This window comes from Desulfovibrio sp. GTC20076 (genome assembly GCF_055385905.1).
Genome location: NZ_AP039366.1, coordinates 1261519 through 1317247, shown reverse-complemented (window position 1 = coordinate 1317247; position 55729 = coordinate 1261519). Strand labels below are relative to the sequence as shown.

Annotated in this window: 58 protein-coding genes and 1 pseudogene (2 of these 59 running past the window's edge); 28 read left to right on the top strand and 31 right to left on the bottom strand. The window is 56.2% G+C overall.

The annotated features are described in order from the left end of the window. From dnaG to ACZ495_RS05765, 10 genes are all read right to left on the bottom strand, one after another. Window positions 1-1492: the 5' portion of a DNA primase gene (gene dnaG, locus ACZ495_RS05810; protein ID WP_012624717.1), read on the bottom strand. Its footprint begins 251 nt before the window's first position; the window shows 1492 of its 1743 coding nt (coding positions 1-1492); the start codon lies at window positions 1490-1492; the stop codon falls past the left edge of the window. 287 nt (window positions 1493-1779) lie between these two features. Next, window positions 1780-4233, bottom strand: coding sequence for an endonuclease MutS2 (locus tag ACZ495_RS05805; protein WP_464262820.1), 2454 nt, complete (start codon window positions 4231-4233; stop codon window positions 1780-1782). Between the two features lie 274 nt (window positions 4234-4507). Beyond that, a complete protein-coding gene (locus tag ACZ495_RS05800; protein ID WP_072311317.1) occupies window positions 4508-4975 on the bottom strand; it encodes a GatB/YqeY domain-containing protein in 468 nt (155 codons plus the stop codon). A gap of 113 nt (window positions 4976-5088) precedes the next feature. Then, entirely contained in the window at window positions 5089-5292 is a 204-nt protein-coding gene (gene rpsU / locus ACZ495_RS05795; protein WP_012624720.1) for a 30S ribosomal protein S21, read from the bottom strand. Between the two features lie 343 nt (window positions 5293-5635). Beyond that, entirely contained in the window at window positions 5636-5908 is a 273-nt protein-coding gene (locus ACZ495_RS05790; protein WP_464262891.1) for an HU family DNA-binding protein, read from the bottom strand. Window positions 5909-6018: 110 nt separating this feature from the next. Continuing rightward, complete coding sequence (gene rsmA, locus ACZ495_RS05785) at window positions 6019-6858, bottom strand: 16S rRNA (adenine(1518)-N(6)/adenine(1519)-N(6))-dimethyltransferase RsmA (protein WP_072311311.1); 840 nt, start codon at window positions 6856-6858, stop codon at window positions 6019-6021. A gap of 6 nt (window positions 6859-6864) precedes the next feature. Beyond that, window positions 6865-8916 carry an elongation factor G gene (gene fusA, locus ACZ495_RS05780; protein WP_072311310.1) on the bottom strand — a complete coding sequence of 684 codons (2052 nt, stop codon included), beginning with the start codon at window positions 8914-8916 and terminating at the stop codon, window positions 6865-6867. A 21-nt stretch (window positions 8917-8937) separates the two neighbouring features. Beyond that, window positions 8938-9969: a hypothetical protein gene (locus ACZ495_RS05775; protein ID WP_464262819.1), complete on the bottom strand. Its 1032-nt coding sequence runs from the start codon at window positions 9967-9969 to the stop codon at window positions 8938-8940. Window positions 9970-9982: 13 nt separating this feature from the next. Further along, window positions 9983-11383 (bottom strand): argininosuccinate lyase, encoded by a 1401-nt coding sequence (gene argH / locus ACZ495_RS05770; protein ID WP_072311308.1) that lies wholly within the window; start codon window positions 11381-11383, stop codon window positions 9983-9985. A gap of 234 nt (window positions 11384-11617) precedes the next feature. Next, window positions 11618-12823, bottom strand: coding sequence for an argininosuccinate synthase (locus ACZ495_RS05765; RefSeq protein WP_012624726.1), 1206 nt, complete (start codon window positions 12821-12823; stop codon window positions 11618-11620). Between the two features lie 207 nt (window positions 12824-13030). On the opposite strand from ACZ495_RS05765, the gene carB reads away from it, so the two are divergent. The 4 genes from carB to ACZ495_RS05745 all read left to right on the top strand — a co-directional run bounded on the left by carB (window position 13031) and on the right by ACZ495_RS05745 (window position 18235). Then, window positions 13031-16273 (top strand): carbamoyl-phosphate synthase large subunit, encoded by a 3243-nt coding sequence (gene carB, locus ACZ495_RS05760; protein ID WP_464262818.1) that lies wholly within the window; start codon window positions 13031-13033, stop codon window positions 16271-16273. A 2-nt stretch (window positions 16274-16275) separates the two neighbouring features. Then, a complete protein-coding gene (gene carA, locus ACZ495_RS05755) occupies window positions 16276-17406 on the top strand; it encodes a glutamine-hydrolyzing carbamoyl-phosphate synthase small subunit (RefSeq protein ID WP_072311307.1) in 1131 nt (376 codons plus the stop codon). A 111-nt stretch (window positions 17407-17517) separates the two neighbouring features. After that, window positions 17518-17949: a hypothetical protein gene (locus ACZ495_RS05750; RefSeq protein WP_072311316.1), complete on the top strand. Its 432-nt coding sequence runs from the start codon at window positions 17518-17520 to the stop codon at window positions 17947-17949. 43 nt (window positions 17950-17992) lie between these two features. Beyond that, entirely contained in the window at window positions 17993-18235 is a 243-nt protein-coding gene (locus ACZ495_RS05745; protein ID WP_012624730.1) for a glycine zipper domain-containing protein, read from the top strand. 94 nt (window positions 18236-18329) lie between these two features. Here ACZ495_RS05745 and ACZ495_RS05740 read toward each other — a convergent pair. Continuing rightward, window positions 18330-18544, bottom strand: a pseudogene (locus ACZ495_RS05740) (IS3 family transposase); the annotation flags it as partial. Window positions 18545-18937: 393 nt separating this feature from the next. Beyond that, window positions 18938-19069, bottom strand: a complete 132-nt coding sequence (locus ACZ495_RS05735; RefSeq protein WP_371261783.1) for a transposase — start codon at window positions 19067-19069, stop codon at window positions 18938-18940. Between the two features lie 165 nt (window positions 19070-19234). Here ACZ495_RS05735 and ACZ495_RS05730 point away from each other — a divergent pair, with 165 nt between their 5' ends. Next, window positions 19235-20023, top strand: a complete 789-nt coding sequence (locus ACZ495_RS05730) for a 4Fe-4S ferredoxin (protein WP_464262817.1) — start codon at window positions 19235-19237, stop codon at window positions 20021-20023. A 188-nt stretch (window positions 20024-20211) separates the two neighbouring features. On the opposite strand, the gene ACZ495_RS05725 is transcribed toward ACZ495_RS05730, so the two are convergent. Together ACZ495_RS05725 and pyk are read right to left on the bottom strand one after the other, a co-directional pair. Then, entirely contained in the window at window positions 20212-21255 is a 1044-nt protein-coding gene (locus ACZ495_RS05725; protein WP_012624732.1) for an HD-GYP domain-containing protein, read from the bottom strand. Window positions 21256-21258: 3 nt separating this feature from the next. Then, window positions 21259-22677: a pyruvate kinase gene (gene pyk, locus ACZ495_RS05720; protein ID WP_012624733.1), complete on the bottom strand. Its 1419-nt coding sequence runs from the start codon at window positions 22675-22677 to the stop codon at window positions 21259-21261. Window positions 22678-23065: 388 nt separating this feature from the next. On the opposite strand from pyk, the gene ACZ495_RS05715 reads away from it, so the two are divergent. The 16 genes from ACZ495_RS05715 (at window position 23066) to ACZ495_RS05640 (ending at window position 42585) form a co-directional block, all read left to right on the top strand. Continuing rightward, entirely contained in the window at window positions 23066-23512 is a 447-nt protein-coding gene (locus ACZ495_RS05715; protein WP_012624734.1) for a division/cell wall cluster transcriptional repressor MraZ, read from the top strand. A 9-nt stretch (window positions 23513-23521) separates the two neighbouring features. Next, a complete protein-coding gene (gene rsmH / locus ACZ495_RS05710) occupies window positions 23522-24505 on the top strand; it encodes a 16S rRNA (cytosine(1402)-N(4))-methyltransferase RsmH (RefSeq protein ID WP_296983647.1) in 984 nt (327 codons plus the stop codon). Next, window positions 24502-24804: a hypothetical protein gene (locus ACZ495_RS05705; protein ID WP_012624736.1), complete on the top strand. Its 303-nt coding sequence runs from the start codon at window positions 24502-24504 to the stop codon at window positions 24802-24804. Before rsmH ends, ACZ495_RS05705 begins: the two co-directional genes overlap by 4 nt. A 128-nt stretch (window positions 24805-24932) precedes the next feature. After that, on the top strand, window positions 24933-27065 hold the full coding sequence (locus ACZ495_RS05700) for a penicillin-binding transpeptidase domain-containing protein (RefSeq protein ID WP_072311303.1): 2133 nt from the start codon (window positions 24933-24935) through the stop codon (window positions 27063-27065). A 315-nt stretch (window positions 27066-27380) separates the two neighbouring features. After that, complete coding sequence (locus ACZ495_RS05695) at window positions 27381-28835, top strand: UDP-N-acetylmuramoyl-L-alanyl-D-glutamate--2,6-diaminopimelate ligase (RefSeq protein ID WP_464262816.1); 1455 nt, start codon at window positions 27381-27383, stop codon at window positions 28833-28835. Then, window positions 28826-30244: a UDP-N-acetylmuramoyl-tripeptide--D-alanyl-D-alanine ligase gene (locus ACZ495_RS05690; RefSeq protein WP_464262815.1), complete on the top strand. Its 1419-nt coding sequence runs from the start codon at window positions 28826-28828 to the stop codon at window positions 30242-30244. The genes ACZ495_RS05695 and ACZ495_RS05690 overlap by 10 nt, the downstream gene beginning before the upstream one ends. 424 nt (window positions 30245-30668) lie before the next feature. Continuing rightward, window positions 30669-31745, top strand: coding sequence for a phospho-N-acetylmuramoyl-pentapeptide-transferase (gene mraY / locus ACZ495_RS05685; RefSeq protein WP_012624740.1), 1077 nt, complete (start codon window positions 30669-30671; stop codon window positions 31743-31745). A gap of 11 nt (window positions 31746-31756) precedes the next feature. After that, window positions 31757-33061: a UDP-N-acetylmuramoyl-L-alanine--D-glutamate ligase gene (gene murD, locus ACZ495_RS05680; RefSeq protein WP_464262814.1), complete on the top strand. Its 1305-nt coding sequence runs from the start codon at window positions 31757-31759 to the stop codon at window positions 33059-33061. 47 nt (window positions 33062-33108) lie between these two features. Then, window positions 33109-34239, top strand: a complete 1131-nt coding sequence (ftsW, locus tag ACZ495_RS05675; RefSeq protein WP_464262890.1) for a putative lipid II flippase FtsW — start codon at window positions 33109-33111, stop codon at window positions 34237-34239. After that, entirely contained in the window at window positions 34218-35294 is a 1077-nt protein-coding gene (murG, locus tag ACZ495_RS05670; RefSeq protein WP_296983660.1) for an undecaprenyldiphospho-muramoylpentapeptide beta-N-acetylglucosaminyltransferase, read from the top strand. Before ftsW ends, murG begins: the two co-directional genes overlap by 22 nt. A gap of 71 nt (window positions 35295-35365) precedes the next feature. Then, entirely contained in the window at window positions 35366-36739 is a 1374-nt protein-coding gene (gene murC, locus ACZ495_RS05665; RefSeq protein ID WP_012624744.1) for a UDP-N-acetylmuramate--L-alanine ligase, read from the top strand. Continuing rightward, on the top strand, window positions 36732-37622 hold the full coding sequence (gene murB, locus ACZ495_RS05660; protein ID WP_012624745.1) for a UDP-N-acetylmuramate dehydrogenase: 891 nt from the start codon (window positions 36732-36734) through the stop codon (window positions 37620-37622). Before murC ends, murB begins: the two co-directional genes overlap by 8 nt. Beyond that, window positions 37607-38494, top strand: a complete 888-nt coding sequence (locus tag ACZ495_RS05655) for a cell division protein FtsQ/DivIB (RefSeq protein ID WP_012624746.1) — start codon at window positions 37607-37609, stop codon at window positions 38492-38494. Before murB ends, ACZ495_RS05655 begins: the two co-directional genes overlap by 16 nt. A gap of 51 nt (window positions 38495-38545) precedes the next feature. Beyond that, window positions 38546-39781 carry a cell division protein FtsA gene (ftsA, locus tag ACZ495_RS05650; protein ID WP_072311297.1) on the top strand — a complete coding sequence of 412 codons (1236 nt, stop codon included), beginning with the start codon at window positions 38546-38548 and terminating at the stop codon, window positions 39779-39781. Window positions 39782-39834: 53 nt separating this feature from the next. Beyond that, window positions 39835-41145, top strand: coding sequence for a cell division protein FtsZ (gene ftsZ / locus ACZ495_RS05645; RefSeq protein ID WP_012624748.1), 1311 nt, complete (start codon window positions 39835-39837; stop codon window positions 41143-41145). Between the two features lie 249 nt (window positions 41146-41394). Continuing rightward, entirely contained in the window at window positions 41395-42585 is a 1191-nt protein-coding gene (locus tag ACZ495_RS05640) for a tyrosine-type recombinase/integrase (RefSeq protein ID WP_407844471.1), read from the top strand. Here ACZ495_RS05640 and ACZ495_RS05635 read toward each other — a convergent pair. The 14 genes from ACZ495_RS05635 to ACZ495_RS05570 all read right to left on the bottom strand — a co-directional run bounded on the left by ACZ495_RS05635 (window position 42560) and on the right by ACZ495_RS05570 (window position 50139). Then, entirely contained in the window at window positions 42560-42763 is a 204-nt protein-coding gene (locus ACZ495_RS05635) for a helix-turn-helix transcriptional regulator (protein WP_072311295.1), read from the bottom strand. The two genes, ACZ495_RS05640 and ACZ495_RS05635, sit on opposite strands and share 26 nt — an antisense overlap. A 46-nt stretch (window positions 42764-42809) precedes the next feature. Beyond that, window positions 42810-43277, bottom strand: a complete 468-nt coding sequence (locus tag ACZ495_RS05630; protein ID WP_464262813.1) for a hypothetical protein — start codon at window positions 43275-43277, stop codon at window positions 42810-42812. Next, window positions 43274-43654 carry a hypothetical protein gene (locus tag ACZ495_RS05625; RefSeq protein WP_464262812.1) on the bottom strand — a complete coding sequence of 127 codons (381 nt, stop codon included), beginning with the start codon at window positions 43652-43654 and terminating at the stop codon, window positions 43274-43276. Before ACZ495_RS05625 ends, ACZ495_RS05630 begins: the two co-directional genes overlap by 4 nt. 2 nt (window positions 43655-43656) lie before the next feature. Continuing rightward, entirely contained in the window at window positions 43657-43812 is a 156-nt protein-coding gene (locus ACZ495_RS05620) for a hypothetical protein (protein WP_407844468.1), read from the bottom strand. A 199-nt stretch (window positions 43813-44011) separates the two neighbouring features. Beyond that, the gene (locus tag ACZ495_RS05615) at window positions 44012-44746 is read right to left on the bottom strand and encodes a DNA cytosine methyltransferase (protein WP_464262811.1); all 735 of its coding nucleotides are present in this window, start codon (window positions 44744-44746) and stop codon (window positions 44012-44014) included. After that, window positions 44743-45135 (bottom strand): hypothetical protein, encoded by a 393-nt coding sequence (locus ACZ495_RS05610; RefSeq protein ID WP_464262810.1) that lies wholly within the window; start codon window positions 45133-45135, stop codon window positions 44743-44745. Before ACZ495_RS05610 ends, ACZ495_RS05615 begins: the two co-directional genes overlap by 4 nt. Further along, the gene (locus tag ACZ495_RS05605; protein WP_464262809.1) at window positions 45128-45520 is read right to left on the bottom strand and encodes a hypothetical protein; all 393 of its coding nucleotides are present in this window, start codon (window positions 45518-45520) and stop codon (window positions 45128-45130) included. The genes ACZ495_RS05610 and ACZ495_RS05605 overlap by 8 nt, the downstream gene beginning before the upstream one ends. A gap of 119 nt (window positions 45521-45639) precedes the next feature. Further along, a complete protein-coding gene (locus ACZ495_RS05600; protein ID WP_464262808.1) occupies window positions 45640-46365 on the bottom strand; it encodes a hypothetical protein in 726 nt (241 codons plus the stop codon). A 24-nt stretch (window positions 46366-46389) separates the two neighbouring features. Beyond that, window positions 46390-46755 carry a hypothetical protein gene (locus ACZ495_RS05595; RefSeq protein ID WP_464262807.1) on the bottom strand — a complete coding sequence of 122 codons (366 nt, stop codon included), beginning with the start codon at window positions 46753-46755 and terminating at the stop codon, window positions 46390-46392. Window positions 46756-46836: 81 nt separating this feature from the next. Then, entirely contained in the window at window positions 46837-47718 is an 882-nt protein-coding gene (locus ACZ495_RS05590; protein ID WP_464262806.1) for a hypothetical protein, read from the bottom strand. A gap of 1 nt (window position 47719) precedes the next feature. Further along, entirely contained in the window at window positions 47720-48517 is a 798-nt protein-coding gene (locus tag ACZ495_RS05585; protein WP_464262805.1) for a RecB family exonuclease, read from the bottom strand. Next, window positions 48514-48669, bottom strand: a complete 156-nt coding sequence (locus ACZ495_RS05580) for a hypothetical protein (RefSeq protein ID WP_464262804.1) — start codon at window positions 48667-48669, stop codon at window positions 48514-48516. Before ACZ495_RS05580 ends, ACZ495_RS05585 begins: the two co-directional genes overlap by 4 nt. A 101-nt stretch (window positions 48670-48770) precedes the next feature. Beyond that, entirely contained in the window at window positions 48771-49130 is a 360-nt protein-coding gene (locus tag ACZ495_RS05575; RefSeq protein ID WP_333535381.1) for a hypothetical protein, read from the bottom strand. A 778-nt stretch (window positions 49131-49908) separates the two neighbouring features. Beyond that, on the bottom strand, window positions 49909-50139 hold the full coding sequence (locus ACZ495_RS05570; protein WP_296984512.1) for a hypothetical protein: 231 nt from the start codon (window positions 50137-50139) through the stop codon (window positions 49909-49911). 215 nt (window positions 50140-50354) lie between these two features. Between ACZ495_RS05570 and ACZ495_RS05565 the strand changes: the two genes are divergently transcribed. Next, window positions 50355-51212, top strand: coding sequence for an MT-A70 family methyltransferase (locus tag ACZ495_RS05565; protein ID WP_464262803.1), 858 nt, complete (start codon window positions 50355-50357; stop codon window positions 51210-51212). On the opposite strand, the gene ACZ495_RS05560 is transcribed toward ACZ495_RS05565, so the two are convergent. Together ACZ495_RS05560 and ACZ495_RS05555 are read right to left on the bottom strand one after the other, a co-directional pair. Continuing rightward, window positions 51213-51920 carry a BglII/BstYI family type II restriction endonuclease gene (locus ACZ495_RS05560; protein ID WP_464262802.1) on the bottom strand — a complete coding sequence of 236 codons (708 nt, stop codon included), beginning with the start codon at window positions 51918-51920 and terminating at the stop codon, window positions 51213-51215. Between the two features lie 61 nt (window positions 51921-51981). Further along, entirely contained in the window at window positions 51982-52677 is a 696-nt protein-coding gene (locus ACZ495_RS05555; RefSeq protein ID WP_464262801.1) for a S24 family peptidase, read from the bottom strand. A gap of 92 nt (window positions 52678-52769) precedes the next feature. Between ACZ495_RS05555 and ACZ495_RS05550 the strand changes: the two genes are divergently transcribed. Further along, entirely contained in the window at window positions 52770-53018 is a 249-nt protein-coding gene (locus ACZ495_RS05550; RefSeq protein WP_464262800.1) for a helix-turn-helix domain-containing protein, read from the top strand. On the opposite strand, the gene ACZ495_RS05545 is transcribed toward ACZ495_RS05550, so the two are convergent. After that, on the bottom strand, window positions 52969-53127 hold the full coding sequence (locus ACZ495_RS05545; protein ID WP_464262911.1) for a hypothetical protein: 159 nt from the start codon (window positions 53125-53127) through the stop codon (window positions 52969-52971). The genes ACZ495_RS05550 and ACZ495_RS05545 overlap by 50 nt on opposite strands. A 105-nt stretch (window positions 53128-53232) precedes the next feature. Between ACZ495_RS05545 and ACZ495_RS05540 the strand changes: the two genes are divergently transcribed. The 5 genes in view from ACZ495_RS05540 to ACZ495_RS05520 are tightly spaced (at most 10 nt apart) and all read left to right on the top strand, a layout consistent with a single transcriptional unit that may run on beyond the window. Next, window positions 53233-53718: a hypothetical protein gene (locus ACZ495_RS05540; protein WP_464262799.1), complete on the top strand. Its 486-nt coding sequence runs from the start codon at window positions 53233-53235 to the stop codon at window positions 53716-53718. Next, the gene (locus ACZ495_RS05535; protein ID WP_464262798.1) at window positions 53693-53956 is read left to right on the top strand and encodes a hypothetical protein; all 264 of its coding nucleotides are present in this window, start codon (window positions 53693-53695) and stop codon (window positions 53954-53956) included. The genes ACZ495_RS05540 and ACZ495_RS05535 overlap by 26 nt, the downstream gene beginning before the upstream one ends. Further along, entirely contained in the window at window positions 53956-54906 is a 951-nt protein-coding gene (locus ACZ495_RS05530) for a hypothetical protein (protein ID WP_464262797.1), read from the top strand. The genes ACZ495_RS05535 and ACZ495_RS05530 overlap by 1 nt, the downstream gene beginning before the upstream one ends. Further along, complete coding sequence (locus ACZ495_RS05525; protein WP_464262796.1) at window positions 54896-55447, top strand: hypothetical protein; 552 nt, start codon at window positions 54896-54898, stop codon at window positions 55445-55447. Before ACZ495_RS05530 ends, ACZ495_RS05525 begins: the two co-directional genes overlap by 11 nt. Window positions 55448-55457: 10 nt before the next feature. Further along, a protein-coding gene (locus ACZ495_RS05520) for a RusA family crossover junction endodeoxyribonuclease (RefSeq protein WP_296984499.1) crosses the window boundary here: on the top strand, window positions 55458-55729 show its 5' portion. The gene runs 175 nt beyond the window's last position; only the first 272 of its 447 coding nucleotides appear in the window; it begins with the start codon at window positions 55458-55460; its stop codon lies off the right edge, out of view.

Sequence of the window (55729 nt, the reverse complement as noted above, 5' to 3'; positions counted from 1 at the left end):
ATACCTCATCCGCGCCGTGGGTTTCAATTTTGTCCCATAACTGACGCGCCACTGCCGATTGCAGAGCCAGGTCGGCCCCGAGTTCAAGCATGTTTGTCAGCCGGTGCGGGTAACGCACGGCGAACATCATGATTTCGCGGTCGCGAATGTTTTGCAGGACACGCCCCGACGGCAAACTGTTTGAACCAGGACGTGTCTTGTCGTTTTTTACCCCGCGCGACTGCATAAGCCCTTCACGCAGGTCGGCTTCTGAAAGTTGCAGGTGCCCGGCCAGCCGCGAAACATACGGGCTGACCAGTTCGGGAATTTCCACCTGACGCAGGAAGTTACGCGCCCATTCTACGGTTTCTCTGGGGGCCAGAGCCTTGAGCACGTCCACGCAAAAACGCAGCCCGTCCGGGGCCTGGGCTTGCAGTTCTTCAAATGCCTCCGGTCCTGAACCGCGTAGCAGGCTGTCGATGTCTTCGCCCTCGGGCATAAGCACGACCGAACAGGCCAGGCCGCGTGTGAGCAGCATTTCGCAGGAACGCAGGGCGGCTTTGCGCCCGGCCCGGTCGCCGTCAAAGAGCAGGGTCAGTTGCGAAACAAAACCCGAGAGCCGTTTGATCTGTTCCGGCGTCAGGGCTGTGCCGAGAACCCCCACAGCATTGTCGTAGCCGAACTGGTGCAGGGTAAGCACATCCATGTAGCCCTCAGTCAGCAGGGCGCGCCCTTTGGTGACCATACCCTTGCGAGCCTGCGCCAGGCCGTAGAGGTGCTCGCCTTTTTTATAGATAGGCGTGTCGGCGCTATTAATGTACTTGGCCTCGTCTTCATCGGCAATGATGCGTCCGCCAAAGGCAATGATCTGGTTGGATAGGCTCTTGATGGGAAAAATGAGCCGCCCCCGGAAGCGGTCATACGCCCGCCCATTATCGGATTGCCCCAAAAGGCCAGCCTCGATTGCCATACGGGCGTCAAAGCCCGCACGGCGCAGCGAGTCTGCCAGTGACTGCCATTCCCTTTTGGCCCAGCCAAGGCCAAAATGCTGCACAATTTCCTGGCTGAGGCCGCGTTTTTCCATATATGTGCGACATTCTGCACCGTCCGGGCCGTTGAGCGTAGCCGCAAAATGGCCTGCAGCCAATTCGTACATGCGCAACATCTGCTGGCGTGAAGAGCGGCGCTCACGCTCTTCACCTTGGCGGCGCGCACCGCCGGGACCGCGTTCGATGGTTATGCCCGCCTCGGCAGCCAGTTGTTCAAGCGTTTCTTTAAAATCCAGCCCGTTGATACGGCTGTAAAAATCGAAGATATCGCCCGAAGCATGGCAGCCAAAGCAGTAAAACAGGCCCTGATCCTCATTGACGGAAAAGGACGGTTTTGTTTCCTGATGAAAAGGGCAGGGCGCCACCCAGCGCGGCCCGTTGCGCTTCAGCTCTACATAGCGGCGCACAACGTCCACAATATTCATGCGCTCCTTGATGGCACGTATGGCATCCCTGGACTGCATTGACTGATAATCTTCCTTTCCGCTTTACTGGAAAAACTGTTTATGCACCTGCCGGGCAGGGCGTTCGTGCTGCGTACAGACGAAGTGGCAGACTGCTTGCACAGTCCTGCTGCATGCCGTGGCATCGGGGAGTTTTTATGATGCCGCCGCTGTGCAGCGGATTTTTTCACTGGCGTGTGCGAAAACGGCCTTGCCGTACCGCATATGTGGTCTTGCCGGTATCTTTGTTGCACCGTGATTACGCCGGATGAATCCGTTTTTGGTAATTTTTTATCTGTAAGCTGTTACTATCGCAGGATTACAATGGTCATGCCATCGCCACCTCTGTCTTCGGGGGCCAGACAAAAACTTTCCACTGCCGGAAAGGTGCGCAAAAATTCATGAACCTGGCGCCGTAAAGCCCCCGTACCGCGTCCGTGGACCACCTCGACTTCCCGAAAACCGGCCAGCAAAGCCTTATCCATGAACTGCTCGAGTTCTGCAAGGGCAACATCAGCACGAAGTCCGCGCATGTCAAGGCGCAGTGAGGCTCCAGTGGCGGCTCCAGCGGGCCGTGCGCCGCCTCCGCCTGTGGAGGACGAGCCGTGCGCTGCGGCCAAGATGGAAGAAGGCTTGCCAACGGGCTGCGGGTTTCCCTGGCTGCCGGGCAGACGCAGGGCCTTCATCTCGGCCCACAGGTTGACGCCGTTCATGTCGAGGCGCACACGGTTACGCCGCTCATCCACATCGGTGACCACGCCGCGCTTATTGAAAACAGTGTGCAGAACCTGCTGGCCCACCACAAAATGTTCAGCGATGGGTAAAACAGAGCCGCTTTTGTCCGCAGTGTCATCAGGAACAAGCGAAGCCCGTAGGCGGGCCATTTCTTTCAGGGCCTGCTTGTGGGTTGCGCGGCCTTCTTTCCACGCGCGCATAAGTTCGGAGGCTTTGGTCCGCACCTCATCGTGCAGGCGCAACCGTTCTTTTTCCAGCTTTTCGCGCTCGTGTCTGGCGGCAGACCGGGTTTTGTCCTGTTCCTGCCGTAAAATAACCAGTTCTTCTTCGCGCTTTGCGGCCAGATCGTTTAACCTGGAAAGCAGGGCAGTGGCATCTTGTCCGTCCTGCAAAAGATAATGCTCTGCACGGCGCACAATGCTTTCCGGTAACCCGTGTTCGCGTGCCACATCAAGGGCCTGGCTGGCCCCCACCTGATCGTAGGCCAGTTTGAACAGGGGTTTTTTGCTTTGCGGATCAAACAGCATGGAGGCCGCGCGCGCTCCTTCCCTGGTCAGGGCATAGCTCTTGAGCGCGGGAAAATGTGTGGCTGCCAGTACAAAGGTATGCTTGTCGAGCAATTCGTCAAGTACCGCCTGGGCCAGAGCAGCGCCCTGGGCCGGGTCTGTGCCAGCGCCGAATTCATCAAGCAGCACCATGCCGCTGGCGTCAAGGTGCTTCCAGGCTTTGGCAAGGTGCTCGATCTGCGCCGTAAAGGTAGAAACATTGTCCGCAAGACTCTGTTCGTCGCCAATAAAGGCGTCCATGCGGCTGAACCAGGGCAGATGGGAGCCAGCCCCCACAGGAACCGGCAGGCCACTAAGGGTCATGGCGGCGATAAGCCCCAGCGTTTTCAGGCAGACCGTCTTGCCGCCAGCATTGCCGCCTGTGATAATCAGGGCGCGTTCGCCAGGCCGCAGCACGATATCAAGAGGTTTTACGGCTGCTGCCGCCCGTGCGGCGGATTTTTGGGTATGCCCTGAATCCGTGGCAGAGCCGTTTGCGCTTTTAACCCTGTTGAGCAAGAGCAGGGGATGGCGGGCGTCGAGCAGCTGTATGCCTTCGGCCACGGGGGTCAACGGCAGGCAGCGGCCGTCAAGAAGGGCTGCCAGGCGGCGTTTGGCCTGCAGCAGGTCCAGCTGGGCCAGCAATTCAAGGGCAGCTTGAGCGCCAGGCAGTTCTGCTTCAAGCAAAGTGCGCAGGTATAGCAAAACCTTGCGTTCTTCTTCGCGCTCTTCGCGTTTTAATTCTTGCAGGCGGTTGTTGATTTCCACCAGAAACATGGGTTCAAAGTAGCAGGTTTCGCCCGTTTGCGACCAGTCGTGAATGATGCCCTGCATGCGCCCCTTGAAGTTGGCCTTGAGGGGCAGCACATAGCGGTCGGACGAAAGGGTCATGAATTCGTCCTGCAAATAGGCAAGCATATTGTACTGCAGCGCGTAGTCCTTGACCTTGCGCATGCAGCCCTGATGCAGGCGGCGCAACTCGCCGCGCAGGCGGTAAAGTTCGGGCGAACTTTCGTCTTTCAGCAGGCCGTCATCTGAAAGACAGCGCAGAAGAGCCGCCGTAAGCTGCACAGGCAAAGGCGTGCCATCGGCCAGGGCCAACAAATGCGGCCACTGTCTTGGTGCTTCGGGTACGGCAATGGCGGCGTGGGCATCGCGTGCCAGACGCAAAACTTCACGCAGCGCCCAGAAAGCGTCCACATCCGGCTGAAAAGCGTGGCCGCGGCTGGTTTGTGCGGCGTGCAAAAAACCTGTGACGTCGGGAAAGGCGTTAAGGATAAATATCGACCCTCCGGCAGCAGGCCGGGAAGACCAGTCAGCCGCCTCTTCATAGACCCGTGCCGCCAGGTTTACATCCTCGGCCTGGGGCAGCGGAGCAAGCGCCAGTGCGCGATCGCGCCCCACGCCGGAAATACAGAGCGAGGCAAGATAGTCGGTAACATTATTATATTCCAGGGCCTGGAGCGTACGGGCGTGAATCATGCTGATGCCTCGGGAGCAATGAAATGGCTTGTCGCAGAAAAAAGGACGCAACCCCCGGCGGACCTGAAGGCCCGAGTACCCCGGAGAGTGCGTTTTTGCCGGACACACAGTGTTTCCATCTTGCGAGGCAACTCCCGGTTACAACGGCCCAAGGCCGGACGGCAGGGTGAGTTCCGCATCTGGAAGGCCGCAGTACATCCACCATTGCGAAAAAGCGGCTGAAAATGGTGCATTGCCACCTGCTTTGCAGCGCAGGCGGGCCAGTTGGACCGGGTCAGGATTGCAGGCGTTTTTTTACAGCCTCAGAAAGGGCTTTGCCGTCTACCTGGCCTTTATGACTGGACATGATGGTAGATATGACCCTACCCATATCTTTGGGCGAAGCGGCGCCAAGTGCGGTTATGGTGCTTTCAATAAGGGCCGTCAGTTCTTCCTGCCCAAGGGCCTTGGGCAGATAGTCTTTGAGCACGGCCAGTTCCGCAGCCTCTTTTTCAGCAAGGTCGGGTCGCTGGGCGGCCGTGTATTGCTCAATGGAATCCTGCCGCTGCTTGCCTTCTTTTACGATGACATCAAGCATTTCTTCATCGGAAAGGCTGCCGCCAGGTCGCCGCAGGTCCACCAGCCGGTTTTTGACCGCTGTTTTCAACAGGCGCAGCACTGTCAGGCGCACACTGTCTCTGGCCTTGTAGGCTTGAACGTAGTCTTTTTCAATCTGTTCAAAAAGTGTGGTGGTAACGGTCATGGCAGTGGTGTGGTGAAGGGTGGAGTAAAGCAGAAAATGCGGGAAACCCCCAAAAGGGGCTTCCCGCATAACTGGCCGGATGCAAGGCCCCGGGCGCATGCATGCGCCCCCGGTTAGGCCATGTTCATCTTCCTGATTTTTTTCATCAACCGCTTCCGGGCGGCGGCCTTCTTCTTTTTGCGCATGACGCTGGGCTTTTCGTAGTGCTGGCGTTTCTTCATTTCAGAAAGAATGCCGGCCTTTTCTACCTGTTTCTTAAAGCGGCGCAGCGCAATGTCGAAGTTGTAGTCGTCTTCGTTAAGAAAAACTCCGGGCAAGAAAATCACCCCCTTCTGCGAAGGGCCGATAGGTATGGCCCCAAAATACCGCGAACGGGGGTTGCCCGCTTACGGACTGGCGACAGTGTCGCAAGTGAAGAGTCTCTATAGCCCGAAGGCTGAAAAAAGGCAAGACTTTTTCGCCATTACAGCATGTGCAGTAAAAAAGACTGCTACCGGCAGCACCAGTTGCGGCAAAGCGGCCTGTTTTGCATAAGCGGTTGTCGCCGATTCCCAGCATCGGCGACAATCAGGCTTTGTTTACCCAGGCGTACCCGGCCTGACGCGTGGTCGGGCGGGCTTTCACCGGGGCATCCGTATGCCGCGGCGAACGGCGAGATACCTAGTTGAGAGAATCTTTGAGAATTTTGCCCGGGCGGAATTTGATAATCTTGCACGCCGGGATGGTGAGCGTGTCCCCGGTGCGGGGGTTGCGGCCCTGCCTGGCCTTGCGGTGTTCCACTGCGAATGTGCCGAAACCGGTAAGCGTGAGTTTGGATTCCTTGACAAGAGCGTCTTCGACAGAAGCGAGAAAGGCATTGAGGGTCCGTTCGGCAGCCGCCTTGGTCAGATTGGCCTTGGCAGCTATTTTTTCGACAAAATCAGCCTTAGTCATCAGCATGTCCTCCTGAAAGGTTCCCCCGCGTTGTTTCAGGCGGCCTTCCTGGCGATGAAAAAGCCGGAAGGCATACAACGCAGCAAGATTATGGATAGACTGAAAACTTTTTATGCCCTGTTGTCAAGCTGTGAAGCCCAAAAAGCGGCTATACGCTGGAAATCTGAGCACGTCAGGGCTTCGGGGCGCAAGGCCGGGTCAATGCAGGCATCGTGCAGGGATTTTTCAAGGCCCGGCTGCGCGGCGCGGCGGAATACGCCGCCAAGCTGTTTGCGACGCTGCTGAAAGCATATCCGCAGAAGACGCGAGAGAAGTTCCGGATGTGCGGGGCGTTCATTGGCGGGCAATGGCTCAAAGCTCAGAACCGCGGAATCTACCTTGGGGGGCGGGCTGAACGCGCCTGGACCCACCACGAATTCCATGCGGGGGCGGGCGTAACTTTGCACCCATACCGAAAGCGCACCGTAATGTCCTGTACCGGGATGGGCCGCCAGCCGCTGGCCCACTTCCTTCTGCACCATAAAAGCTGCCCGCTGCCAGCCTGTGGACCGGGAGAAAATGTCCCAGATCAGGGGAGAAGCCACATTGTAGGGCAGGTTGCCTATGATTTTCCACGGCTCTTCAGGGCTGATGCGCCGCCATGCAAACTTCAGGGCATCAATGAGTACGGCCTGGGTGTTGGCACCGCCCAGACGCTGCCGTTCGGCGGCCCAGTGGCGGTCTTTTTCCAGCAGCAGCAGCCGGGAATGGGGGGTGGCTTCAATGGCGCGGGTCAACGCGCCGGGTCCGGGGCCGATTTCAATGATGCGATCCTGGGCGGCTGGCGCAATGAGCGCCGCAATACGACAGCAGATGTCTTCGCGCCGTAAAAAATGCTGGCCCAGACTTTTTTTGGCCCGTGGGGTATGTGTGACAATATTTTTTTTCATATGGGGGAATGCGGCAGGCATGGGGCCTCAGGGCAGGTCAAAACGGTCAAAGGTCATCACCAGTCCGGCCCGGCCCTGTGTGGCCGAGCGCAAGGAGGTGGAAAAACCGAACAGGCGGCGCAGGGGAGCAGTGCCGCGAAGGGTTTTGCGCCCGCCGTGGTCTTCCAGGTCTTCCACTTTTCCGCCGCAGGTGTTGAGAAGACTGATGGCAGCGCCCAGAAAATCTTCAGGTACGGAAATCTCAACCCGCATGACAGGTTCAAGGTTTACGGGAGCGGCGGCGGCCAGTGCCTCGCGCAGTGCCTGTCCCGCTGCCATATGGCAGCCCGGAGCCGTGGTCAGCCCGTCGCGTCGTTCCATGCCAGCCAGGGTCACGGCCACATCGGTGACCGGGTAGCCTGTGATATCACCGCTTTGCAGGGCATCGCGCACCCCCTCGATGGCGGCCTCCACGTACATGCGGGGCAGGATTTTTCGTGCTTCGTCGGGATTTTCAGGCAAGAAACTGCCTATCTCCACGGCATTGCCGCTCCCGCGCAGCCGGGGGGCCACACGCAGGCTGACCGTACCCTGATGGCGCTCTTTGCCCAGTTCACGGTCAAAGGTCACAGTGGCGGCGGCTTCCTTGCGCACGGTTTCACGCAGGACGACCTGCGGGTTGCCTGAGCGTGGGCTGATGCCGTATTCCCGCCGCATGCGTTCCAGCAGCACATTCAGATGAAGCTCACCCATGCCGGAAATCATGCGTGTTCCCGTATCGTCATCCATCTGCACTTTTAGAGTGGGGTCTTCTTCGGCATAGCGCGTCAGGGCTTCATCCAGAATTTTACCTTCATCGGCATTGCGCGGCTCAAGGGCGAGGGTAATTACCGGCGCGTTGGCCTCAATGCTTTCAAGTGAAAGCTGCCTGTCACGGGCGGTATATGTTTCGCCGGTATGGGCCGAGCGCAGGCCGACGGCCACGATTATTTCCCCGGCAGAGGCCTGTTCCAGTTGCTCGCGGCGGTCGGCATGGGGCCTGTAGAGGCGACTCAGGCGGTCGTCCTTGCTCTGTGCAGTGTTGTACAGGTTGTCACCTTCATGGATGCGCCCTGCATACATACGGAGAAAGCAGTGCTTTCTGTTTTCTTCAAGCAGGACTTTAAAGACAAGGGCTACGGCCGGAGCATCGCCATCAGGCATAACCGTAATCTCACGGCCCTGAAGGTCCAGGCCCACCGGGGGAGGGACATCCAGGGGCGAAGGCAGCCAGCGGCATACAGCATCAAGGACAGGCTGTATGCCCGCATTACGCAGGGCCGAACCGCAGAAGACCGGAGTTACGAGGCGGGCCAGTGTGGCCCGGCGCATGGCGGCGTGAATGACATTGGTGTCTAAGGTGTTTTCAAGATAGCTGACCAGAAAATCTTCATCGGCTTCGGCCAGTTTTTCCAGCATCTGCTCGCGCCATGGGCCAGCCAGCGAAGCCTGTTCTGGAGTAAAAGGAGCATGATGTATGGTCTGCCCCTGATCGTTCTCATCAAAGGTGAGGCATTCTTCATGAACAAGGTCAAGAATGGCACAGAAATCTTCACCCTGCCCAAAGGGGATGGTAACCGCGACGGCATTGGCGGCAAGTCTCTGGCGCATGGCGGCCAGTACCGCCTCAAAGTCAGCGCCTATCCTGTCAATCTTGTTTATAAACGCTATTTTGGGAACGCCGAAATCCTCAGATTGCCGCCAGACGGTTTCTGATTGCGGTTCCACGCCGCCCACGGCGCAGAACACGCCGACGGCCCCATCCAGCACACGCAGGGAACGCTCCACTTCAATGGTGAAGTCCACATGCCCAGGGGTATCGATAAGATTGATGCTATGATCGTTCCATTGGCATGTCGTACAGGCCGACATGATGGTAATGCCGCGTTCCTGCTCTTCGGGCATGAAATCCATAGTGGCTGCGCCGTCATGCACCTCGCCCATGCGGTGGATTTTGCGGCTGTAAAACAACATGCGTTCGGACAGGGTGGTCTTGCCTGCGTCGATATGGGCTATGATGCCGATGTTGCGGATGCGGTCAATGCTGGACTGGCTCGACATGGCGGCTCCCGGGCTGGCTGGTTATAACAGGCCGAAGGCCAGACTGTGTACGCGAAAAAAATCCGGTGTAAGGCCGGGATGCAGCCAGAAACCCTCGCAGCCCGGAGTCAGGGTCAGCAGGGGAGCGCAGGGGAGTGCGCCGTCTTTACGGCAGCAGGCGGCATGCCGGGCATGGCCGGAGGAAACATACTGCGCATCCGGTTTTGACGGGATCATTCCGGCAGCAGGTAGCAGACGTTCCGTTGCATTCGGTAAAAAAACATCCTGTGCGGGTGCGTGCAGCGCTGATGCGCCGTGCGGCGGCGTGTCTTGCCCTGCATTTTCAGAAAAAGGCGGGTGCACCGTGGGGGCGCTCTGAACAAAATTTGCTCCGGCCTGTGCAAAGGTCAGCACTTTCGGGTCAAATGCCCGGGCTTCGGTACACGTGCCGGATATTTCTCCTGGCTCTGCCGGGGGCAGGATCAGTGTCGGGGGGTGGGCTTCCTCCCAGCAGGGCAGGCCCAGAGTTCGGGCAAAGGCGGCAGTCAGTTCCAGTTCGCCTGTGTGCAGCAACAGGAGGCGCCCCGGGCCGGGACCGCACTGCTCCAGCAGTGCATGCAGAGCATGAACGTCAAGCACAAAAATATCTTCCACGCCGCTTAGTTCCAGACTGACCAGGGCGGATGAGTGGGGCGTTCCCCCAATGCATACAGCGCCCACCAGAGGAACATCGGCCAAAATGGGAGAGATGCATGCCGCTGCCAGACGTGCCGCCGCCGCATAAGACGGCGGAAAGGCAATGACCGTCCAGGCTGCGGCATGGTTTTCATGTTCACGCCAGAAACCGAGCCGGTCGTTGTTCTGTGTTTCGCAGCCATGCCCGGCACTGGAGCCGAAATGCATATGCGCCAGAGCCAACCCTGTTTTTATGGCGGCCCGCCATGACGGCGGCGTTTCTTCGTAGGCGGTTGCGGCCAGGCTGTCGTCCAGGCGTGCGTCTTCCATCCATTGGGGCCATTGGGGCCAGTTGATGTCAGGCGTGTCGCCAGTGCTCGGGGGTGTCGGTGCAGACATGGCAGGCTTCCTGTTACTGGACCATGCCGTCCATACCGGCAAGCCATGTCCTGAGCTGGGCCACCTGCGCGGCTACGGATTGCGGCCCGGTGCCGCCGGGGGTTTCGCGCCGCTGCACAGCGGCCGCGTAGTCCAGTATGGCGTATACGTCTTCCCCGATGCGAGGTTCAAGGGCCTGCATTTCAGGCAGAGTAAGGTCTTCAAGCCCTTTGCCCTGCTTTTCTGCCGCGGCGACACACTGCCCGGTAACATGGTGCGCCTCGCGGAAGGGAATCCCTTTGCCCACAAGGTAGTCGGCCAGTTCCGTGGCGTTGAGAAAACCGGCCTTGCAGGCTTCACGCATGCGGTCCGTGCGAAAGGCGATTTCTTCCATCATGCCGGCCATGAGCCGCAGAGATGCCTCCACCGTTCTGTCGGCGTCAAGAAAGCCTTCCTTGTCTTCCTGCATGTCGCGATTATAGGCGAGGGGCAGGCCTTTCATGATTGTGAGCATGCCCATGAGCGAGCCGTAGACGCGCCCTGTTTTGCCGCGCATAAGTTCGGCCACGTCGGGATTTTTCTTTTGCGGCATGATTGATGAGCCGGTGGAATAGCTGTCAGGCAGGCGGACAAAGCCGAAGGCGGGGTTGGCCCACAGGATGATTTCCTCGCACAGACGCGAGAGATGCATCATGATGGTGGAGCCGCCAAACAGGGCTTCAAGCACAAAATCTCTGTCGGACACGGCATCCATCGAGTTGCCGTAAATTCCGTCAAAGCCTACGTCCTTGGCCACACTTTGCGGATCAAGCGGATATGTTGTACCGGCCAGGGCAGCTGCACCCAGAGGGGAGATACGCACCCGGTCCAGGCAGTCTCCAAGGCGCATGGCGTCGCGCCGGAACATCCAGGCGTAGGCCAGCAGGTGGTGAGCCAGACTCACGGGCTGCGCGGGCTGCAGGTGTGTGCAGCCGGGCAGGATATCACCGGCATGCTCAGTGGCACGCTGCACCAGAATGGCGCACAGGGCAGCGGCGCGCTGCCGCCACGTTTCCAGCCTGTCTGCCACAAAAAGGCGAAAGCTCAAGCCTACCTGATCATTGCGGCTGCGGCCCGTATGCAGTTTTTTGCCCACATTGCCCATAATTTCTGTCAGGCGTGCCTCAATATTCATATGCACGTCTTCCAGTTCCGGCTTCCAGATGAAGCTGTCGGAGCGGATTTCTTCACGCACCCGGTCAAGCCCTTCAACCAGCAGTTGGGCCTCTTCGGGCGTGATGACGCCCTGACGGCCCAGCATGCGGGCATGTGCCTGCGAGGCACGGATGTCCTGGGCGTAAAGTGCCCTGTCGTAAGACTGGGAGTCTGTGTACTGGGCCACGGCTTCCTTGGGGCCTTCGGCAAAACGCCCACCCCAGCTCTGGTTGGTCTTCATGGCAGCATCCGTTTGAAAGATCGTGTGTTACAGGAAGGGGCGTTGCCGGTTCGGCGTTTTGCTGATGGACTGGATATGGTTTTTACCCGTTGGCAGCAGCAAAAGGATTGTCCGCGTATTTTTCATGCGGCATTGCCGTGCTTTTGGCGGCAAAGCTGTTTTTTCAGAACCCCGGCAACCCGGAGACCATCGTCTCACGGGTCGCCGCAGGTGGCTGTAATCCGGCGTTCTGTATTATTTTTTCAACTTGTCGGCGACGGCCGCATGCAGGCGCAGGCGCAGGCTGTTAAGGCATATGAAGCCCGCCGCGTCCTTGTGGTCGTAGTCGCCACCTTCAAATGTCGCCAGGTCTTCAGAGAAGAGGGAGTTGGGAGACGTGCGCGACAGGGGCCATACGCCGCCCTTGTACAGCTTGGCGCGTACCGTGCCGGTAACGCTTTCCTGCGCCTTGTCCATAAAGGCCTGCATGGCTTCGCGCTCGGGCGAATACCAGAACCCATTGTACACGCACTGGGAGTAACGCACGGCCAGCATGTCACGTATGCCGAGCAGTTCGCGGTCCAGGCAGATGCCCTCAAGGTCGCGGTGCAGCTTGTAGAGCAGGGTTCCTGCGGGGTTTTCGTATACCCCGCGGCACTTCATGCCCACAAAACGGTTTTCTACCATATCGTCGCGGCCAATACCGTTGCGTCCGGCGATTTCTGCCAGGGTAGTTATGACTGCGGCGGGGGAAAGAGCCTTGCTGTTTACAGCCACGGGGTTGCCTTGCTCAAAGTCCACAGTGACAATTTCAGGCGTGTCCGGGGCTTGTTCCACCGGCACACAGCGCTCATGGCAAGATTCGTGCGGTTCATTGCCCGGATTTTCCAGTTCGCTGCCTTCAAAACTGGTATGCAGCATGTTGGCATCCATGCTGTAACGCTTGGCTGAGCTGGAAATGGGAATGCCGTGCTTTTCAGCAAAAGCGGTAAGGGCTGTACGGGACATAAGCTCCCATTCACGCCAGGGGGCGATGACCTTGATATCCGGAGCCAGGGCGCTGGCAGCGAATTCAAAGCGGACCTGATCGTTGCCCTTGCCGGTCGCACCGTGAGCTATGGCGTCGGCACCTTCCTTGCGGGCGATGTCCACCAGAGCCTTGGCAATGAGGGGCCGGGCAATGGAAGTGCCGAGCAGGTAGCGGCCTTCGTAGATGGCTGCGCCACGCATCATGGGAAAGACAAAATCTTTGGCCATCTCTTCGCGCAGGTCAACCACATAGGCTTTGGAAGCGCCGGTTTTAAGTGCCTTTTCTTCCACGCCGGAGAGATCTTCAGGCTGGCCCAGATCGGCGGTGACGGCAATGACCTCGCATTTGTAGGTCTCAATAAGCCATTTCAGGATAACCGATGTATCAAGCCCGCCGGAGTAGGCGAGAACAACTTTTTTTATGTCTTGCATTATCAAGCCCCCTTATGAATTCAAGAGAAGAAGTATTGCGTAAATCAGCGCGAGGCGCAAGGCTTTAGTGCCGGAAGGAAACCTGCGGACTGTACGGAGAAATTGTTGACCTTGACACGAAGTGCATGTATTATTCTTTAGTTTGAGCAAACGGTAGTAATATGCCGTAGCTTTTCTTCACGATCCCCAAAGCCGCAGGAATGTCCAATGCCCAAGCGTACGGATTTACACAAAATTCTTGTCATTGGCGCGGGACCAATCATCATAGGCCAGGGCTGCGAGTTTGACTACTCCGGCTCACAGGCCGTCAAGGCCCTCAAAGAAGAGGGCTACGAAGTGGTGCTGGTCAACTCCAATCCCGCCACGATTATGACCGACCCGCAACTGGCGGACGCCACGTATGTGGAGCCGATCGAGCACGATACCTTGGCCGCCGTCATCCGGAAAGAACGCCCCGACGCACTTTTGCCTACTCTTGGCGGGCAGACGGCATTGAACGCCGCTCTTGGACTTGCCAAGAGCGGCGTTTTAGCGGAATACGGCGTTGAGCTTATCGGTGCGCAGGCCGAAGTCATCGAAAAGGCTGAAAGCCGTGAGCTTTTTCGCGAGGCCATGGAAAAAATCGGCCTCAAAATGCCCGCCAGCGGCATTGCCCGTACCATAGATGAAGTGCGCCAGCTGGGCAATGTGCTGCCCTTTCCGCTTATTGTCCGCCCGGCTTTTACCCTGGGCGGCACAGGCGGCGGTGTGGCCTACAACCTCGCCGATCTTGAAGAGGTCGCGGGCAACGGCCTTGCCGCCAGCCCCACGTCAGAAGTGATGATCGAGCAGAGTGTACTTGGCTGGAAAGAGATAGAAATGGAAGTGATGCGCGATGTCAATGACAACTGCGTCATCATCTGTTCCATTGAAAATCTTGATCCCATGGGGGTTCACACGGGTGACTCCATTACCGTAGCCCCGGTACAGACCCTTTCTGATGCGGAGTACCAGCAGATCCGCGATGCCTCCATCGCCATCATGCGCGAAATCGGTGTGGAAACCGGCGGCAGCAACGTACAGTTCGGCGTTAATCCGGCCAATGGCGAAATTGTGGTTATCGAGATGAACCCGCGCGTATCGCGGTCATCGGCGCTGGCCTCCAAAGCTACCGGGTTTCCCATTGCCAAGATTGCGGCCAAGCTGGCTGTGGGCTACACACTGGATGAACTGCGCAACGACATCACCCGCGAAACCGTGGCAAGCTTTGAGCCGGCCATTGACTACTGCGTGGTGAAAATTCCGCGATTCACCTTTGAAAAATTCCCCGGCGCAAAAGATGAACTGACCACAGCCATGAAGAGCGTGGGCGAAGCCATGAGCATAGGCCGTACCTTCAAGGAAGCCATGCAAAAAGGGCTGCGTTCAATGGAAATCGGCGCTACAGGCCTTGGCTTCAATTTCAATGCCGAGCTTCCTGATCGCGAAGCAATTCTGGAATCATTGCAGCGACCCAACTCCCGCCGTATTTTTGCACTGCGTCAGGCCTTGCTCGCGGGCATCACGGAAGAAGAAATTTTTGCCGTGTCCGCCATTGATCCCTGGTTTGTGCGCCAGTTGCAGGACATTGTCAGCATGGAACAGCGTATCCGCAACTTTGGCCTTGCCAATGACATGACTGCCGGAAATGAAGACCTGGCTGTCATCTTGCGCGAAGCCAAGGAATACGGCTTCTCCGACAGGCAGCTTGCCGAGATGTGGAAACGTCCGGAGACGGATATTCGCCGCCTGCGCAAGGAGATGAACATCCTGCCGACGTACTATCTGGTGGATACCTGCGCCGGAGAGTTTGAAGCCTATACTCCCTATTTTTATTCGACCTACGAAAAAGGCGACGAAATTAACCTGGAAGACCGCCGTAAGGTGCTCATCCTTGGCGGCGGCCCCAACCGTATCGGTCAGGGCATCGAATTCGACTACTGCTGCTGCCACGCTTCCTTTGCCTTGCGCGACGCCGGGGTAATGGCCATAATGGCCAACTCCAACCCCGAAACCGTTTCTACAGACTATGACACTTCGGACCGGCTCTACTTTGAACCGCTGACCTTTGAAGATGTCATGAACATTGTGGAAACAGAAAAGCCCGAAGGCGTTATAGTGCAGTTCGGCGGTCAGACTCCGCTGAATCTGGCCGTGCCTCTTATGCGAGCCGGAGTTCCCATTCTCGGCACCAGCCCGGACGCCATTGACCGGGCAGAAGACCGTGAACGCTTTCAGGCGCTGATTCAGAAACTTGGCCTGCTGCAGCCGCCCAACGGCACAGCCATGAGCCTTGAAGATGCTCTTGCCGTGGCCGAGCGTATTGCTTACCCCGTTGTGGTGCGCCCGAGCTATGTGCTTGGCGGACGGGCCATGGCCGTGGCCTACGACGCTTCGGAACTGACCGCCTATTTTCACGCCCAGGTGCCGGAAAAGCCCAAACATCCCATCTTGATCGACAAGTTTCTTGAACATGCCGTAGAAGTGGACGTGGACGCCATTTCTGACGGCAAGGACGTTTATGTTGCGGGCATTATGGAACATATTGAAGAAGCGGGCATCCATTCAGGCGATTCGGCCTGTGTGCTGCCTTCCTATTCGCTGTCTTATGATCATGTAGCCCTCATCGCCTCGCAGACAGAAGCGCTTGCCCGTGAACTTAAGGTCATTGGTCTGATGAATATACAGTTCGCCATCAAGGGGGATGATATTTATATTCTTGAGGTCAATCCCCGTGCCTCGCGCACTGCTCCTTTTGTATCCAAGGCCACAGGCGTGCCCCTGCCATATCTCGCTACCCAGGTCATGCTTGGCAAAAGCCTGGATGAACTGGACCCCTGGAGCATGCGCAAGGGCGGCTTTATCTGCGTAAAAGAAGCTGTCATGCCTTTCCAGCGTTTTCCTGGTGTAGACGTGATTCTTGGCCCGGAGATGCATTCCACGGGTGAAGTCATGGGCATGGGGTCCAGCTTTGGCGAGGCTTTTCTTAAAAGCCAGCTCGGAGCGGGGCAGGTGCCCCCACAGGGCGGCAAGCTTTTTCTTTCGGTCAATGACCGCGACAAGCCCTTCCTGCCGGAAGTGGCCGAAATGTTCGCTAAGTTGGGCTTTGAGCTTTTGGCTACCAAAGGTACGGCAGCTATCCTGCGCGAACACGGCCTGAAAGTAGAAGAAGTGCGTAAAGTTTATGAAGGGCGGCCCAATATTGTGGACCTGCTTATCAACCACGAGGTTGCCCTGGTTGTGAATACCGCCTCCGGCAAACATACCGCCAGGGATTCCAAGGCAATCCGCCAGGCGGCGCTGAACTACAAGGTACCTTACTGCACCACTATTGCAGCGGCACGCGCCACGGCTACGGCCATAGGGTCGCGCCGGGACGAGATTCATGTGGAAAGTTTGCAGGAATACTACGCGCGGGATGCGCGGGGGTAATTATGAAAGCATTGCTGGTGCTGGAAGACGGGTTCACGCTGGAAGGCAAGTCCTTTACCGGCGATTTTGAAACCGGCGGTGAAGTCATCTTCACCACAGGGATGACCGGATATCAGGAAATTCTTACGGATCCTTCCTATTACGGGCAAATGGTCTGCATGACCTACCCTCTTATAGGCAACTACGGCACTTGCCGTGAAGACATGGAATCCGCCGGAGTGCATTGTGCGGCCCTGCTGGTCAAGGAATGTTGCAAGAAACCCTCCAACTGGCGTTCCACAATGTCTCTGCCGGAATTCATGAAGCGTTATGAAAAACCCGGTGTGGAAGGGCTTGATACCCGCGCGCTGACCCGGCATCTGCGCATGAACGGCGCCATGAGAGGCATCATTTCTACACGGGAAACAGACCCTGCCGTTCTTCAGGAGCGTGCGCGTGCCCTGCCTGCCATGAAAGGGCACAATCTTGTTCCTTTTGTGGCGCCAGAAAAGCCGTACGCCTGGTATGACAATGCCGTGCAGGAAGTCACCGTGGCTGAAGACGGCAGCTATGCGTGGCGCGGAACCGGTTTGCCCTTGCTGGTTTATGATTTCGGGATAAAGTGGAACATCTTGCGCCGTCTTTGCGAAGCAGGTTTTGAGCCACTGGCCGTGCCACCGGGCTTCAGCCCTGCCAGGGCAAAAGCCAGCGGAGCCAAGGGCGTTTTCTTGTCCAACGGCCCTGGCGATCCGGCGACACTCACCAGCGAAATCGCTCTGGTGCGCGAACTCATACATATGCTGCCGGTTACGGGCATTTGCCTGGGGCATCAGCTCATCGGGCATGCCCTCGGCGCCCGAACGGAGAAGCTCAAGTTCGGGCATCACGGCTGCAATCATCCGGTCAAGGACCTGACCACAGGGCGCATTGAAATATCATCACAAAACCACGGATTTCATGTGGTTCTTGATGATGTGGACGATGTGGAGGCCACGCATGTCAACCTGAATGACCAGACCCTTGAGGGGCTGTGCCATAAAACACTGCCTGTCATGAGCCTGCAATATCATCCGGAGGCCGCTGCCGGACCTCATGATGGCGAGTACCTCTTCAACCGTTTCAGAAAAATCATTGGCGAGAGCGCCGGAGCCTGATGCCCGGAAAATACTTGATATACAGGTATGCTTGTGGCTAAAGTACATTCACTGTACGAGGTTTTTACTGGCGGCGCATGCCGCCTCGCCTTAAACTGCAAGGAGCTTCGCGTGAAAAAGTCAGTTTTGAGCCTTGGGCTGGTTCTTGCTCTGGTTCTGGCCTGCGCTCCCGTTCGCGCTGCGGAAGTCGCTGCTGGCGATGTAGCACAAAATAATCCCGTGGAACAGCTTACGGGACATGTATGGCAAAAAACCAGCGAGACTGATAAGGCCGCATTCCTGCTTGGTGTGGAATCCGCTATTACCGTAGAATATTTTGTTAATGCCAAACTGGCGGAAAAAGCTGCCAAATCCGGCAAAAAACCTGCTTATACCCTTTCGCCTTTTGAAAAGGGCTGGATGAATGCCTTCAAGGGAGTCAACCGTGCTGAGATTATCACCATGGTAGACCAGTGGTACGCTGCCAATCCCGACAGGCTTGACCGTCCGGTAATGAGCGTTATCTGGTATGAACTGATCGCCCCCCGCATTGCCAAGAAGTAAGGTACCTGCCCTTGGGGCGATAACAGGACTCAGGAGAATAGCCATGAAGAAAGCTTTGATTATAGGCCTGTTGGCCGTCATGTTTACCAGTGGCGTGGGCTGCACCAACATGAGCAAGACCCAGCAGGGTGTTGCCAGCGGCGCCGCACTTGGCGCGCTTGGCGGTGCGGGCATAGCTGCCATTTCCGGTGGTGCTGCCGGATGGGGCGCTCTTGCTGGCGCTGGTATCGGCGCTTTGGCCGGCGGTATTGTCGGCCACGAACAGAGCAAGGGAAACAGCTGGTAGCAGCTCGCCTTTCTGGCGCTGTTTTCAATACAAAAGGCCGGTACATGGTCTGCTCCCCGTCAAGTGGACAGGTCAAAAAAGCCAAGGCGAATAATCAAGCGGCCAGCTTTTTCCGAAATTCTATCGGAGAGAGCTGGCCGAGCTTTTTTGAAATCTTTCCGCGTTGTAAAAACGTATATGCTCTTCTAGCAGGGCAATGGTTTCCTACGGACTGCACAAACTTTTCCCTGTAAAGGCTTAGGTTTTAAGGTGGGAAAAAAACGATTCCAGGCAGGCGTTATCCTGACAGTTTCCCCGCCGCGAGTGGCTGCAGCTACACGACGATACCCATAGAAAGGACGCACTGAATGGATGCTTTTGATGTGTTCTATGACATCCCTATCTCTATGATCTATGGCGGTTGCAGTTTTCCATTTATAATACCCAGATCGAAATAGTCCAGCAAAGCTCAACAGAATTAAAAGTGGATAACGCAAACGCAATTCATAAACTATTTTGAAGAAAAATTTTGTTTATGCGCCCCCATTCGTGCCCGAACCGGGAGTGATACAATTTTTTTAGATAGTCACGCTCCGCTTCCACATAGGCTAACTTCTCTTCCAAAGATGAGAATTTGGTACGAGGACGTCCGCGTCGAGGGCCATCAAGCTTCCCTCTGGCATCATCAAGCGACTCGCCAAGCCTGACTGCGGCACCCCACTTTTACAACTGCGTTTTACTCTTGATTCCCAACTCGTTGCTTAATTCGCGGTAGCTGATGCCGCCCTCAAGGTATCGTCGAGCGGCTTCCAGTTTGAACTCCAAGCTATAGAACGCATTCTTTCTACCAGACATAAAACCCCCATCAGGTTACAGCGTTCAGCCTAGATGCCCTTTATATCGCTGTCTACTCTGATGGGGGCATATCAGCACGGGCGGCCTTTTTGTATTGAAAACTTGCTTCGTATGCCGTGCTTTTTTAAACTGCCTTGGCGCATGTATAAGCGGGAAGTTTCACCCATGAGCAATAGCCTGCATGTAGTTTTTTTCAGTCCCACCCACAGCAGCAAAAAGATTGTCCGGGCCATGGCTGGCGCTGTGGCTTCAACTGTCGGCAAATCTGTCATAGAGCATGATCTGACGTTTCCTGGTGGCCGCGAGAAAAAATTTTCCTGTGATGCGGATGATCTTTTGCTTCTGGGATTTCCGGTCTATGCGGGGCGGTTGCCACGCCCTGTATCAGGCTTTCTGGCTGGGCTTGTTGGTAACGGCGGGGTAGCCGTTCCTGTGGCAGTGTATGGCAACCGCCATTACGACGATGCGCTTTTAGAAGCTGTTGATATTTTACAGGAACAGGGTTTTGCCGTACCGGCTGCGGCCGCGTTTGTAGCCGAGCACAGCCTGACGCCCAAGGTTGGGACTGGGCGTCCGGACGCCCGGGATATGGTCGCTGTTGGGGATTTTTCCCAAAATGTGGCCGCAGCCGTGCTTTCCGCTTGCTGCAGTACCGTGACTGTGCCCGGTAACCGTCCGTACAGGGGGTTGCCCCCGGTTGTGGATATACGGCCTAAAACGTCGCAAAGCTGTACGCAGTGCATGCTCTGCGCAACAAACTGCCCGATGCAGGTCATCAGTTTTGATGATGCAGCGAAAATCAGCCAGGGCTGTATCCGCTGTTGCGCCTGCGTCAGGTCATGCCCGGAAGGCGCAAAGTATTTTGATCAAGAAACAGTACTGAACATCATGAATATACTGGAAAAAAACTGTATGACCAGGAGAGAACCGGAGTTTTTTGTCGCCGGAGCATAGCAACTGCCTGACGGCGCAGACTGAAAGAGCGGATACACACTTTGTGTGTATCCGCTCTTTTTGTAAGCAGCCCGCTCGCCAGTCGGGGCGTGTGCGTTCAGAATCGCGTGGACGGCTAGGACGTGTTTTTCCGGTGTTTTAACGGCCCGGAATGCAAAAGCATGTTCCGGCAGGGGAGCGTCTTTTGCCTACAGCGGTTCGTCCACAATCCTGTCCATATCCGTCATGCCCCCGATGTTGCCGGACGCAAAGCCCGTAAGCAACATGTTGCTCAGTTCGCTGTCATACCGGGGGTCGCCCGCCAGCTCTTTTGCAGCTTCAAGAGGATCCTTGCGTTCGCTGTAGGGCCTGTCGCAGATCATGGCCGAAAAGGAATCGGCGATGGCGGTAATCCGCCCCACCCGGCTTATCTGGTTTCCCTTGAGGCGTTGGGGATAACCTGAGCCGTCCATGCGTTCATGGTGTTCGTAGCAGGCCCGCACAAGCTCTTCAAAGCTCATTTCCATCTTGTGCATAAGCTTGACGCCCACAAGAGGGTGGGGCAGCAGCTTTTCCCTTTCCTCGGCCTTGAGCGGGCCTGGTTTGCTGAGCAGAAAGGCGGGAACCTTGCTCATGCCCACATCATGCAGCAAAAAGGCCAAGGCAGCACGGTCAAGATCCTTGCGGCGGTATTCTCCGCTTACCTGCAGCCACAGCCAGAGGCCCACGCTCATGCTGTTGATGGAGTGCCGGGCCAACTGGTGTTTGCGGAACAGGCGGCGCATGAAAGTGTTGATGCGGTGCTTGTCTGCCCAGAGGTATTCCGTGATCACCATAACGTCACGGTACAGCGGTTCCAGCAGGGGTTTGACGGGCTGGCTGAGAAACTCTGTGTAGCGGATAAAGAGCGCGCGGATGCAGATATCCGCAATCTCAGCTTCCTTGAGATTTTTATCCTGTAAAACAAGGTCGAGCTGTTTGACAATGTGGCGCGAATAGATGTGGTGGTCAGAGCGCGACACAAAAAGATTGCCCTCGGCGCACAGCGCCGCCAGCTCTTCAACTTGCTCGTTCGTCAGGCGCGTCTCTTTTTTGCAATAAGGAGCGAGCACCATGATGTCTTCACGAAAGCTGAAAAGATCCACAGGAGGCCGGTACTTGGGAAAGCTTGAAAGTATCTCGCTGCTTATCTGATAATATTCCTCATTGATGTTCTGGGGAATCTCTCGTGCTTTCCGTGCTTGCTCGGCCATGGGCTATTTCCAGTAAATTTTGACAAGGTTGGTACCCCGGGGGGTGGAGGAAGACCCTTTAACCTGGCCGGCCGTGATAACGGCGCAATCATCAGCCACGAAATCTTCGCTGTCATGAATGAACTGTTCGGCCCGGATGAGGTGGCTGGGTTCTTCCTGCGGGCGGTCGATGAAAACCGGCTTGACGCCCCAGACAAAGTTGAGCGCCTTGACGGTCACCGGATCCGGGGTAAGGGCGTATATCTGCTGCGGAGGACGTCGGGCGGAAACCTGGCGCGCGGAACTGCCGGAAAGGCTGTGAGACACGATGGCCTTGGCTCCGGCTTTGTTGGCCAGCAGGCAAGCTGAGTAAGCCAGAAACTCCGGTATGCCCTTGTCGGCATCGGGCTCTTCAAGATTGTGGTTGAGCAGCAGCAGCTTTTCAGCTTCATCGGTGATGCGCCTCATATAGCGTACTGTGTCTACGGGGAAATTGCCCATGGCGGTTTCTTCAGAAAGCATCACGCAGTCGGCCCCGTCCAGTACGGCGTTAGCCACGTCTGTGGTTTCCGCTCTCGTGGGAGCGGGGCTGTTGACCATAGAAAGCAGCATCTGCGTAGCGACGATAACAGGCTTTGAGGCCTTGTTGCAGGCGCTGATAATGCGTTTTTGCAGGGCAGGCAGCAAGGGCAGGGGGCATTCCACGCCAAGATCGCCGCGGGCCACCATAACCACATCTGTTTCCGCCAGAATTTCTGCAAGATTGTCAACAGCGCTCTGGCGTTCCAGCTTGACCACCACAGGCAGGTTCTGCCCGGCAGCGGCGATCAGCTCCTTGGCTTCGCGTACATCATCGGCCGTCTGAACGTAGGAAATCGCCACTGCGTCCACGCCAAGCTTGAGTCCGTCTGCGAGGTCTTTTTTGTCCTTGTCTGTCAGGGCGCGTACCTTTGTGGCCTTGCCGGGCAGGGCGAGGCCCTTGCGCGAGGTAACAATGCCGCTGTTGTCGGCTTCCAGCAGCACAAGGTCGTCGGCCCTGCGCGCCTGCACGATGAACTGAAGGCCGCCATCGGCCAGAACAAGGCGGTCGCCGGGTTCCAGGCTTTCAAGGATTTCTTCATGATCAAAAGGCAGGTAGGCCATTTCATCTACGCGTGACTGGCTTGGGCCAAGCAGCAGGCGCATGCCTTTTTCTACTTCTATCGTCCCCTCGGGAACCACGCCCAAGCGAATTTTTGGCCCGGAAAGGTCCTGCATAATAGTGATAGGCCGCCCAAGAGACTGCTCTACTTCCCGGATGTTTTTTATGATGTTCACAAAGTCGGCAGCAGCGCCATGTGAGAAGTTGAGACGGAAAACGCTTACGCCAGCCTCTGCAAGCTCGTGCAGTTTTTCCCTGCTGTTGGAAGCGGGGCCGATGGTGGCGACAATTTTGGTTCTCATGATGTGTCCTTGTTTAGAGGGCAAGAAGCTGGTCCGGCGTATGGACGCAAGAAAAGGGCAAGTGACCAGCACAAAAAATCATCTTGATTTTCGCACGTATTGTCAAGGTATTCGGCCTTGCTGGCGTATGCGTCGTGTAGTCTGGACAATGCCGGGTGATGTTCCGGCAGGCTGCGGCATATTCCGCATGGCGGCTCGCCGGTGGTAAAAACCACTTTTTACCACCGCGGCGTCCTGAGGGCACACCAGTGTTTCCACCCTGGGGCATGGCCTGAAGCCGGCTCCATCCATAAATATTGCGGTTTTTTTGTACTTGGCTTGACACCCCCATGGCCTTGGGGCATAAGTGGGAAAAAGTGGTAATATGAAGTAAAAAAGTGGTAAAGCAGTGCAAAAACTCTTCACAAAAAGCCTTTCCCGCAGCCTTGACCCCAAAGGGCGTCTCATGCTGCCGCCCGAATACCGGGAAGGGCTTTGTGCCGGCGGCGGCACAGGAGTTTTCTGGCTCACCGCGTATTATGGCCGCCTGGTGGCCTATCTGCCCGACGATTGGGAAAAGGTTACGGAACAGCTGAGCCGCATTCCCATGCCTTCACCGCGCCTATCGCACTTCAAGACCAAGGTAATGGGTCTCGCACAGGAACTGCAGTGCGATGCCCAGGGCCGTGTACGCATTCCCCAAGCCCTCATGCGTGAAGCCGGACTGCAAAAGGATGTCATGCTGGTAGGCATGCTTAATAAATTTGAAATCTGGGATCAGATCCGCTTTGACGCCCTGGAGCTTGAAGACGTTTCTGCGGAGCTTGCAGCCAGCGGTGTGGCGATCAGCCTTTAGGCGCTATTTATGATACAGACTATGAGCGATACTACGGAACCGACACGGCATGTGTCCGTTCTGCCTGTGGAAACCCTGGCGGCGCTCGATCCGCGCGCCGGGGGACGTTATCTGGACGGCACTCTTGGCATGGGCGGACATGCCAGCGCCATTTTGTCGTCTGCACCCGGCATAGAGCTGTGCGGGCTTGACCGTGATGAAGAGGCGCTTGCCCTTGCCGGGCAGCGTTTGAGCAGTTTCGGCGGGCGAGCGCACCTGTTTCACTGCCGCTACAGTGATTTTGCCGAAGCCCTCAACGAACTTGGCTGGGACAAGGTGGATGGAGCCTTGTTGGATATCGGCGTTTCGTCATTGCAACTGGATGAGGCGGAACGTGGCTTCAGTTTTTATGGTGATGGCCCTCTGGACATGCGGATGGACCAGAATTCGGCGCAGCCTTCGGCGTGGCACTGGGTCAATCGCGAAAGCTTTGACAAGCTCAAAGACTGCATCGCCACCCTGGGTGAAGAGCCGCAAGCCGGGCGCATTGCCCGCGCCATTGTGGACGCCAGGCAGAAAAACACCATCGATACGACAGGCCAGCTGGCTGCGCTGGTTGAGAGGGCGTACCCGGCCGCCTGGCGGGCCAAAGCCCGTCGGCATCCAGCCACACGTACCTTTCAGGCCTTGCGCATGGCCGTTAACGACGAGCTTGGTGAGCTGCGCCGTTTTCTGGATCAAATCCTGACATGGCTGCCCATTGGCGGGCGGCTGGCCGTCATAACGTTCCACTCGCTTGAGGACCGTATGGTCAAGCAGGCCATGCGGCACTGGGCCGAAGGTTGCCGTTGTCCGCGCCATATTCCCCGTTGCATATGCGGTCATCAGCCCGAAGTGCGCATTCTGCATAAAAAACCCGTCCAGGCCGGGCCGGAAGAACTGGCAGCAAATTCCCGGGCGGGCAGCGCCAAACTGCGCGCTGTAGAGAAAATTGCCGAGGACTCCGGCTCGTGAAGCGCAATCTTTCGGTAAAGCCCACCGGGGGCAGGGGATGGCTGCTTTTTCTGGTGCTTGGTTTGCTGGCCTGCATGGTTATGGGTCTTGTGCTCGTGTGGAGCAACATTGAGCGCATGGACACCACATATTTTATCAATATCGCGCAGAACACCATGCGCGAACGGCGCGCCCTGCGTGCCAAGCTTGAAGTAGAGCGAGAGCGTCTGCTTTCGCCCTACGAACTGCGCCGCCGCGCTGAGGAATTTTCCATGCGTGAGCCAAAGCCGGGGCAGATTCGCCGGATGGAAGGCCAGTAGATTCCGCGCATATAAAACCTCTCCGATACGTCGCGCCAGTTTATTCCGGATATGCGGCAAGCCGGAGGCGGCAACATAAATACTATCAGTAAAAAACCGGACCAACCCGGAAGTCATCGAGACACGCCATGTTCAAATTCAATTCGCGCAAGGCCAACAGGCATACCGATGCCCCCAGGGCCGAAAAGAAATCACGCGTTTCCAATCGCATGAAGACTCCGGCCCCCGAAGGCAAATCGCGCTTTGCATGGGCGGGGCAGATCGATTGGGGCCGTGTGCGCATCAAGATGGTTGTTGTTGTTTTTTGTCTGCTGTGGGCAGGCCTGTGGGGCCGTGCATGGTATCTGCAGATGATTGAAGGCCCGCGCCTGGCCGAGCGCGCACGGCGGCAGCATATGGCCTCGGAGCTGGTGACAGGCCGCCGCGGCATGATTTTTGACCGTAACGGACAGGTGCTGGCCCGGAGTATTGAGGCCCGTTCCATTTACGCCCGGCCGCAGGAAATTGAAGACTTTCAGACCATGGCCAATACTCTTGGCCCTATTCTGGGTATAGAGCCACAGAAGCTCTACAATGATCTTTCCCAGACGAAACGCCGGTTTGTCTGGATAAAACGCAAGGTTGACGATTTTACCGCCGAAGCGGTGCGCAAGACCAATCTGGCCGGCATCGGCCTTTCCAAGGAATATGACCGCGTTTATCCCTTCAAGCACATGGCTGGTCAGGTGCTTGGTTTTGTGGGGCTGGATGACAAAGGGCTTGAGGGCATCGAGCGCTCGATGGAAGCGCGCCTGGGCTGCATCCCTACCCGCCAGATAGTGCAGCGAGATGCCATGGGCCGCCGTTTTTATCTGCATGAAGAAGGGCAGAGCGAACCGCGTGGTCAGGATCTCACATTGACCATCGATGTGCAGATGCAGTTTATCGTGGAAGAAGCCGTGTCACGCGCCGTGCGCGATTATGACGCCCGTTGGGGCGGGGCGCTGGTAGTGGATGTGCCTTCGGGAGAAATTGTGGCCTGGGCGCAGTATCCTTTTTTCAATCCCAATACTTATAAAGACACAAGTCCTCTCGTGTATCGCAACCGTCTGGCGGCTGATGCCCTGGAGCCTGGTTCTACCTTCAAGCCTTTTGTTATGGCCGCCGCCATTCAGGAAAAAAAAATCAGCACCAGTACCGCCATTGATTGTGAAAGCGGCAGGTGGGTGGCTAAAAATTTTACCATTCGTGACACTTCACGTCAGGGGGTGCTGCCCGCCAACAAGGTGCTGCGCTACTCTTCCAACATCGGCATGGCCAAGATCGGCCTGATGATGGGCGCACCTACGTTTTACAAGTATTTGCACGCGCTTGGCTTCGGACAGCGTACCAATGTGCCGGTGGCCGACAGCAAGGGCATTTTGCGCATCCCCCGTGACTGGAGTGAGGTGGATATCATGTCCACGGCATTCGGGCAGAGTATTTCCGTCACGGGGCTGCAAATGGCCCAGGCGTATCTGACGCTGCTTAACAACGGCGTCTACAAACCGCTGCGCCTCACTCGTGAAGACAATAATGTTGAGGAAGTACCCCAACGTATATTCTCGCAAACCACCGTGCGCGATGTCATGCGCATGATGCGTGATGTGGTTGAAGAAAGCGACGGCACAGGCAAGCGTGCCCGCATTGAAGGCATTGAAGTGGCTGGCAAGACCGGCACCGCACAGAAAGCCGACCATCGGGCAGGCACCTATGGCAGCAAGAGGCTGGCGTCTTTTGTGGGATTTTTTCCGGCAGACAAGCCGCGCTACCTCATTCTGGTCATGGTGGACGAACCCACACGCAATCAGTACGGCGGCGTGGTTGCGGCCCCGGTCTTCAAGGAAATAGCCAGTCGCACACTGACATTTACGGGCATTGTTCCGGATACCAAGGTGGCGACAGGAACCGAAAGTCCTGCTGCTCCCGCTGCGGGGCGCAGGCGCGGCCTGAAGTTGGCTGGCCTGGATGTGCCCTATGTCAACGAAGTTCAAAAAACTGCTGCCCAGGGGCAGGATGCGGGTATGCGTCTGCCGGGGCATCTGGCAAAGGCGGGCAGCCGCGTGCCTGATGTGATGGGGAAATCCGTGCGCAATGCGGTAGAACTTTTTGCCCGGGCGGGCGTTGTGCCGGAACTCAAGGGATCCGGCAGTCGCGTGATCAAGCAGACTCCGGCTCCGGGGGCGGCATGGCCCGAAGAAGATAACAAGACAGAATATATCCTCTGGCTCTCGGAACGTTAAGGTTGAATGTTGCCGGTCACTGTTGTCGCGTTTGTCTGAAGCCGGCCCGGTAGCGGCGAGACGAGAAGGGGCGGCAGGGGGCGGAGAGTTTCCCGGTGAGGCTCGGCAGGCGCGCGCGGTTGTGGGAACTGCCGCCGCCGGGTTGCCGGATTTGGGCCGGAAGGATAAAGCGCTTCCGGCAACTGGGACATTGCAGCATCAGGGCTGTTCAGACGGATGCAATCTCTGATGATGCCGACTGGTTCGGCGCAGACGGGTATGCTCCGCCGCAAGGCGACGGGCTTAAAGCGAAATTGCTCTACAAAGAGGTTGATTATGAATCGGGAATTTGCGGCACTGCTGGATGAGTGCGGACGCGGCGAGATTGAAGTGCGCGCAGACTCGCGTCAGGTATGTCCCGGCGATATTTTTGTGGCTGTACCTGGCGTCAGGGAAGACGGCGCCCAGTTTATCCCTGCTGCCGCTGAAGCCGGGGCGGGAGTTATCGTTTGCCGGGCCGACAGTGAAGAGGCTGCAGCTGCAGCGACCGCCGGGTGCAGGGTCGTCCACCATGCCGACCCGCGTGAGGCGCTCTGGCGGCTGGCACAGGCCCGCTGGCATACAGATACCTTGCCTATCCGTATTGTGGGTGTTACAGGCACCAACGGCAAAACCACCTGCACCTATCTGCTTGAACGCCTTTTCGCCCAGGCAGGGCATAAGCTCGGCGTGATGGGAACAGTGAGCTATCGCTGGCCCGGCCATGTTGAGGCGGCCCCCCTGACCACTCCTGATGCCTTGAGCGTGCATGCCATGCTGGCCGCAATGGCCCGCGATGGCGTGGACGTGGCCGTGATGGAAGTCTCCTCTCATGCCATAGACCAGCAGCGGGTGTGCGGTGTGCCGTTTTCCGGCGCGGCCTTCACCAACCTGAGCCAGGATCATCTCGATTATCATCGGGATATGGAAAGTTATTTTCAGGCCAAGGCCAGGCTTTTTCTTGAGCTGCCGCGCGCCGACAAATCCATGGCCGTCAATGCTGACGATGCCTGGGGCCGGCGCCTGCTGGAGCTGTGTCCCACGGCTCTTTCCTTCGGTCTGCAAAAGGGTGCGCCCAACAGGCGGCACCTGTGGGGAGAGCTGCTTTCTTCCACCACAGCAGGCTGTCATCTGCGTATGAGCCTTGAAGACATGCAGTGGGAGCTACGCTCTCCCCTTGTGGGGGCTTTCAATGCTTCCAACCTGCTGGCTGTGCAGGCTGTGGCTCTGGAAATGGGAATTGATCCTGAAGCCTTCAAGGCTCTTGAAAGCTTTACGGGGGTCAGCGGCAGGCTGGAGCGGGTGGAAAATCCGCAAGGACTCAATGTTTTTGTGGATTATGCCCATACTCCCGATGCACTTGAGAATGTTCTCAAGGCCCTGCGCGATGCAGGCTTTGAACGCGTGATCACTGTTTTTGGCTGTGGCGGTAACCGTGACCGCAGCAAGAGACCCATCATGGGAGAAGCTGTGGCCCGCTGGTCGGACGTGGCCGTGCTGACCTCGGACAATCCGCGGTTTGAAGATCCGGAGGCCATACTCAAGGATGTGTTGCCTGGCCTTGCAGATGCCAGAGAGGTTGTCGTCGAGGTTGACCGTCGCGAGGCCACCTCCCGGGCTTTGGGCATGCTTGGCAAAAGAGATGCGTTGCTTATTGCCGGCAAAGGGCATGAAGACTACCAGATTATTCAGGGAGTCAAACACCATTACAGCGATCAGGAAGTGGTGCGGGAGATACTCCAGTGCGCATAACCATTAATGAGGCGGCGGTTTGCCTGGGCTTGCCCGGAACTTTGCCGGATGCGGAAAATACCGTCCTGACTTCGGTCGTGACAGACAGTCGTGAAGCAAGGCCAGGCGCGCTTTTTGTCTGTGTACCCGGCAGCAGGGTGGACGGGCACGACTTTGCCGCAGCGGCTGTGAGGCAAGGCGCTGCTGCGGTGCTGGCCGCAGGGCCTTTGCCGGGCATCAATGTGCCGGTTCTGGTGGTTCCTGATACGGTCAAGGCCCTGGGGCAACTGGCCGGGCTGTGGCGTGACAGGACGAAGGCGCGCGTGGTGGCTGTTACCGGTACGGCAGGCAAGACGACCCTCAAGGAAGTGTTGGCCCAGGTTTTGTCCCTTGGTGGAAAGACCGCCCGCAATGCCATGAACCATAATAACCAGATCGGTATGCCCCGAGCGGTGCTCGGCACAGACGGCGACGAAAAGTTTTGGATTATGGAAGCCGGAATCAGCCAGCAAGGCGACATGGATGATCTGGGTTCAGTGCTACGCCCGGATATTGCGGTTGTGCTCAACGCCGGAACAGGCCACACTGAGGGGCTTGGCGAAAAAGGCGTGGCCTGGCACAAGGCACGTTTGCTCAAGTACCTTGCCAAAGGCGGTAAAGGTCTTGTCTGCGCTGATTATCCCGATCTGGTGCGTGAAGCACGAGCCACGGAGACCGACATCTGTTTCTTCAGCGGCAGCGGCCGTGATGCGGAATTTCGCGCCGTTTATGCGGGTGCGGCTCCGCAGGGGGCTGCTGTTACTCCGTCTGATGCCTACGGCTTGTACCGTTTATGGGTAGGGGGCAGGGAGTTTGACGTTACGGCTCCTTTCAGGGGCGCGTATGGAGCTGAGAACGTGGCTGCTGTGGCTGCCGTCGCCCACATGCTCGGGCTGGACTTGCAGGCCATACGGCAGGGGCTGGCGCAGGCCCGCATGCCTGCGCAACGCTTCAATCAGGTGCAGGCAGGATCGTGGCTGTTGATTGATGATACGTACAACGCCAATCCACTGTCCATGGGCCGGATGCTGGACGCAGCGGCTGAAAGGGCGGCAGGGCGTCCTTTTGTGGCAGTGTTGGGCGCCATGCTTGAGCTTGGCAGCCAGGCAGCCATGGAGCATGAGGCCTTGGGCCGTCGCCTGGCCGGTCTGAATCCCTCTGCGATTGTCTGGAAGGGGCTTCATGCGGAGGATGTGCGCAAAGGCCTTACTTTGGCGGGTTATGCCGGTCCCTGGCAGGTCGTCACCGACGCCGGGGAGTTCATGAAAACATGGCAGACTCTGCAGGATTACGGTCTGGAAAACAAGGCCGCCAAAAGCGGCGGCGTGGTTCTGTTTAAAGGTTCGCGCAGCAACAGGCTCGAAACACTTGTGGCAGCCTTGAGCAGTTAGAGTTTTTTACGTTTGCATGACTGCTCAACAGCGGAATATTTCTGTTTTTTAGCCCGCAACTTCCTTCGTCGTAACGATGGAAGCAGGTTGCGCCTTGCAAACATGACAGTTTCCCTGTCTGGACGAATTGCAGTGCCAGCTGTCTGGCCGCGGCGCCTTGGCGCCCCATACATTGGGCCTCGTTCAGAGTCGTGGGAAAAATATTGACGGACGCAGGCAGGGGGCTTGAACTTCAACGCCGCCTGCTGGGGCAGGGCTGTTTCATACCGATGCCCGGGTGACGCAGCCGAAATGTGGACTTTTGTATTCCGGCGGCATATGCGCCATCACCAATTCCCGCAGATCTACGGGAGATCTACCCAGGGCCTTGCCTGGCCCGCTGACAGTAACGGTCGCAGAGTGGCCAAACGAACGGACTCCGTGCATGTTCTACAATTTCCTTTCTCCTCTCGCATCGGAATGGACATTCTTTAACGTCTTCCGCTACATCACCTTCCGTTCCATGGCGGCGCTCATGACGGCTCTGCTCATTTCCATAATTCTCGGGCCGCGGTTTATTACATGGCTGCGCAGGTTGAAGTGCGGCCAGTATATCCATGAGGACGTGGCGGCCCACGCCTGCAAAGCCGGAACTCCCACCATGGGCGGCCTGCTGATGCTGTTCAGCCTTTCGGTAAGCCTGCTTTTATGGGCAGATCTGACAAATATTTACATCTGGCAGGCTTTTTTTGTTTTTGCCGGATTCGGGGCGGTGGGTTTTTGGGATGATATTACCAAGCTGCGCCATCATAAAAACCGGGGTATTTCCGGCAAGGCCAAGATGGGCGGCCAGCTTGCCGTGGCCTGCGTGGCCATGCTGCTGCTTTTTGTTAATCCTGACTACAGCAGCAAGCTTACCATTCCCTTTTTTAAAGAAGTTACTTTTGATCTGGGCTGGTTTTATCTGCCGTTCGGCGTTTTTGTCATGGTGGCGGCGTCCAATGCCGTCAATCTTACGGACGGTCTTGACGGCCTTGCCATAGGTCCTTCCATTGTTGCCTGCATTGTTTTTTCCATTTTTATCTATATTACGGGCAACGCGCGCTTTGCGGGGTATCTGCTGGTTCCCTATATGCCCGGCGTGGGTGAGGTCACCATTTTTTGCGCTGCCCTTGTGGGCGCGGGGTTGGGTTTCTTATGGTTTAACGCCTATCCGGCTCAGGTCTTCATGGGGGATGTGGGATCCCTGTCCATCGGTGGAGTGCTTGGTTACCTTGCCCTGCTGTGCAAGCAGGAGCTGGTGCTTGCTGTGGTAGGCGGCCTTTTTGTGGCCGAAACGCTTTCTGTGATCGTGCAGGTGGGGTACTTCCGCTGGACCGGGGGCAAGCGTTTCTTCCGTATGGCGCCCCTGCACCATCATTTTGAACTCAAAGGCGTACCAGAGTCCAAAATCATCATCCGCTTCTGGATCACGTCAATTCTGCTTGGCCTCATGGCGCTTTCAGTCCTGAAGCTGCGCTGAGGAGATATGGTATGGCATTGGAAAAAACGCGCGGCAGACGCATCAGCGTTGGCGAAACGGCAGTGGTGGTGGGGGCGGGGCGCTCCGGCCTTGCCGCTGCGCGGCTCTTGTGTCGTGAAGGAGCGCAGGTGCGCCTGCTGGACAGCAACGCTGATGCCTTTTCCGGCAGGGAAGCACTGGCGGGCGAGCTGCGGCAACTCGGCATCAGTATAGAACTTGGCCCCCACAAGCCTGACCAGTTTGAAAATGCCGCCTTTGTCGTACCAAGCCCCGGCATGCCTGTGGCGCGCCTTGCGGGCCTTGTGGATGAAGAGCGTGCGGAAATTCTGGCAGAAATGGAACTGGCATGGCGCTATCTGGAAAACGAGCCTGTGCTGGCCGTTACCGGAACCAGCGGCAAGACCACAACTGCATCGCTGGCGGCGGCCATGCTGCATGAGCAGGGCTATGCCGTTTTTCTGGGCGGCAACATCGGCACCCCCCTGTCGGAATACGTACTTTCCGGACACAAGGCGGATGTGCTCGTGCTGGAGATTTCCAGCTTCCAGCTGCAAACTTGTTCTACGTTTTGCCCACGGGCCGGCATTTTACTTAACATTACTCCCAATCATCTGGATTATCACAAAGATATGGCCGAATACACGGAGGCAAAGTTTCGCCTGTTCCGATGCCAGGACGAAGGCGATCTTGCCGTACTCGGCGAAAGCCTGCGCAGTCTTGCGGTCCGGTACGGTCTGAAGGCCCGCCAGGTTTATGTAAGCGATGCGGGCCGCTTTTCCGGCAGTTCCCTCATGGGCGCACATAATCGCGTAAATGAAGAAGCGGCCTGGCAGGCCTGCCGTCTTTTTGGCGTCAGCGAAGAAAATGCAGCCAGAGCCTTGGCGCGTTTTGCTCCCCTGCCGCACCGTCTTGAACGGGTACGTGAACTTGAAGGTGTTCTTTTTGTCAATGATTCCAAATGTACAACGGTTTCATCACTTAAAGTGGCCCTTGAAGCTTTTGATCGCCCCGTGCGTCTTGTGTGTGGTGGAAAATTCAAGGGTGGCGATCTTGCCGGTCTGGCGGATCTCGTTAAAAACCGTGTAAGCGCAGTAGCTCTTTTCGGGGCTGGCAGGGAGCATTTTGAACGGGCATGGCAGGGGCTTGTTCCCATGACCTGGCATGCCTCTCTTGAACCTGCCGTAAAGCATCTCGCCGCCTCGGCGTGCAGGGGCGACGTGGTGCTTATGGCCCCGGCCACTTCAAGTTTTGATCTTTACGCCAACTATGAAGAACGTGGAAAGGACTTCAAGCGTATAGTGGGTAAGCTGTCATGAAAAACGTTTTTGCCGCAAAGGCCAAAAACAATAAGGCGCACAGCGCCATGGGCCGGGCTACGGAAAAAGGCCCTTTTGCGCCTTTTGACTGGTGGCTGTTTGCTATCATGCTCATTATCCTGGCCATCGGCCTGGTCATGGTGCTCTCGGCCAGCGGTATCGTGGCAGAGCAGGTCAATGGCGATAAATACTATTTCTTCAAGCGCCAGGTGCTGTTTGCCCTGTTGGGGGGCATAGCCCTGTGGGGGGCGGCCCTCATGCCACGCCAGTGGCTGTACCGTTTGCAGTACCCGGCTCTTTTTTTGGCTCTTCTGCTTTTGCTGGTGACCCTTTCACCTCTGGCTCCCGCCATTAACGGGGCCAAGAGATGGATCCCCCTGGGGCCGGTGAGTATCCAGCCAATGGAATTCGTCAAAATCGCCCTTGCCCTGTACCTGGCGTACTTCATGAGTTCCAAGCAGGACCTCATCAAGACCTTCAGCAGGGGCGTCATACCACCGTTCGCGGTAACGGGCCTGTTCTGTTTTTTGCTGTTGCTTCAGCCGGACTTCGGCAGTGCCGTCGTGCTTGCCAGTATCCTGTTTTTTATGTGCGTGGCTGGCGGAACCCGCTTTGTCTATCTTTTTTTCTCCCTGGCGCTGGCCTGCGCGGGTGCCATGGCGCTGGCCATTTCTTCTCCGTACCGTCTGCGCCGTCTGCTGGCCTTTCTTGATCCTTTTCAGGACGCTCACAATACCGGGTATCAGCTTGTGCAGTCCCTGCTGGCTATCGGCTCGGGCAGTTTTTTTGGTGTGGGCGTCGGAGCCAGCAAACAGAAAATGTTCTATCTTCCTGAGGCACACAACGACTTTATCATGGCGGTTCTGGCCGAAGAAATGGGTTTTGTGGGCATGAGTGTGGTCATGGTGCTTTTTGGCCTGCTGTTCTGGCGCTGCTACAGGATTATTCAGGGGCAGCGTAACCTGCGTGACCGCTTTACTGCTTTCGGTCTTACCACCATACTTGCCATGGGCGCGGTCATGAATCTTGCCGTGGTTATGGGGGTCGCGCCACCCAAGGGTGTACCCATGCCCCTTATGAGCTATGGGGGCAGTAACCTGCTTGCGACCATGCTTTGCGTGGGGCTGCTTATGAACTTTTCACGAACGGCGGACACATGGACATCAACATCCTCCTGACCACGGGCGGCACAGGCGGGCACATTTTTCCTGCTCTGGCCGTTGCCGAGGAGATTCGGCGGAGATACCCTCAGGCCAGGCTGCTTTTTGTAGGTTCACTCTACGGGCCTGAAGCACGTTTGGCCCGCGTGGCAAATATTCCCTTTGAGGGCTTGCCTGTGCGCGGTTTTTTGGGGCGTGGCCTGAAATCTGTGGAGGCCGGTATACGTATGGCCTGGGGCGTAGGCAGAGCCGTGGGCATTGTCCGGCGTTTCAGGCCTGACGTGGTGGCTGGTTTCGGCAGTTATGCCGCCTTTGCGCCCATGCTGGCTGGACGTATGCTGGGCGTGCCGATCATGCTGCATGAACAGAACGCCATAGCGGGGGCCAGCAACCGTGTGTTGGCGCGTCTGGCGCAGCGTATCTGCCTTTCTTTGCCGGACACCAGGGGCTTTGATCCCGCCAAGTGCGTTCTGACAGGCAACCCCGTGCGCGCCGGAGTGAGCGAGGCCGGGCGGTTGCCGCGTGCACGCGGGGCCAGACGGCTTCTGGTGATGGGGGGGTCGCAGGGAGCGCATGCCCTGAACATGTTTATCGTGGAGCACCTTTCTGCCTTCAAGGCTGCCGGTGTGGATATCCGCCATCAGACAGGCGTTGCGGATGAACAGAACGTGCGCGACGCCTATGTTGCCGCAGGGTATGAAGCTTCTACGGTTACGGCGTTTATTGATGATATGGCTGCGGCCTATGCCTGGGCTGACGTGGCCCTGTGCCGTTCTGGAGCTACTACTGTGGCCGAATTGTGCGCTGCCGGGCTGCCTTCGGTTCTGGTTCCTTTTCCTTATGCGGTTCATGACCACCAAACCCGCAATGCCGAAGTTCTGGCCCAAGGTGGAGCGGCCATTCTTGTGCCCGAACCGCGCATGATTGAAGAAAACCTGGCTCAGACGCTTATCGATCTGCTCAATGACGGCAGCGAGCGCACACGTATGTCGGCCGCAGCTCTTGCCGCAGCCCGGCCTGATGCCGCCAGCCGCGTGGTTTCTGTTTTGGAAGAGATAGCCCGTCTGCGCTGAACGCGGTTGCGGGATATTTGGGTGGCAGACTGCCGCCTGTGGATTATCTAGACATTCTTTAAAGGTAACGCATGAACAGCAAGATCCGGCACATCCACATGGTGGGCATTGGCGGCGCGGGTATGAGCGGCATTGCCGAGGTACTGCTCAATCTCAAATACGAAATTTCCGGTTCGGATATGAGCGATTCTGCCGTTGTCCGGCATCTGCGCAGCCTGGGTGCGCGTATTGCGGTCGGGCATGCGGCAGAAAATGTGGGAGACGTGCAGGTGCTGGTCAAGTCCACAGCCATCAGCGATGATAATCCCGAGCTTGTGGAGGCTCGCAAGCGCAATATCGCCATTATCCCCCGCGCTGAAATGCTGGCCGAGCTTATGCGTCTGCGCCAGGGCATTGCCATTGCGGGTACGCACGGCAAAACCACGACCACATCGCTTACTGCCTCGATTTTTGATGAAGCCGGTCTTGATCCCACTGTCATCATCGGCGGGCGTCTTAATGTTTACGGGGCCAATGCCCATCTTGGGCATGGGGAATACCTGATTGCCGAGGCCGACGAATCTGACGGATCGTTTCTTTGCCTGTTGCCCATCATCAACGTGGTGACAAACGTGGACGAGGACCATCTGGACCATTACAAAACGCGGGAAGCCATAAACAGTGCCTTTGTGCAGTTCATGAACAATGTGCCGTTCTACGGCCTGAACATTGTTTGTGGAGATGATCCCGGCGTGCTGGAACTTTTGCCGCAGGTAAAACGTCCGGTGCTTACCTATGGCTTTGCCGAGGATAACGCCCTGCGCGCTGTGCCACTGGAAAGCGGTCGGATCAGCCGCTTTCAGGTTTGGCTGCATGATGAAAAACTGGGCGAAGTCAGTCTGCCGCAGCCGGGTCGCCACAATATCCTCAATGCACTTGCCTCTATCGGTGCAGCCATGGAGGTGGGTATCAGCTTTGAAAAGTGTGCCGCGGGCCTGTGTGGATTCAAGGGTGTGGGGCGTCGCTTTGAATTCAAGGGCGAAAAACAGGGAGTTACTGTGGTGGACGACTACGGCCATCATCCTGCTGAAATCGCCGCGACCCTTGCCACTGCCCGCCAGGTTTTCGAAGGGCGGCGTATCGTGGCGGCGTTTCAGCCGCACCGCTTCAGCCGCACCGAAGCCCATTTTGGAGAGTTTTGCAAGGTTTTCAACAATGTTGACCAGTTGCTGCTGACGGAAATTTATGCAGCCTCTGAAAATCCCATCCCCGGTGTTTCGGGGCAAAGTCTTGCGCAGGGGATTCGCCAGGTATCCTCAACGCCTGTGGAATATTTTCAGACGCTGGATGACCTTGCCCGGGCATTGCCGGATATTCTGCAGGAAGGGGATGTGTTGCTGACCCTGGGGGCGGGCAACATCACCCGTTTGGGGCCGACATGGCTGGAAGGGCTTGATCATGCGTGAAATCGCTTCGCCACAACTCGCCCAGCGTACAACGCTGCACCTTGGCGGGACAGCAATTGCAGAGCTGATTCTTGAAGGCCCCGAGGATATAGTTCCATTATCGCGCCGTTTGCGCGCTTTGGGAGGAACCCCGGTCGTTTTGGGGGCCGGAAGCAATATTCTGGCCCAGGATGGCGACCTGCCCCTGGTTCTGATACGGCCGCTCTTTATGCAGGGACCAGAGGTGATTGGTGAAAAAGAGGGCAGGGTGCTTGTGCGCGCCGGAGCGGGAATGCCCCTGCCGAGGCTCTTGCGTTTTTGCGCGGAGCAGGGCTTGGCAGGGCTTGAAGGGCTTGTGGGCATACCGGGTACCGTTGGTGGGGCCGTAGCTATGAATGCGGGCTCATTTGGTGTTGAAGTATGCGAAAAAATTGAAAATTTACAAATAGTTGATGCCGATGGAGTACGCGCTGTTGCATCCTGCGCGCTACAGTATGCCTACCGCAGCCTGTGTATTGATGAGAAAAAGAATGATTTTATCGTCTTGGAAGCCACATTTGGCTTGACCAGAGCAGCGAGGGATGGCATCACTAATCGCATGCGTCACAACTTTTTTGAGAAAAAGTCTAAACAACCTGTGACGGCCTGGAGCGCTGGCTGCGTATTCAAAAATCCCTCTGCGGAACTGCCTGCCGGCAAACTTCTTGATCAGGCGGGATTCAAAGGAAAAAAAATGGGCGGCATGGCCTTTTCAACCCTGCACGCCAACTTCATGATTAATGAGGGCAGAGGCAGCGCAAAAGCGGCCCTGGCCTTGTTGCAAGAGGCAAGAGAAACTGTGCGGGAACGGTTCGGTGTCGTGCTTGAGCCCGAAGTCAGGATTATTCCATGCCTCTTTCCTTGAAAAAAAGCGCCCGCAGGTCCCGCAACGCGTATACGCGCGCCACTGTGACGGGCAAAGGCAAAAAAAACGCAAAGTTTCGTATGCCAGCCTTTATGGCTGTGATTTTAAGCAAGCTGCGCGGGTTGGGCGGACTGAAAAGCCTGGTTGCCGTTACTGTGCTGCTGATTGGCCTGGGGGCCGTGCTTTCCGGTGTGTGCTTTGCATCGTTGTGGCTGTACAACAAGGCCATAACCAGCGATTTTTTTATCACCCGTCATGTGGATGTGGCCGGAAACGTTCGTCTTTCACGCGATATGGTGCTGCAATACGGCGATCTTAAAGAGGGCGACAACAGCTTGGCCGTCAGCATCGCCAAAGTAGAGCGCAATCTGCGTCAGACCCCCTGGGTAGAGGAAGTTTCGGTAAAACGCCTTTTGCCCGACAGATTTGTGATAAAGCTGAAGGAGCGGATGCCCTCCTTCTGGGTGCACAAGGAAGGTACCCTGTATTATGCCAATGAGCGCGGTATGATTATCGCGCCAGTGGAAAGCAAGAACTTCCTGTCGCTCCCCACCTTGCGGGTGGAACCTGGGGCCGAAGACGCCATCCCCTTTCTCGCCCGCCTGATGAAAGACATCCAGAACGGTATACTGCCAGTGGAGGCAGGAGCTATTGCCTCCATTACCCTGAGTCCAGGCAGAGGCCTTGAAGTGTACCTGGAAGACAGGGAGATGCGCCTTTCCATCGCGACTGATGATTGGGAAGGCAACCTGGCCCGGCTGGGAGTGACTTTGGGCGATCTGGCCCGGAGACATGAACTGCGCAATGTGCGTGAAGTTCGGGCAGTTAACGGCAATGTATGGGTTTTGCTTAATCAGGCCGTGCATAACTGATGCGGCGTGAATTATACGAGTGTGAAGAACAGGCGTTTTTAGGAGAATGGCATGAATAAGTCCGAGCTCATCGTCGGTCTCGACATCGGCACCACAAAAATCTGTGCGGTGGTGGGTGAACTTACTGAGTCGGGCCTTGTTGATGTGGTGGGCATCGGCACCAGCGTTTCTACCGGCCTTCGCAAAGGCGTGGTGGTTAATATTGAACAGACCGTGCAGTCCATACGCAAGGCTGTGGAAGATGCCGAACTCATGGCGGGCTGCGAAATCCACTCCGTCTACGTGGGTATTGCGGGCAGCCACATCATGGGCATCAACAGTCACGGCGTTATTGCCGTCAAGGGCGGCGAAGTCGCGCAAAGAGACATTGAGCGCGCACTGGATGCCGCCAGAGCCGTGGCTATTCCCGCTGACCGCGAGGTTATCCACATCCTGCCGCAGGAATATATCGTTGATAACCAGCGCGGCATTGCCGACCCTCTGGGCATGGCCGGTGTACGCCTTGAAGTAAAGGTTCATATTGTTACCGGAGCGGTGTCTTCGGCGCAGAATATCGTACGTTCCTGCCACCGTAGCCAGCTTGAAGTGTCTGATATAGCTCTTGAGTCTCTGGCTTCGGCCAAGGCCGTACTTACTGAGGAAGAGCGCGAAATCGGCGTGGCGTTGGTAGATCTTGGCGGCGGCACCACTGATATCGCTGTTTTTGCCAATGATGCCATCAAGCATACGGCCGTTCTGGCCCTGGGTGGACAAAACCTTTCCAACGACATCGCTTTTGGCCTGCGCACCCCCATTGCCTCGGCTGAAAAGATCAAGCTCAAGTATGGCTGCGCACTGGCCGACCTTGTCAGGCATGATGAATTTATCGAAGTTCCCAGTGTGGGCGGGCGTGAGCCACGCCGTCTGTCGCGTCAGGTACTTGCTGAAATTTGCGAGCCGCGCATGGAGGAAATCCTCTATCTTGTGGACCAGACACTGGTGCGCTCGGGCTACAAGGACATGATCGGCGCAGGGGTTGTGCTCACCGGCGGCACGGCCCTTATGGAAGGCTGCCAGGAACTGGGCGAACAGATTTTCAACCTTCCCACGCGAATCGGGTATCCACGCAATGTGGGCGGCCTCAAGGATGTGGTGAATAGTCCCAAATTTTCCACAGCAGTGGGTTTATTGCGCTACGGTGCAGAGAAAGAAGTTTCCGGCCAAAAAAAGTTCACCACCAGAAGTGAGAGCGGCGTCTTTGATGGCGTGCTGGCTCGCATGAAGAAGTGGTTTGCTGATATTTCTTAAACAAACGACCTCAAACGGGCATTTGAGGACAGGGTAAAACAGGAGAGGAACCTATGTCTCAGTCGATCGTGGACGATATTGACACGTCTTTGTCCAGCAACGCTAAAATCAAGGTTATAGGCGTTGGCGGCGGCGGCGGTAATGCGGTGCAGAACATGATAGCCTCCGGTCTGCGCGGTGTGCAGTTTGTCTGCGCCAACACAGACGTGCAGGCCCTGGCCAAGAATGGCGCTTCTGTAAAAGTGCAGATGGGTGAAAAGCTCACCAAGGGCCTTGGCGCGGGCGCAAACCCTGCTGTCGGTCGTGAAGCCGCGGTGGAAAGCGTCAATGCCATTCGTGAAGCCATCGGCGATGCAGACATGGTTTTTGTTACTGCCGGCATGGGCGGCGGTACCGGTACAGGCGCTGCGCCGGTAGTGGCCCAGGCTGCCAAGGAAATGGGCGCGCTCACAGTGGGCGTGGTCACCAAGCCGTTCAGCTTTGAAGGCGCCAAGCGCAAGCGTGCCGCTGAAGCCGGGCTTGAAGACTTTAAGCAGCACGTGGACTGCCTTATCACCATTCCCAATGACCGCCTGCTGGCTTTTGCCCCCAAAAAAGCTCCTTTTGCTGAAATGCTGCAGAAAGCCAACGACGTGCTTTACTATGCCGTCAAAGGCATTTCGGATGTGATCGTGGGCGACGGTCTTATCAACCTGGACTTCGCGGACGTGCGCACAACCATGTCTGAGGCGGGGCTGGCTCTTATGGGAACGGGCATCGCCTCTGGCGAAAATCGCGCCCGGGAGGCTGCTCAGCGTGCCATCATGAGTCCCCTGCTCGAAGATGTGTCACTGGAAAGCGCCAAAGCTGTGCTTTACAATATCACCGCTCCTGAAGACATTACGGCTGAAGAAATCGCAGAGATCGGCGACATCATCAGCGATGCCACACCCGAAGACTCCAACATCATTTTTGGTGTTGTGTTTGATGACAATATCGGCGATGAGATCCGGCTTACCGTCATTGCTACCGGTATTGAGGCTCCTCAGGTCATTCAGAGCCAACAACCGCAGGCTGCCACTGTGACCAACTTCCGCAAGCCTGGTCCTGACGCCGTCATGGCCGAACCGCGCCGCATGGGCCGTCTGGCTCAGCAGCCCGCTGAAGAGCACGATATGGGTGAAGGGCGCCTGCCGCGCACGTCGCGCCGTTCTGAAGTAGAACGCTGGTATGACGAAAACAGCAACCGCCCGCCTTATCTGCTCAAGCGTGAAGTCGTCAACCAGGGCGCTCGCCGTCGTGCACATAACCCCGGCCAGGAAGACTTTACGTACGATGAGGATGATTTCGAAATTCCTACCTTTATCCGTACGCAGGCCGACTAGGCAGTCGACCTGTCCGATATAAGATTTTCAGGGCTTGCCTCTTCGGCCCTGAAATGCCCGCCGGGAGGCCCATGGGGGGCCTCCCAGTGCGGGGCGTTACGCTCCGCTGATGTCCGTGAAACCTGGGTTTTGCGGGCTTTTTCTTTGCCTTGCAGTCCGCTGTAGTCCGTTGAGTTCCGTTGACAGCCATGACATTTTTGGGGCAACTATTGGGGCAACAGATAACGGTTACGGCAGGAGTTGCCCCAAATGGCGATGACAGAGAAACAAATCAAGGCGATCCAGCCAGAAGGCAAGATTCGGCGCTATACCGATGGACGTGGGCTATATTTGGAAGTGTCTCCAAAAGGTGGCAAATGGTGGCGTTTTAAATATCAGTTCGATAGCAAGGAAAAGCGCATAAGCCTTGGAGTTTATCCATCCGTTTCACTGAAAGAGGCCCGTGAAGCTGCTCAGGCGGCCAGGGAGCTTTTGCGTAATGGGGTTGATCCATCAGCTGCTAAGCGGTCTCCTGCACCTCAGGCTGTATTATCATTTCAGAGCGTGGCAGAAGAATGGCTTCAGAAACAACTTGGTTTGTGGACAGACGCGCATACGGCCAAGACAAAGTCCCGCCTTACTGAAAAAATTTATCCATCTTTTGGCAGTATGCCCATTGCTGACGTCAGCCCAGGAGTTGTACTTTCCTTTTGTCGGCAGATTGAATTTTCCATCTCACCATATACAGCGCACGCCCTACATGGACTGGTCAGCCGTATTTTTCGGTTTGCGGTGGCTTGTGACTATGTACAGTCTGACCCTTGCCGTGATCTGCGTGGTGCCTTGGCCCCTTTCAAGGAAGCCAGAATGCCCGCGATCACAGACCCGGTAAAAGTAGGGGAGTTGGCTGTAAAAATTGATACATATGACGGGATGATCACAACTCGATGCGCGATGCAGTTGCTTTTGCTGTGCATGTGCCGGACGCAAGAAATAAGGGGTATGAGGTGGGCAGAAGTGGATTTTGAGGGCGGTGTGTGGCGGATCCCATCTGAGCGAATGAAGATGCAGCGTGAACATCTTGTCCCGCTGTCACGCCAAGCCTTGGAAGTGCTGGCACAGTTACGGCCCGTGACGGGGAAGTTTGAACTGGTCTTTCCCTCATATTGCCGTGGGCGCAAGGATACCCCCATGGGAAAGAATACGATTAATAATGCTCTGCGCACTATGGGCTATAAAGAAGGGGAAATCGTGGGGCATGGGTTCCGCTCAGCGGCGTCTACAATTCTGAACGAGCTTGGCTGGAATCCTGATGCTATCGAGGCACAGCTTGCGCATGCACCTGCAGACAGGGTGAGGGCGGCATACAACCGCGCCGCCTATCTGGACGAGAGGCGGCGCATGTTGCAAGCGTGGGCTGATCATCTGGACGCCCTCAAAGCGAAAGTTGCCCGGATTTGATATCTTCAATCACGCGCTCAACTGTGGAGGCAGGCCATGCCTTGGATCTTTTTGTGAGAGAAACTGGCGATGGGATTTTGCCTTCCTTTTTTGCTGCATAGAATTTTGATTTTTTTATACCCAGAAGCTCCATGAATTCAGGCGCCCGGATCAGGCGCTCCTGTCTTTCTTGATACATATACACTCTCCTTTGAAGGCCGTCCCGCTGCTGGGGGCGGGCATCATCACGCTAGATCCAAAAATATATCCGTCCCGGCCACATCGCAGCCGGGAGCAAGCTCCATCAGCAGGTAGCCCAACGACCATCCCGTGCGTTCAAGCCAGCCCCAGGGGCGTCCGATGGTGAAATCTGTGCAGCGCCGCCGGGCGTCCAAAAACATTGTGAAGCCCGTCCAGTATTGCGCCGACCAGCTTTTGAACATGTCCAAGCCGTTGCCTTCGCACATCATGAACTCGCCAAGTTTTTGGCTTATGGCGCGCATGTCGCGCTCTGTTCCGGCAGACGGCTTTTTCTTTTTCAGCAGGTCTTTAATGCACTCGCGCACCCATTTGCGGACTGTGGCAAGGCTGCCTGCCAGTTTGCTGCCGGGCTTGGCAATTTTGAGCAGGATGCCCAAGGCCGCCTCCATAACTGTGAGCGCCAGCAGGGTGTCACGGTGCTGGATGGCGTGGGGGATAGGTGCTGTCGTCATGATTCCCCCGGTTCTAGCGGCGTGGGGATGGGGCCAGCCCATTCAAAGCGCACCTTGCCCTGATTGATCTTTGGCAGAACCGTGGATATGGCCCAATCGTCATAATACGAAATTATGGGATACCCTTCAGATTTATCTATATCCATGCACCAATACCATCCCGCCACCTTCGGCGGCTCCGTGGTCCACGTCAGGGCGCTGGGCATGGAGTTCCAAGCGGCGATGGCGGATATTTCATCAGCAAAAACCCTAGGCCCGCTGACGCCACAGCTTGTGCAGAATGCTTGGTTGTATATTTCATGCGTTATTTCATCCTCTCCGGGACATAACCCGACGCTCAACGATGAGCAGATCGGGCACGGATTCAGTTCGGGCATGGTTATCCTCCAATTCGCAAGCACGCAGCGACAGCGATAATAAATAGTGACAGGCAAATAAATCTGATGCCCCATTTCGCCATAATCGGTTCATCAAGAAGCACACCACCAACACATAAAACAATGCCGGGAACAGTGAGGGCGATTAGTTCGGGCATGGCTGGGGCTCTTTATCATCACTTACTAATGACAATGTTTGCGCGTTGTAGTCTGCCCAAATAATTGCGCCGCACTTCTTGCACTCAATACGTTGTTTTGCGCAGATCGTTGTGGGCGGGAGTATTTCAGCGCTGCATGCACATATGATTTTCCAACGGTTTGTCCGCCCATCTCTGGACAGCCCCAAGTGCATAAGCTTCATTCTTCCCTCCCGTAGTGCGCAGCAATAATCGCGCAGCCTAATTCGTAGGCCATTTGTGGTTTCACCGCATTCCCTAGGGCTTTATTTCGGTGTGCCCCGTTGGGAACCCCATGACCGCTTCTGTAAGCTCTGGCGAGGGATACCGATGCCCGATCACCAGTGAGCAGAAATCCTGCCAGTTGTTCGTAAGGGCTTGTTTTTTTGTCACACCGCGGCGTGGTTTCAAGCGGCCCCCTTTGTAGTTGGCTGCCAAAGGTGTGGGCCAAAATCCAAACCCGTCCGCGTCTATCCTTGGAGTTGACGGCACAAGCTGGAATAAGCATGCCCCATGCGGAGTATCCAAGGGCCTCCAGGTCAGAAAGCACATCGTCGAGGCCCATCGTGACGTGCCCAGCAACGTTTTCAAACAGGCACCAAGTGGGCCTTTTAGCGGCAATGATCTGCTTAATGAACGGCCAGAGGTGGCGGTCATCTCTCTTGCCCTTGCGCTTCCCGGTAAGACTGAAAGGCTGGCAAGGGTATCCGCCGGCAATAAGGTCAACTGTCGAGAGGAGGTCCGGAGAGGCAGCGCATTCGCACACATCACGCCACCGTTGAACGTCTGGCCAGTTTTTTTCGAGAACCTTTGTGCAGAATTCATCTTTTTCCACCTGCCCTTTGCATTCCATCCCTGCCCATTCCAGCCCCATCGTGAAGCCCCCTATGCCTGCGCAGAGGTCTAGAAAGGTCATGCTACTCCCTCGCCCGCAGCCACGGCGCGGCGGGCGGCTTCTTGCTGCCAGCACTCCTTGGGATCGCCAGTACAATCAAAGCCATCGTCCGCAGTGTCTGTGCAGATGCACCAATCTGGCCGCATGTCCTCGTCGAGGTCTGCCCAGAACGCCAGGTACGGACAGCCATCCTCGGCCATAGACCCCGCCAGCCAATCGCGTTCCGCCCGCAGCCTGTCGCGCTCGGCTCTGAGCCGCGCGTCTTGCTTGTCCAGCGTTCGCAGCCGTTCCGCGAAAATCGCCATAGCCCCGCAGTTTTCAGGTGTCAGCCGAAAGTCTTCGGGATGGCGCACGGCGATGATGGTCAGGTTGCGACTGCGGGCCAGCGGGGTAACGGTGATGTCAGTCATGGGACGGCTCCAGGGGGCGGATGTTTTCGCGTTCAACGTAGATAACTTCCCACAAGCGCTTAATCACCACACAGATGGGGATGTCGTCGCTGCAATCATCCTCCATAAAAACTGCTGGCATCCATGCACCATCCACCTTCACCTCCACCTTGTCGCCCCACTTGTACTCATGCGGAGGTTTGGGCGGCTCGTAGGGGTCGCTGGTGCCGATGAGGTGCGCTGTTTCGGTGGTGTAGGGCAGGACTTCGGGATATTTAACCCCGCTTGCAAGCATATGCGCGTTGGTGAATCCGGGGCATGAATAACCGTAAAAGTCAGGTTTCCACACGCCGTAAACGTCCCGCACCAGAACCCTATCAAACGGTTCAAATTTGTGTTTGCTCATAAATTATGGCCCGCCTACGAACCGGGCGGGCGCGGGTTGGGGGTTGCTACCGTGATTCACCACACAATTTCAGGCGACACCATCCAGATGCCGCCTGTCGTATGGGGTGAGGGAGGGGGCTAGGCGATGACGTTCAGGCCGGGCACAGCCGCTTCGAGGAATGTTTTGATGTTCTTCATGGCTTCGCCACGCCAAGCGCCGCCGTCAGCCTCGACCAGCATGAATTCCATGCCGTCGTCGTCGCGGGCGCGAAAGACGAACTTGCTGGCAGGCTGTTCAACTTCAACGAAGGTGCGGTACGGGCGCAGTGTGACAGGGTTGGGGAGCACCACGTTTTCCACGCTGGCAATGCCTTTCTTAGCCTGCACGGTTTGGGAAACGCCATCGTCAGCCATGCCGGTTTCAACAGTCGTTTTGACGTTGGCGACGTATTTGAGGACAATCCCACGGTCAGTACCTTGCTTCACGGGGTCTTCCGAATCAGCGAAGCAGGATTGCAGCAGGATGTTGAACGTTTCGGCGTCCAGGTATTTGTTAAGCGGAATTTGAAGTTGGTGAAGCTCTGCTGCGAGGAAGGCGGCACGGTCAGCAAAATCACCGAGCAGATTGGAATTGAGCGTGACCTTCGACGGGCTTTCAACATGGCAGAGCAGGCTGGACACGTTCAATCCGTCCACATTGGACTTAATGTAATCCACAAGCCCGGTGAGAGTGGACACAGTGAGCTTTGCGGGCGTCGGGGTGGATACTGCTACAACGTTTTTACTGGTGTAGGTGCGACCCTCTATTTCCAGCACGATGGGAGCGGCGTCACCACGAATGGCTTGGTAAAGTTCTTTCAACATTTCTTCTTCCTTTTTGATGGTTGGTTAATTGCTTGCAAATTTTGTAATTTTTCCAGGTATGGCCGATTCCGTGCCGGGCAAAATGCTTTGCATGGGGTTTTCACCGCTGGCCATTTCCGAAGCGCCGATTTCTCCGGTTTTGGGGTTTGCCCCGATGTAGATGCTGGTTTCAATGGGATTAGCCGGGCAAATCGTGGACGATGTGGCTACAATGACCTCTGCCATGTTGCGCTGTTCGTTGGGCTTGATGGTCATTTTGAGGGTGACGGTGCGGGCTTTTTTAGCTGGGGTATTTGGATCGGTAATGTTGGCTATGACCCGCGTCAGTTCGTCCTGAAACCGTTCTACGGCTCCGCCTTGGGACAGGGTAGAAACATTGAGTTCAATCATGTGGTGACTCCGTTGCGGTTATAAAAAATGCCCGCGACGCTATGGGAACGCCGCGGGCTTGTGGAGGGTAGGGAGGGGAAATTACGCGCGCGAGGGGCAACCGTCGCGTTCAGGGCAATAGAAACAGTCTTCATCGGGGACGGGCGCGTTATCCTTACGGGGGCAGGGGAAGGTGCTTTCGCCGGGGGCGGCATGGGCATGGGCTTGGGCTTTGCCTGCCTTGGATTTTGTCGGAGGTGTTTCATCCGGCACAGGTTCTTTCTGCGTAACCTCGCCCGTGGCCAAGTCGATCACTTCATCCTGCTTGCCCAGTGATTGCCTGATGCTATCGGTTGTAACGCTGTATGTGCCGTTTTCAGCAGGTTCAAGATCGAAGGTGTCTTTAACCTCTTCTGCAGTTTGCAGGCCCATAGCGATTTCAGGCGCGTAGGCCCTGACGAACCAGGCCGCAGCCCGGTAGCGCAACATCAATTCCGGCATTGTCTGCCACTTGCTGCCGTTCTTGCCGTACCAGCCCTCCTTTTTGGCAAGGCCGATAGTGATAAGCGGGCCTTCGAGCTTTTCCTTGGTCGCCAGTTCTGTGGCTACGGCCGTGCAACCCCATTCGTCTGTACCTTGCTTGCCCTGGAACTCATACCGGATGGCAGAAAACCGCCCGCACTGGTTCATGGTGGCGATAAGGAATTGCGCCGACCACGCTGGGCGGCCATGGACGATATAGAGATTCTGACAAACCATCAGGGGATTGGCTCCCATGCGCAGAGCCATATCCACGGCGATCACACAGTTCGGCAGATTATTTTGAAACTGCGTCGGCACGATATTAGAACTCGCGAACAGCTTCGCGGTGCGCTGGATAAGATCGAACCCGCCCACTGTATCGAACCCGGCACGGATGGCCGGATCAATGGGCTTGGCTGCTCCGCGTAATTCAGCGAGACTTGTTGTCTGTGCTTGTGACATATTACTTCCTCCACCGGCACACATTGAAAGCCGGGCAGTATTTGGGATTGCAGAGTTGAGAGCGAGGGTTGCCGAAAAAACGTCCGGAATGCAGCATGTCAGCGGCCATCTGTAGCAGGCCGGGAGAGTATTCATCACCCACAAGCAGTTCACGCGCGCCGGTTATTGTACCGATGCCAGCCCGGCGGCCTTTCTCGGTTTTTGCAACCTGCAAGCCGATGATTTGCGCGGGGGCCTCAATGACACGCCCCAATGCATGCCCGGTCATCAGTTCATACACGGCAATCTGAGCGGCATGCCCAGCGGTTTTAACTGTACCGTCAGCGGCCACAGCCGTTTTGCCGGTTTTGATGTCTGCAATGCCGTATCCATTATCCGTAAATGTCACGCGATCGGTTGTTCCAGTGAGAGCGATGCCGATATCGGGAATTTTAAGCTCAGTGCATTTGGCCTCAATAGCCACATATTGCTGATGGGGGGCGATCTCTTGGCAATATCTCTTATGCAGAGCTATGCCGATAGCTTCAGCTTCGCCGGGGCTGTCTTCCCCCCAGTCAACGTCTTCTTTTGGCTTGTGGACTGCATCGACCACCGCGCCCGCAGCTTCATCCGCTGTCACGGGATTGCCGTCAAGGCGGCTGCTATCAAACAGCGCAGTTCCGGCATGCACTGCCGTGCCAAGCTGCGCGGCGCCGCTGCGGGGCTGGCGCATGCCTTTGACGTATTTCGCTTCCCATCGTGCCGGGCAATCAAAAAGCTCCGGCAGGGAGGATGCGCGGATAGTGATCATGTTCATCATTTCCGCTCCATCTGTATTTTCTTTGCCGCCTCGGCATATGCCGCGTGTTGTTCAGGGCCGTCCAGACCGCCAACAAGGGCGAAAAGCAAAAGCGCGGCCAGAGCCAAAGCCCAGCCGCGCCAGTTGCTCACAGGGTTAAGGTCTCGCCACATGTCAGCCCCCTAGCAGTCTATTGCAGATCGCCAGCGCCAGAGGGACAAGCCCGGCTGCGGACACCGCGCGCAGCCAATCACCGAGATACGCGAGTCGAACACTAAGCATATCCACTCCCCAAGGTTTCCGGAAAGTCCAGCCCGGGCTGAACACCGAATGTTCCACAGCACGCCGGGCTTGCCAGTTCATCAAGATAATCTGAACACGGCTCGAATTCATCCGCGTGGTTATCGCAGCGGCCCGTTGCCGCCGTGAGAGTCACAGACACGCCCGCATCAGCTTCAACCGCGCCGCGAGTGCAGGGGCACACGGAAAGCTCACCGCGCCGGATGCCGTTGCGGTCATACACGGGAACCACCATGGCTTCAGAGCGATCCCAGAAGCGGCAATTGCCGCAGATTCTTTCCGAAGAGAGAATTTCAAGGTCATCGTCCTCATGCGTGTAAAATTCTTCGCTCATGGCGGCCCCCGTAAAAGTTGAGGCCGGGGGTAAATCCCCGGCCTGTATGTAAACCGACTGATGTCGGGAGATGTAAAAGCCGGGCGCCCAATGCGCCCGGCCCTGCGCAGCCACGGGGAACAAGTAAGGCGTGGTGCGCTTGCCAATTTGAAATTCCGACATTGCCGCCAAGGCGTTGATGTTTCCCTGGCGGTATATGAAAGAAATTCGTTCTGTCTGAATTATTGCCGAACTCTTTTGCAGGTTGTCACCCTGTGGGGTTAGTCACCTCCCCCAGAACCTCCCCGACGCCGTAGATCTTCCGCGACGGATCAACAGAACCCGCCCACCCTGTGGGGCTTTTACTTTCCTCAGCCTTCCCTGTGCTTCGTTTGCCTTCCCGCTCCCGTGGGCTTGCGGCTGTCCTGCACCCGGTACTTGTGGCCTTCCCTTCGCTCTCCCGGCTTGTGCTACTTTCGCCCGTGGGCTGTGTTCGCGCTGGTAGTGCGTTGGTGAAGACAGTCTGTTATCATTTGAAAACAAAGTCAATGAAAAGTTTTCAAAAGATAACTTATAGGGTAAAACAAAAACACCCGCAGTTCAGCGGGCAACAAAAAAGCCCCCAGAAGGGGGCGGGGAGATAGTGATAATATGGAACTAAACAGAACTGCTACAAGCCCAGCTAGGGACGAAACGTATCTCTTGGCAGAGCAGCTTTACAATCTTTGCCGTGGTCACAAGCTTGGCGAAATCCGCGCCGCCGTTGAAAGGCTTCAGTGGTGGATCGGGGAAGAGGCTATTATCCCCTCTCAGGGAACCTCATTGGCTGATGTCCCTCAACAATGTGGGTAAGTATGTGGCCAAAAACCATGTATGCCCTGTCGGCCGATGCCCTTGCGGCATCCTGATGAGACCATTTCCCGGGGAGCGGGCCAAAACCGCTGTGGCTCATGGCAGCTTGTGTCAGCTTCGCGGCAAGGTCAATCTTCTCGGCCTCTGTTAAACTGGAAAGCATTTCAGTGACACTCATAATATTTCTCCTGCTAAAAGTTGGTGGTACTTCTTGATAGCAGGAGGCCCGGCTCTGGGGCAACTTGGGGCCGGGCGCAAAAAAGCCCCCAAGATGGGCGTTCGTCGTGTTCAAACAAATTAGTAAGATAGGCTTGTGCGGTTCCGAGTTTCAATTGACAGTTGCAAATGAATACTTTAAAGATCTATTAAAAGATCTTATCCAAGGAACACAAAATGCTGAAAACTGATAGCTCTTTGCCTCACAACAATTTGAAATCTATACCTTTACCTAAAGTTTTAGGAGGATTCAGAACTATTTTGGCTGACCCTCCTTGGAGATTTGCCAACCGCACAGGCAAAGTTGCGCCCGAACACCGTCGCCTGGATCGTTATTCAACAATGTCGTTAGATGAGATTAAGCAGATGAAAATCAAGGAAATCTCATCGTTAAATGCTCATCTTTATCTTTGGGTTCCCAATGCTCTTTTGCCTGAGGGACTGGAGGTAATGAAGGCTTGGGGGTTTCGATATGTAAGCAATATCGTTTGGGCAAAAAGGCGTAAAGATGGTGGGCCAGATGGCCGTGGTGTTGGTTTTTATTTTAGGAATGTTAGCGAGTTAATTCTGTTCGGAGTCCGCGGTTCAATGAGAACTCTTGCCCCCGCTAGGTCACAGGTAAATATGATTGAAACAAGAAAGCGCGAACACTCAAGAAAACCAGATGAGCAATATGACCTGATAGAGGCATGCTCCCCGGGGCCTTTTTTAGAGCTTTTCGCAAGGTATCCACGTAGTGGTTGGGTCGCGTGGGGGGATGAAGCAACTATTGAACATGCTCCAAAAGGTCGTGTCCACAAAGGTTATGCGGGAGGGGCAATCATGCCCGCATTCCGTCCAAATGAACATATTGACGAAAATATGGCCAGTGCAATAGGCCTCGAACTTCGAGGTCGTTATGAGAACGGCAGCAGTATCCGCCAGCTGGCGGAAGAGACAGGTTATTCAATTCAAAGAGTGCGTATGTTACTAGACATTTCTGGTGCTACACTGAGGCCTCGTGGCCGAGCTGCGCACGGCCGAAATACCTCTTAGCTAGTCATCACAATATGGCTCACCGTTCCAAGTCTTTTCATTTGCAGCAACAATTAAGAGCGGACACACTCCCATAACTCCACGCCGTACTCTTAATGCGGCTTTGTCAAGCGCCGTAACGGTTGATGTTCGCAAGTCGATAGGGAGGGTATAGTCCCTTTGTTCTTTGGGCAGGGAGTCTTGATATTCCTTCCAAATTTTTTCAGCCAATAGTTTAAGTGGCTCCCTGTCCTTTGTTATCACGACTGCGGCCGTTATGATCCCCGCCTCATGCCATGTTCTATATGCTGACAAATCTCGGTCAAGATTTCCGTCTTTTGCATTCCATTCAACATCAAGAGCAACTCGCCCTTTAAAGTTATCTACAAGGTATCCTTCTTGATATACTGGCTCAAGTTCGCCAATGCGCACATTGGCTTTGGAGAACAGGATTCCCTTTGTTTCAAGGTCAATCCTTGTTTCCTTCCAGCCTCGTAGACCAAAAAAAGAGTCGATTTGACTCGCAATATCCCCCCTGTTCCCTCCCTTTTTTAGCCAATGCTTGGGGTCCAAACGATAGGTAGCTAGAAAGGCAACAATGTCATTCCACTCACTAGGACAAACAGCTTGCAAAATTGCAGCAGCAGAACCTGTCTCCATAAAAGCCCAGCAAGATTGTATGTCTGGTGACAGCACATCTGGTGATTTATATGTGTGAGTCTGATACATTTTTCTATCTCCAGAAAAGCTTAATATTTTAAAAACAAAAATAATGAGAAAAGATAAAAGGTTAGTACCCCACCATCACCCAGACAACGCGGCCTACGATAATTTCTTCGCCTTCATTTATGCCCACCCTGAAATCTGGGTAGCTTTCCTTGTCCGGATTCTGGGACTTAAAGACAAACTCCTTACGCGCGAAGTCCACGCCCACGCGCTTAATCACCAGCCCCTCGTAAGGGATGCGCGCAGCAAAAAGCTCATTGGCCATGAATTCCGCGCCCAGGCGCACCCCAACAACCGCGCCATGAGGGATCAGCGGCTCCATGCTGTGGCCGCTTACTTTGAGCGCGTAGTCTGACATGCGGAAATATGATGGCGGTGCTGTTACGCTGAACAGTGGCTCAACTTCGGATAGGGCAACCCCAGGGCCAGCCCCGGCCACATCGTAGACGTTGATGGTTTTGAGATCGTCACCTGAGACGGGTACGGGAGGATGGCCGGGCTTTGATATTGATGGGCCTCTGCCTTCTGGAAGATACGTGGCGTAATCAAGGCCCAACCGCTCAAGATATCGTAACATGTTTGGGAAAGATGTGTTTTCAGCTTTCCTGTCACCACTGAGCCACAGGCTTATTGAGCCACGGTTTTTTATACCCAAGAGTTTAGAAATCTGCTCAAGGGTTTGCCCTTCAGAATTAAGCTGGCGAACTTTTTCAAGTATCGCGACCCAAGCCTTTGCTGCTGTTTCGTCCCATTTATCCATCTTTTTACCTTAGGGGCTGATCATTGTTTTCAGCAATCGTCTAGAAATCTTTTGCGTTGCAATTTTTGTTTTCTCATGAAAACATAGTGCACATGGAAAACATAATTGAACAGTACCGGCAGCTTCATGGGCTGACTTATGACCAGATGGCTAGCAGCGCAGGGTTTAGTTCCCGGAGCGTTGTCTATCATCATTGCATGGGTAAGCGGTCTGTTTCTGCCGAGTCCGCCATCCGCTATGAAGCAGCGTTCGACATTCCTCGCTCAAAGCTCCGCCCCGATCTCTGGTCACCTACAGCAGCCCCTGCCACGCCACACGAACCTGCGCAGGCCCGACCGTGAGCAACGCTGCTGCCCGCGCCACGGCCATTTCAACTGCGGCGGCCTCGTCAATGTCTGCCGGGTAGCTGCGGTACAGAGGCTTAGGGAGGGCAGGGGAGAGGATTGTCACGAGCAGGTGGCCCTGCTTCGGTGTGATGTATGCGCGGAAGATTAACGGCTCTGGTTTTGCCATGAAAACAGATTACGGCCCGGAGCGGCTGGAAGGAATTACAATATGAGAGAGCAGTTACAGAGGATTACGTCCCTTCTGGCTCAAGCGTGCGCCACCTATCCGGGCGGCAAGCGCGGAGTTTTTAAGGCCATTGAGCACGAAGAGGGCAAGGGGCTGTCCGAGTCCAGCCTTTACACAGCGTTGAATGCAAACCCTACGGCGCCGGACACGCTGAAAGTGTCGCAACTGGTGAACGTCATGCGCGTAACCGCGGATGTTGCACCGCTGCGCTATCTTGCGGCCATGTTCGGCTATTCCATTGTGTCATACGAGGCCGAGGCCCCGGATGCCCCTACCGCTGAGGGTGAAATGCTCCAGGACTTCCCGGCGGTGGTGCGGTTTCATGAGGTCGGCCAGCGGTATCTGGATGGCAAGGCGTGCGCTGCTGAGTTGCTGCAGGCGCAGGAAATGGCATTGGCTGAATTACGGCAGACGACAGCAAAGGTCATCGAGGAGAATAGTCATGGATTCATCGCTCAACCCTCGTAACGCGGTTCGGGCCATCACCCTGCGCCGCCCATATGCAATCGTGTATTGCGCGCTGGATCGTGGCGAATGGATTGTGCAGCCCCGGGAAGTCGCCGGCTCGTTTCGGCTCTCAAAAACAGAGTTCAGGATGCGCTACTGCCTCGAATCGGACTGCCCGCCAAAAATCAAGGTTCTGTTTGAGGGCATACCAACATTCATGCAGTGGCGGATGGTATTAAGAGCTGGTGGAGGCAGATAATGGAATGGCTTCGCTGGTATCATGGCGCAATCTCTGACGATAAATGGCCACTCATCGCTCGCAAGTCTGGGCAGCCTGTCGCCATTGTCATCGCCATATGGGCTGCACTGCTCGAATGCGCCTCACAGGCCGACGACAGGGGCAGCATTGATGCTTTTGACCCTGAGAGCGTGGATGCCCTGTTGCAATTGGAGGATGGCACATCGCAGGCCGTTGTCGACGCCCTCTCCAGCGGCAAGCGCCCACGCATTGCAGGTGGACACATAGTCAACTGGTCAAAGCGGCAGCCTGTGCGGGAAGATGGCAGCGCTGAACGCGCCCGCGAGTGGCGCGAACGCAAGAAGAAGGAAAAATCTGCCTGCCCTGAAGAACCGAACGCAGGCCGAACGCAGACCGAACGCACTGCGAACGCAGGCCGAACGCAAACGAACACAGATAAGATAAGAGAAGATAAGAAAAGAGAAGAGAAGAATATATATCCTGTGAGTAGTCTTGAGAACGAAGATAGCGCGCGCGTTGAAGCCTGCGCAGCGGATATAAACCCTGCTGGCACTGTTCCCACTGAGCCGAGCATTGATTTTCAGGAGCTACGGCAATTCTGGGATGAGCATTTCAGGCCTGAAGCCCCGCTGGCCGGATTCACGGAATACAAGCAACTCAGGGCAGCCACGGCGTATCCCGGTGACTCTCGGATTTATGAAGACCTCAAGGCCCGCATTGATTGCCAGTTCTGGGATCAGGGCTTTGCGCCGGGCCTTGCAAAATATCTACGGGAACGAGCCTGGCTCAGGCCGCCGTCTGCTACGTCGAGGGCTTCTCCTGTCGCAAACGCGAAACATGAATCACAGGCCGACAGGGCTGCACGGCTCACATATGAAGCCGGAATGAGCGTGCTGGCTGAAATGGAACAGCGAGGGCTAAACGGCGGGAGGGCATTAAATGCGCGATGAAAACAAAGAAAAGCTGGCCGCCATCATGGCGCTTTCAGCGAATTTCGGAAAGGAATTTTCCACGGCTCTCCTGAAAATCTGGCTTGAGTTGTTGGAAGAATATCCCGCCGATGTCGTCAACGCAGGTGTTCGTGCTGTGATCGTGCAATACAAGTACAAGACGATTCCGCCATTTGCGGTGTTGCGCGAGGCCATGGAAAGAATCGCTGGCATTATCCCGCAGGAAGAATCGCTGGACATCGCGGCAGCCGCCGAATGGAACAAGCTCGTTGACGACATCGGCCGCCGTGGTCGCTACAACTGCCCGCAGTTTTGCCCCACAACGTCCTACGTTTTGCGCGGTATGGGTGGATGGGACGCCGCCTGCTCATGGGATACAGACAAGCTGGAATGGCGGCGCAGGGAATTTATCGAGGCATGGAAGCAGTCCCACGGCAGGGAAGAGGCAATGATGCTCGGCAGTGAGGGCATTAAGGCGCTTGTGGGTGGGCCTGAATCGTCTCGCGCCATCCTAAACCGCGTACTGGAAATCACGCAGTAGGGGGGGGGGTATGAAACTTGTCGTCAGAATCGTTCCCAAAGCCCAGATGCGCGCCCGGCACGGCGTGGTAAATGGCTTTTCGCGCACGTACAAGGACAAGCGTCAGGCTGCCGAAGAGGAGGCGCTTATGGCTCTGCTCGGCCCGTACCAGCCAGCACAGCCGTTTCAAGGGCAATTGCTCCTGGGCGTGAAGGCCTTCCTGCCGATACCGAAGAGCAAGCCGTCATGGTTTACAGGTAAGCCCAAAGAATTCCAGACCCTGGCTCGAAAAGGAGTTGTGCG

What these genes read in the sequence shown, in the direction of transcription:
- ACZ495_RS05805 (WP_464262820.1), bottom strand. Translation starts at nt 4,233, where the DNA reads ATGATTCACGCCCGTACGCTCCAGGCCCTGGAATATAATAATGTTACC.
- ACZ495_RS05800 (WP_072311317.1), bottom strand. Translation starts at nt 4,975, where the DNA reads ATGACCGTTACCACCACACTTTTTGAACAGATTGAAAAAGACTACGTT.
- ACZ495_RS05790 (WP_464262891.1), bottom strand. Translation starts at nt 5,908, where the DNA reads ATGACTAAGGCTGATTTTGTCGAAAAAATAGCTGCCAAGGCCAATCTG.
- rsmA (WP_072311311.1), bottom strand. Translation starts at nt 6,858, where the DNA reads ATGCCTGCCGCATTCCCCCATATGAAAAAAAATATTGTCACACATACC.
- fusA (WP_072311310.1), bottom strand. Translation starts at nt 8,916, where the DNA reads ATGTCGAGCCAGTCCAGCATTGACCGCATCCGCAACATCGGCATCATA.
- ACZ495_RS05775 (WP_464262819.1), bottom strand. Translation starts at nt 9,969, where the DNA reads ATGTCTGCACCGACACCCCCGAGCACTGGCGACACGCCTGACATCAAC.
- argH (WP_072311308.1), bottom strand. Translation starts at nt 11,383, where the DNA reads ATGAAGACCAACCAGAGCTGGGGTGGGCGTTTTGCCGAAGGCCCCAAG.
- ACZ495_RS05765 (WP_012624726.1), bottom strand. Translation starts at nt 12,823, where the DNA reads ATGCAAGACATAAAAAAAGTTGTTCTCGCCTACTCCGGCGGGCTTGAT.
- carB (WP_464262818.1), top strand. Translation starts at nt 13,031, where the DNA reads ATGCCCAAGCGTACGGATTTACACAAAATTCTTGTCATTGGCGCGGGA.
- carA (WP_072311307.1), top strand. Translation starts at nt 16,276, where the DNA reads ATGAAAGCATTGCTGGTGCTGGAAGACGGGTTCACGCTGGAAGGCAAG.
- ACZ495_RS05745 (WP_012624730.1), top strand. Translation starts at nt 17,993, where the DNA reads ATGAAGAAAGCTTTGATTATAGGCCTGTTGGCCGTCATGTTTACCAGT.
- ACZ495_RS05735 (WP_371261783.1), bottom strand. Translation starts at nt 19,069, where the DNA reads ATGTCTGGTAGAAAGAATGCGTTCTATAGCTTGGAGTTCAAACTGGAA.
- ACZ495_RS05730 (WP_464262817.1), top strand. Translation starts at nt 19,235, where the DNA reads ATGAGCAATAGCCTGCATGTAGTTTTTTTCAGTCCCACCCACAGCAGC.
- ACZ495_RS05725 (WP_012624732.1), bottom strand. Translation starts at nt 21,255, where the DNA reads ATGGCCGAGCAAGCACGGAAAGCACGAGAGATTCCCCAGAACATCAAT.
- pyk (WP_012624733.1), bottom strand. Translation starts at nt 22,677, where the DNA reads ATGAGAACCAAAATTGTCGCCACCATCGGCCCCGCTTCCAACAGCAGG.
- rsmH (WP_296983647.1), top strand. Translation starts at nt 23,522, where the DNA reads ATGATACAGACTATGAGCGATACTACGGAACCGACACGGCATGTGTCC.
- ACZ495_RS05700 (WP_072311303.1), top strand. Translation starts at nt 24,933, where the DNA reads ATGTTCAAATTCAATTCGCGCAAGGCCAACAGGCATACCGATGCCCCC.
- ACZ495_RS05695 (WP_464262816.1), top strand. Translation starts at nt 27,381, where the DNA reads ATGAATCGGGAATTTGCGGCACTGCTGGATGAGTGCGGACGCGGCGAG.
- mraY (WP_012624740.1), top strand. Translation starts at nt 30,669, where the DNA reads ATGTTCTACAATTTCCTTTCTCCTCTCGCATCGGAATGGACATTCTTT.
- murD (WP_464262814.1), top strand. Translation starts at nt 31,757, where the DNA reads ATGGCATTGGAAAAAACGCGCGGCAGACGCATCAGCGTTGGCGAAACG.
- ftsW (WP_464262890.1), top strand. Translation starts at nt 33,109, where the DNA reads ATGGGCCGGGCTACGGAAAAAGGCCCTTTTGCGCCTTTTGACTGGTGG.
- murG (WP_296983660.1), top strand. Translation starts at nt 34,218, where the DNA reads ATGGACATCAACATCCTCCTGACCACGGGCGGCACAGGCGGGCACATT.
- murC (WP_012624744.1), top strand. Translation starts at nt 35,366, where the DNA reads ATGAACAGCAAGATCCGGCACATCCACATGGTGGGCATTGGCGGCGCG.
- murB (WP_012624745.1), top strand. Translation starts at nt 36,732, where the DNA reads ATGCGTGAAATCGCTTCGCCACAACTCGCCCAGCGTACAACGCTGCAC.
- ACZ495_RS05655 (WP_012624746.1), top strand. Translation starts at nt 37,607, where the DNA reads ATGCCTCTTTCCTTGAAAAAAAGCGCCCGCAGGTCCCGCAACGCGTAT.
- ftsA (WP_072311297.1), top strand. Translation starts at nt 38,546, where the DNA reads ATGAATAAGTCCGAGCTCATCGTCGGTCTCGACATCGGCACCACAAAA.
- ftsZ (WP_012624748.1), top strand. Translation starts at nt 39,835, where the DNA reads ATGTCTCAGTCGATCGTGGACGATATTGACACGTCTTTGTCCAGCAAC.
- ACZ495_RS05640 (WP_407844471.1), top strand. Translation starts at nt 41,395, where the DNA reads ATGGCGATGACAGAGAAACAAATCAAGGCGATCCAGCCAGAAGGCAAG.
- ACZ495_RS05635 (WP_072311295.1), bottom strand. Translation starts at nt 42,763, where the DNA reads ATGTATCAAGAAAGACAGGAGCGCCTGATCCGGGCGCCTGAATTCATG.
- ACZ495_RS05630 (WP_464262813.1), bottom strand. Translation starts at nt 43,277, where the DNA reads ATGACGACAGCACCTATCCCCCACGCCATCCAGCACCGTGACACCCTG.
- ACZ495_RS05625 (WP_464262812.1), bottom strand. Translation starts at nt 43,654, where the DNA reads ATGCCCGAACTGAATCCGTGCCCGATCTGCTCATCGTTGAGCGTCGGG.
- ACZ495_RS05620 (WP_407844468.1), bottom strand. Translation starts at nt 43,812, where the DNA reads ATGCCCGAACTAATCGCCCTCACTGTTCCCGGCATTGTTTTATGTGTT.
- ACZ495_RS05615 (WP_464262811.1), bottom strand. Translation starts at nt 44,746, where the DNA reads ATGACCTTTCTAGACCTCTGCGCAGGCATAGGGGGCTTCACGATGGGG.
- ACZ495_RS05610 (WP_464262810.1), bottom strand. Translation starts at nt 45,135, where the DNA reads ATGACTGACATCACCGTTACCCCGCTGGCCCGCAGTCGCAACCTGACC.
- ACZ495_RS05605 (WP_464262809.1), bottom strand. Translation starts at nt 45,520, where the DNA reads ATGAGCAAACACAAATTTGAACCGTTTGATAGGGTTCTGGTGCGGGAC.
- ACZ495_RS05600 (WP_464262808.1), bottom strand. Translation starts at nt 46,365, where the DNA reads ATGTTGAAAGAACTTTACCAAGCCATTCGTGGTGACGCCGCTCCCATC.
- ACZ495_RS05595 (WP_464262807.1), bottom strand. Translation starts at nt 46,755, where the DNA reads ATGATTGAACTCAATGTTTCTACCCTGTCCCAAGGCGGAGCCGTAGAA.
- ACZ495_RS05590 (WP_464262806.1), bottom strand. Translation starts at nt 47,718, where the DNA reads ATGTCACAAGCACAGACAACAAGTCTCGCTGAATTACGCGGAGCAGCC.
- ACZ495_RS05585 (WP_464262805.1), bottom strand. Translation starts at nt 48,517, where the DNA reads ATGATGAACATGATCACTATCCGCGCATCCTCCCTGCCGGAGCTTTTT.
- ACZ495_RS05580 (WP_464262804.1), bottom strand. Translation starts at nt 48,669, where the DNA reads ATGTGGCGAGACCTTAACCCTGTGAGCAACTGGCGCGGCTGGGCTTTG.
- ACZ495_RS05575 (WP_333535381.1), bottom strand. Translation starts at nt 49,130, where the DNA reads ATGAGCGAAGAATTTTACACGCATGAGGACGATGACCTTGAAATTCTC.
- ACZ495_RS05570 (WP_296984512.1), bottom strand. Translation starts at nt 50,139, where the DNA reads ATGAGTGTCACTGAAATGCTTTCCAGTTTAACAGAGGCCGAGAAGATT.
- ACZ495_RS05565 (WP_464262803.1), top strand. Translation starts at nt 50,355, where the DNA reads ATGCTGAAAACTGATAGCTCTTTGCCTCACAACAATTTGAAATCTATA.
- ACZ495_RS05560 (WP_464262802.1), bottom strand. Translation starts at nt 51,920, where the DNA reads ATGTATCAGACTCACACATATAAATCACCAGATGTGCTGTCACCAGAC.
- ACZ495_RS05555 (WP_464262801.1), bottom strand. Translation starts at nt 52,677, where the DNA reads ATGGATAAATGGGACGAAACAGCAGCAAAGGCTTGGGTCGCGATACTT.
- ACZ495_RS05550 (WP_464262800.1), top strand. Translation starts at nt 52,770, where the DNA reads ATGGAAAACATAATTGAACAGTACCGGCAGCTTCATGGGCTGACTTAT.
- ACZ495_RS05540 (WP_464262799.1), top strand. Translation starts at nt 53,233, where the DNA reads ATGAGAGAGCAGTTACAGAGGATTACGTCCCTTCTGGCTCAAGCGTGC.
- ACZ495_RS05535 (WP_464262798.1), top strand. Translation starts at nt 53,693, where the DNA reads ATGGATTCATCGCTCAACCCTCGTAACGCGGTTCGGGCCATCACCCTG.
- ACZ495_RS05530 (WP_464262797.1), top strand. Translation starts at nt 53,956, where the DNA reads ATGGAATGGCTTCGCTGGTATCATGGCGCAATCTCTGACGATAAATGG.
- ACZ495_RS05525 (WP_464262796.1), top strand. Translation starts at nt 54,896, where the DNA reads ATGCGCGATGAAAACAAAGAAAAGCTGGCCGCCATCATGGCGCTTTCA.